This window comes from Streptomyces sp. NPDC004031 (assembly GCF_053604375.1).
This window is the reverse complement of the sequence record NZ_JBSGHL010000004.1, coordinates 113,925-171,301: the sequence shown is the minus strand read 5'-3', so window position 1 is coordinate 171,301 and position 57,377 is coordinate 113,925. Positions and strand designations below refer to the sequence as shown.

Below are 57,377 nucleotides of genomic sequence, written 5' to 3'. Positions count from 1 at the left end.
ACCAGGTCACCATCAACGGCGACGTCACCGTCGACGCCTTCAACGCCTCCGACGCGGGCAACGCCACCCAGAACTTCTGGCGCAGCGCGGAGAACCTGGCGATCAACCCCTCCAGCGGCACCAACCGCTGGGCCGTCGCGCAGGCCGCGCCCTTCCGCCGGATCGATGTGCACGGCAACCTCGCCCTCTACCCCGCCAGCTACGGCTGGGCCAGCGGCGGCTACATCGCCGACACCAAGGTCACCGGCCAGACCGCGTCGATCTCCCAGCAGCAGTGGTACACCCGGGACAGCAACCTGGGCAGCTGGGACGGCGGCGTGTGGAACATGGTCTTCTCCGGGGTGACCGGCGCGCCCGGCAACACCTTCCCCAACCCGCCCGAGACCACGCTCGGCACCACCCCCGTCTCGCGCGACGTGCCCTACCTCTACCTCGACGGCAGCGGCAAGTACCGCGTCTTCCTGCCCTCGCTGCGGCAGAACGCGTCCGGCGCGAGCTGGGCGAACGGCTCCACCCCCGGCAGCTCGCTGCCGATGAGCCAGTTCTACGTGGTCAAGGCCGGCGACACCGCCGCGACCATCAACAGCGCGCTGGCCGCCGGGTGCAACCTGTTCGTCACGCCCGGCGTGTACCACCTGAACCAGACGCTCCAGGTCAACCGGGCGGACACCGTGGTGCTCGGCATCGGGTACCCGACCTTCGTCCCGGACAACGGCGTCAACGCCATGCAGGTCGCCGACGTCGACGGGGTCCGGCTCAAGGGCCTGCTCTTTGACGCGGGCACCACCAACTCGCAGGCGCTGCTGACGATCGGCCCGTCCGGCTCGGCCGCGAGCCACGCGAGCGACCCGACCAGCATCCAGGACGTCTTCTTCCGGATCGGCGGCGAGCGCGCGGGCAAGGCCACCACCTCGCTCGTCGTCAACAGCGACAACACGCTCATCGACCACATCTGGGCCTGGCGCGCCGACCACGGCAACGCCGGCACCGTCGGCTGGGGCACCAACACCGCCGACACCGGCCTGATCGTCAACGGCGACAACGTCCTGGCGACCGGCCTGTTCGTGGAGCACTACCAGAAGTACGAGGTGATCTGGAACGGCAACGGCGGCCGCACGATCTTCTTCCAGAACGAGAACCCGTACGACCCGCCCAACCAGGCCGCCTGGACCAACCCCAACGGCCGCAACGGCTACGCCGCCTACAAGGTCGCCGACAACGTGACCAGCCACGAGGCCTGGGGCCTGGGCAGCTACTGCTACTTCAACGTCAACCCCGCGGTGAACAACTACCACGCCTTCGAGGTGCCCAACACTTCCGGCGTGCGCTTCCACTCGGTGCTCACCGTCTCGCTCGGCAATGTCGGCACCATCAGCCATGTCATCAACGACACCGGCGCCGTCACCCCGACGAACACCACGCCCGTCAACGTCGTCAACTTCCCCTGACCGGCGGCGTTCCCCGAAAGGCGCCGGGTCCCCGCAGCACACGGGGGCCCGGCGTCCGGCGCCGGGGAAGAGCAGGGGGAGAGCGGGGGCGCGCGGGGGGAGCGCGATCCGCACGGAATCCGCCCCGACCGCACCCGTGACGTGATCGCGCCGCGGGCCGATAATTCCGCTCATGACGTCGGCGATCACCTGGGTGTCCGTCACGCTGGTGATCACCGGCGCGGCCGCCGCGCTCTTCTGGCTGGTCCGCGGGCGCCGCGCCTTCGGCACGCCGGTCGAGCGCGCCGCCTTCGCCGCGCTGCACGAGGCCTCGCTCGCCGCTCCGCTGCTGCGCGACGGGCTCAATCCCGAGTCGGCCCGCAAGGCCGCGCGCCATCTGCGGGCGCTGCTGGCCACCCCGGCGCTCGCCGTGGTCGCCGACGGCGAGCTGCTGGCGTGGGACGGCGCCGGGCGCCGGCACGCGGCGCAGGCCGTCGCCCACACCGCGGACGCGATGGAGGCCGGCCGGCCGTGGCTGGTGCCGGTCGGCGCGATCGACTGCGCCGACCTCGACTGCCCGGTGCGCTCCGCGGTCGTGGTGCCGCTCGTCGTGGACGGCCTGGTGGTCGGCGCCCTCACCGTCTACGCCCGGCAGGTCTCCGCGGGGCTGGTACGGGCCGCGGGCGAGGTCGCGCACTGGGTCATCGCCCAGCTGGAACTGGCCGAACTCGACCGCTCCCGCACCCGTATGGTCGAGGCCGAACTGCGCGCGCTGCGCGCCCAGATATCCCCGCACTTCGTCTACAACTCGCTCACCGCCATCGCGTCCTTCGTGCGCACCGACCCGGCCAGGGCCCGCGAACTGCTGCTGGAGTTCGCCGAGCTGACCCGCTACAGCCTGCGCAAGCACGGCGAGTTCAGTACCCTCGCCGAGGAACTGCGGTCGGTGGACCGGTATCTGCGGCTGGAACGCGCCCGGTTCGGCGCCCGGCTGCGGGTCGACCTGCTGATCGCCCCCGAGGTCCTGCCCGTCGCGGTGCCCTTCCTGTGCCTCCAGCCGATCGTGGAGAACGCGGTACGGCACGGCCTGGGCCCCAAGGCGACCCCGGGGCTCATCACCATCAGGGCCGAGGACGCCGGCGCGGAGTGCCGGATCAGCGTGGAGGACGACGGCGTGGGCATGGACCCCGAGGAGGTACGGCTCCAGCTCGCGGGCGAGGCGGAGGGCGACTCGCTGGGCCTGGGCAACGTCGACGAGCGGCTGCGCGCGGTCTTCGGCGACGACTACGGCCTCGTCGTGGAGACCGCGCCGGGCGCCGGGACCAAGGTCAACGTCCGGGTGCCGAAATACCGGAACGGAGTGCACGCCTCATGAGACCCCTGCGGATCCTCGCGGTGGACGACGAGCCGCCCGCCCTGGACGACCTCAGCTACCTGCTGCGCGGCGACCACCGGGTCGGCAGGGTGCTGGCCGCCGACAGCAGCGCCGCGGCGCTGCGGCTGCTGGAGGCCGAACCCGTGGACGCGGTCTTCTGCGACATCCGCATGCCGGGTCTGGACGGCCTCGACCTGGTCCGGGTGCTCGGCCGCTTCGCCCGCCCGCCCGCGGTCGTCTTCGTCACCGCCTACGAGGACTTCGCCGTGGACGCCTTCGCCCTCAAGGCCTGCGACTACCTCCTCAAACCCGTCGGCGGCGAGCGCCTGGCCGAAGCGGTACGGCGGGTCGCCGCGCTGCTGGACGCGCCCGCCGAGCCGCGCGACGAGCCCCGCGAGGAGCGGAGCGCCGAGCGCCGCGCCCCCGGGCCCGAGCGCATACCCGTCGACCTCGGCGGGGTCACCCGCTTCGTCTCCCGCGACGACGTCGCCTACGTCGAGGCCCAGGGCGACTACGTCCGGCTGCACACCGCCGGGCGCGCGCCGCTGGTCCGGGTGCCGCTCGCGGTGCTCGCCGAGCGCTGGGAACCGCACGGCTTCCTGCGCATCCACCGCAGCTTCCTGGTCTCGCTGCGGCACGTCGAGGAGCTGCGCTCGGACGCCGGGCACTGGACGGTGCGCGTCGCGGGCACCGAACTGCCCGTCAGCCGCCGCCACACCCGGCAACTGCGGGACGTGCTGGTGCGCTGGGCGCCCGCGTCAGGACCGGACACCGTATGACCGGCGGGCCGGGCGAAACACCCCAGGCGGCGCGCCGGGTCGCCGTCACCGCGCCGCGCCGGCACCGCGCGGGCGGCTACTCCGCGCGCGCCCGCGCCGCCGACCTGCACGCCCAGCCGCAGCTCGGCCAGGTCTACGTGCGCTCCCTGGTGCGCAACCAGCTGCGGCTCGCCCTCGGTGTGCTGGCCGTGCTGGGCGCGGTGCTCGGCGGGCTGCCCGCCGCCTTCGCCCTGCTGCCCCGCCTGCGCACCGCCACCGTGCTGGGGATCCGGCTGCCCTGGCTGCTGCTGGGCGTGGTGGCCTACCCGCTGCTGGTGGGCGCGGCCGCCTTCCACGTCCGGCACGCCGAACGCGTCGAGCGGGACTTCACCGACCTGCTGGGCGGCCCGGACGCCACGGAGGCCGCCCGCACCGAGGCCCCGCCCACGGACGGGAACCGCCCGCGGGAGCCGGACGGAGCCCAAGAGCCCGGCGACGGCCCGCAGCCGCCGCAGCCGCCGCACCGGCCCCCGCGCGCCGCCCGGTGAACCCCGGCCTGGGCCTGGCCGCCCTCGCCGTCGTCCTGGTCGCCACCGCCGCCTTCGGCATCTACGGCCTGCGGCTGTCGCGCGCCACCTCCGACTTCTACGTCGCCTCCCGCGAGGTCTCCCCGCTGTGGAACGCCGCGGCGATCGGCGGCGAGTACCTCTCGGCGGCCTCCTTCCTCGGTGTCGCCGGGCTCGTCATGGCCTACGGCGTGGACATGCTGGCCTACCCGGTCGGCTACACCGCCGGATACCTGGTGCTGCTCCTGCTGGTCGCCGCGCCGCTGCGGCGCTCGGGCGCGTACACCCTGCCGGACTTCGCCGAGGAGCGGCTCGGCTCGGTCGCGGTGCGCCGGGTGGCCGCGGTGCTGGTCGCCGTCATCGCGTGGCTCTACCTGGTGCCGCAGCTCCAGGGCGCGGGCCTGACGCTGGAGACGGTGACCGGCGCGCCGCGCTGGACCGGGGCGCTCGTCGTCGCCGTGGTGGTGGTCGGGGTCGCGGCGGCGGGCGGCATGCGCTCGGTCACGCTCGTGCAGGGCTTCCAGTTCTGGCTGAAACTCACCGCCATCGCCGTGCCCGTCGTCTTCCTGGTGCTGGCCTGGCGCTCGGCCGGTGCGCCCGCCCTCACCGGCCCCGACGTCCCGCGCTTCCACGGCACCACCGTCGTACGCCTCCAGGACGCGGTGCGCTTCGACGTCACCGCCCCGGTCACGGTCCGCGTCTCCGGCACGCTCGACGGCCGGGCGTACGCCGCCGAACCCGCGGCCCCCGGCAGCGTGACGCTCGGCAAGGGCGAGCACACCGCCGTCGGCGGCACCGCGCTGACCTTCCCCGGCGGCGCCGCCGTCCCGCACCGCCACGGGCTGACCCCCGCCACGGGCGCGAGCTGGGCGAACCCGCTGTCCGGCGCGGGCGGCCGATCCCACCCGCTGTACGCGCTCTACTCGATCCTGCTCGCCACGCTGCTGGGCACGATGGGCCTGCCGCACGTCCTGGTCCGCTTCTACACCAACCCCGACGGGCGCGCCGCGCGCCGCACCACCGTGCTGGTGCTCGTCCTGCTCAGCGCCTTCTACCTGCTGCCGACCGTCTACGGGGCGCTCGGCCGGGTGCTGGCGCCGCAACTGCTGCTCACCGGGCAGACCGACACCGCGGTGCTGGTGCTGCCGCAGCTCACCCAGGCCGGGGAGGGCGGGCGGCTGCTGGCCGCGCTCGCCACCGCGGGCGCCTTCGCCGCCTTCGTCTCGACCGCCTCGGGCCTGACCGTGTCGGTCGCCGGTGTGGTGTCGCAGGACCTGCTGCGCGGCTCCAAACGCGGCTTCCGCTGGGCGTCGCTGGTCGCGGGAGTGCCGCCGCTGGTGATGGCCACCGCGACCGACGGGCTGCCGGTCGCCGACGCGATCGGGCTGGCCTTCGCGGTGGCCGCGTCGTCCTTCTGCCCGCTGCTGGTGCTGGGCATTTGGTGGCGCGGCCTGACCGACCGCGGGGCGCTGCTCGGGCTCGTCGCCGGGGGTGGGCTCGCCGCGGTCGCGGTGGTGCTCACGAGCGTGCGCGGGCCCGGCAGCGGCTGGAGCGCGGCCCTGCTGGAGCAGCCCGCCGCCTGGACGGTGCCGGTCGCCTTCGCCGTGATGGTGACGGTGTCGCTGCTGACCCGGCACCGCCTCTCACCGGCCGCGGTGGACCGGGTGATGCTGCGGATGCACCTGCCGGAGGAGGTCGGCTCGGGACCCGCGCCGCTGCCCGGCCCCCGGTCGTCCGCCGCCGAACGCGCCTGAGCGGTACGCGGGCCCGGCGGCCGTACCGCCCGTACCCGCCGACCGCTCGGCGCGCGGGCCGACCGTCCGGCGCGCCGGACCGACCGTTCACCGACTGCTCACCGACCGCTGAACGCACCGGACATACCGCCCGTCGTGCCGGGCGCACCGCTGGGCGAATGTCACCGACCGTAGCCTGCCCGGCCGTTCCCCCGCGGACCTACGGTGTGCCGCGACCCGAAACGGTCCTGTCCCCACCGCCCTGCCGTTCCTCGATGAGGAGGGAATCCGCAGATGAGCACTTCTGCGCCCGCGCCCACCATTGCCGACCCCGGCCCGCTCGGGCTGGCCGGCTTCGCCGCCACCACGTTCGTCCTCAGCTCCTTCAACGCCAACCTGATCGACGCGAGCCTGGAAGCCGTCGTGCTGCCGCTCGCGCTCTTCTACGGCGGGCTGGTCCAGCTGCTGGCCGGCATGTGGGAATTCCGCAAGGGCAACACCTTCGGGGCGACCGCCTTCTGCTCCTACGGCGCCTTCTGGCTGTCCTACGCCGGGTACGCGAAGTTCGTCGCGGGCGGCCTGCCCGCAGACACCGCGCACCAGGCGACCGGGCTCTTCCTGCTCATCTGGGCGATATTCACCGTCTACATGACCGTGGCCGCGCTGCGCACCAACGGCGCCCTGCTCGCCGTCTTCGTCGCGCTGTCCGCCACCTTCATCCTGCTGACCGTCGCGGAGTTCGCCGAGTCGTCGGGCATCACCAAGGTCGGCGGCTGGCTCGGCCTGGTCACCGCCGTCCTCGCCTGGTACGCGTCCTTCGCCGTCGTCACCAACAGCACCTGGAAGCGCGGGGTGCTGCCGCTGTTCGCGGCGGCCGAGGGCGCGCAGGGCGGGCCGGTCGAGGGCGCGCACTGATGTCCGACGAGACACTGTCGAACCTGCTCAGGGAGGACCGGCGGTTCCCGCCGCCGGCCGCCCTGGCGGAGCACGCGAACGTCACGGCCGCGGCCTACGACGCGGCCGCCGCGGACGACGAGGCCTTCTGGGCCGAGCAGGCCGCGCGACTGGACTGGGCCGAGCCCTGGACCCAGGTGCTGGACTGGAGCCGCGCGCCCTTCGCCCGCTGGTTCACCGGCGGCCGGCTCAACGTCGCCGAGAACTGCCTGGACCGGCACGTGGCGGCCGGTCTCGGCGACCGCGTCGCCTTCCACTGGGAGGGCGAGCCCGGCGACACCCGCACCCTGACCTACGCGGGCCTGAAGGACGAGGTCTGCCGCGCCGCCAACGCGCTGCTGTCGCTCGGCGTGCAGGCCGGTGACCGGGTCGCGATCTACATGCCGATGATCCCCGAGACCGTGGTGGCGATGCTGGCCTGCGCCCGTATCGGCGCCCCCCACACGGTGGTCTTCGGCGGCTTCTCCGCCGAGGCGCTGGCCAGCCGCATCCTGGACTGCGACGCCCATGTGGTGATCACCGCCGACGGCGGCTACCGCAAGGGCGCCGCCTCCGCGCTCAAGCCCGCCGTGGACGAGGCCCTGGAGCAGTGCCCGGACGTGCACAGCGTGCTCGTCGTCCGGCGCACCGGCCAGGAGGTCGGCTGGACCGAGGGGCGCGACGCCTGGTGGCACGACCTGGTCGACGCGCAGTCCGCCGAGCACACCCCCGAGGCGTTCGACAGCGAACACCCGCTCTACATCATGTACACCTCGGGCACCACCGCCCGCCCCAAGGGCATCCTGCACACCACCGGCGGCTACCTCACCCAGGTCGCGTGGTCGCACTGGGCGGTCTTCGACATCAAGCCCGAACGGGACGTCTACTGGACGGCCGCCGACATCGGCTGGGTCACCGGGCACTCGTACATCGTCTACGGCCCGCTCGCCAACGCCACCACGTCCGTGCTGTACGAGGGCACCCCCGACTCCCCGCACCAGGGCCGCTGGTGGGAGATCGTGCAGAAGTACAAGGTGACGATCCTCTACTGCGCCCCCACCGCGATCCGCACCTTCATGAAGTGGGGCGACGCGATCCCGGCCGGCTACGACCTGACGTCGCTGCGGCTGCTCGGCTCGGTGGGCGAGCCCATCAACCCCGAGGCGTGGGTCTGGTACCGCAGGGCCATCGGCGGCGACCGCACCCCGGTCGTCGACACCTGGTGGCAGACCGAGACCGGCGCCCACATGATCAGCCCGCTGCCCGGCGCGAGCACCTGCAAGCCCGGCTCCGCGCTGCGGGCGCTGCCCGGGGTGTCCGCGGAGGTCGTGGACGACCGGGGCGAGCCGGTGCCCGACGGATCGGGCGGCTACCTGGTGCTCACCCGCCCGTGGCCGTCGATGCTGCGCACCATCTGGGGCGACGAGCAGCGCTACATCGACACCTACTGGTCGCGTTTCCCCGGCCGCTACTTCGCCGGTGACGGGGCCAAGAAGGACGAGGACGGCGACATCTGGCTGCTCGGCCGGGTGGACGACGTCATGAACGTCTCCGGCCACCGCATCTCCACCACCGAGGTCGAATCGGCCCTGGTGTCGCACCCGCTGGTCGCCGAGGCCGCCGTCGTCGGCGCCGCCGACGCGACGACCGGGCAGGGCATCGTCGCCTTCGTGATCCTGCGCGGCGACGCGGGGCCGGGCGCCGCGGACGACCCCGCGGCCGAACTGCGGGCGCACGTCGGCCGGGAGATCGGGCCGATCGCCCGGCCGCGGCAGATCCTGGTCGTCGCCGAACTGCCCAAGACCCGCTCCGGCAAGATCATGCGCCGCCTGCTCCGGGACATCGCGGAGAACCGCGAACTCGGTGACGTGACGACGCTGACCGACTCCTCAGTGATGGACGCCATCCGGGAGCGGCTGCCGGACACATCCGACGGCTCCTGACCCCTTCCCCGCGTCACCCGGGAGCCGTGGCCCCCCGGGCGGACCCGTACGGGGGCTCGCCCGGGGAAGAGGCGCGGGATGCCGGCCCGTTACGGGGGCGGGCCGGCCTCCCGCGCCTTCGCGCGTACCGCGTCAGCAGCCGATCGGCGAGGTGCCCACGGCGACGTCGTCGAACCACAGCGTGTCGTCACCGGTGCCGTAGCTCTCCCAGCCGAAGCGCAGCGCGGTGGGCCGCGGCGGCGTGGTGCGCGACAGCCACTGCTGGTCGATGTCCGCGGTCGGCACGCCGTCCACCCGCAGGCCCGCCACGTCCTGGTCGTTCAGCCAGGTCTCCAGGTCGGGCGAGGTGGTGCCGATGGCGAACCGCAGGCACTGCCAGCTGCCGGTCGGCAGCGGGGTGCTGAGCGCCACGCCCGCCGGGCTCTGCGCGGGCAGCGTCGCGTCGTCCGACTCGCGGTTCCACTGCAGGGCGCCGTTCTGGCCGCCGATCCGCAGCGCCTTCCCGGACTGCGAGGAGTCCGGCATCGAGATGAAGGCGACGTGCGCGGCCGGCAGCGCGGTGGTGTGCCGCACCCACATCCGCACGTAGACGCGCGGGCCGACCGAGGACAGGTCCTGGGTGCTCGCGACGAAGACGTGGTTGCAGTAGCCGGCGTGGCCTTCCACCCGGATCGAGCGGCTGCCGCTGTGCGCGACGGAGGTGTCGACGGTCGCGGTGCCGCTGCCCGAGCAGTCCGGCGCCGCGGTCGTCCACCCGCCGGACGGGGTGCTGCCGGTCTGGTCCTCGAAGCCCGAGCAGATCACCGCGCCCGAGCAGCCGGCCGGCGGTGCGGTGGTCGGCGGCGTGGTGGGCGGGGTCGTCGGGGGAGTGGTCGGAGGGGTCGTGGGCGGGGTGGTGGGGGGTGTCGTCGGCGGCGTGGTGGGCGGCTGGGTCGGCGGTGTGCCGTCGGCCGTGCACGCGGTGCCGTTGAAGGTGATCACCGTCGGCGACGGGTCGGCGGAGCTCCAGGTGCCCTGCACCCCGAAGTCGGCGTGGCCGTTCGCCGGGACCGACGCGTTGTAGCCGGCGTCCTTCGCGGTGACGGCCGCGCCGCTCTGCGAGACGGTGGCGTTCCAGCCCGAGGTGATGTGCTGGTCGCCCTGGTAGCTCCAGGTCGCGGTCCAGCCGTTGACGGCCGGGCCGAGGTTGGTGATCGAGATCTGCGCGGTGAAGCCGCCGGTCCACTCGTTGACGGTGTACGTCATCGAGCAGCCGGCCGCGGCGCCGTGGGCGGCGGGCAGTGCCACCAGGGCGGGCAGCAGCAGTGCGACCGCGGCCACCGGCCACAGCCACGGTCTGACGAGTAACCGACGCGAGGATGCGCGCACGGGGGACCTCCTGGACATGTGGGGGGATTCGCCGCTCGCCGGAGGACATCCGCGTGCCGGGAGAGCACCCGGATGCCGCATGGGAGCGCTCCCACACTATGGAAGGGGGCCAACACCCTGTCAATGCCGCGTGCGCGGGTGCCCGTCCCGCCGGACGGGCACCCGCGCACGCGGTCGGCCCCTGTTCCTCGCGCCCGTCAGCCCTTGCTGGACCCCAGCGACAGACCGGCGATGAACTGCTTCTGGAGGCAGATGTAGACCACCAGGGTCGGCACGGCGGCGATGAGCGCGGCCGCGGCGATCATGTTCTGGTTGCTGACGAACTGCCCCTGGAGGTTGGCCAGCGCCGAGGTCACCGGCCGCTTGTCGCCCGACGACATCAGGGTGATCGCCCAGAAGAAGTCGTTGTAGATCCAGGTGGTCAGCAGCGTCGCGAGCGCCGCGAGCGCCGGACGGCACAGCGGCAGCGTCAGCCGCCAGAAGCGCGTCCACAGCGAGGCGCCGTCCACCAGCGCGGCCTCGTACATCTCGTCGGGCACCGCGCGCATGTAGTTGCTCAGCACGAAGACGCAGAAGCCCAGCTGGAAGGCCACGTTGATGGCGACCAGGCCGAAGACCGAGTTGTACATCAGGCCGCTGTCGCTCAGGAAGTGCGGCAGCGTGATCTTCAGGTACATCCGGTACAGCGGGGTGATGATGACCTGCTGCGGCAGCAGGTTGCCGGCCGTGAACAGGATCAGCAGCGCGATGTTGACCTTGACGTTGATCTTGCTCAGCACGAAGGCCACGCCCGACGCCAGGGCCAGCACGATGATCACCGAGGGGACGGTGATCAGCACCGAGTTCCAGAAGAAGTGCAGCATGTCCGACTGGGTCCACGCGTCACTGAAGTTTTTCAACGTCAGGTGGTGCGGCATCGAGACATAGCCGTACTTGCGGGTGTCGGAGTACGGCCGGACCGCCACGTACAGCGCGAACGCGATCGGCAGCAGCCACAGCACGCAGGACACGATGAGGAAGACCTGCGAGGCCGCCTGGCCCCACGGCCGGGTCCTCCGGCGGCCGGGCGCGGACGGGCGGACCGCCTTGGCCGGCCGGGTGAGGGCTTCGGTCGTCATGGTGCTTCCTCCCGGCGGAACGTCTGGTAAAGGAACACCGAGATCGGCACCAGCGAGATGACCAGCAGCACGACACCCAGCGCGGATCCGAAGCCGACCCGCTGGGTCTCACCGACGATGTTCGAGGTGACCAGCACCGACAGCAGTTCGAGGCCGTTGATGCCCTTGTTGGTGATGTAGACCAGGTCGAAGGCGCGCAGCGACTCGATGACCGTGACCACCATGACCACGATATTGATCGGCTTCATGACCGGGAAGACCACCCGCCAGAAGGTCTGCCAGGCGTTGGCACCGTCCATCCGCGCGGCTTCGCGCAGCGTCGGGTCGACCGCCTTGAGCCCTGCCAGGTAGAGCACCATCACGTACCCGGCCTGCCGCCAGGTCGCCTCGACCAGCACCGCCCACAGGTTCAGATGCGGGTTTCCGAGCCAGTCGATGGCGTTGTCGTTGCCGTTGCGCCCGATGACGGTGTTGATCAGCCCGAAGTTCTGCGAGTAGATGAACTCCCAGATGATGCCGACCAGCGCGAGCGACAGCATCACCGGCAGGAACAGGATGCTCTGGTACATCCGGCTGCCCTTGATGCCGCGGTCGATGACCACGGCGAACAGCATGCCCAGTGGGGTCGCGATGAGCACGAAGACCGCCAGCCAGATGAGGTTGTGGCGGACCGCGGGCCAGAACTCCGGGTAGATCGTGGTGGCCTGGTGGTAGTTCTGGATGCCGTACCAGCAGCCGTTGTTGAGGATCGACGGCACATTCGGCTTGCACGTCTCGCTGTGCAGGCTGCCCACGCCGTTCCACTTGGTGAACGACAGCAGCACGGTGCCGATCGCCGGGAACCACACGAAGGCCAGGTCCAGCAGCAGCGGGATCCCCAGCAGCAGCGCGACCACCACGCGGTCGCGCCGGGTGAGTTTGCGGACGCCGCCGCGGCGGCGGCGCGGGGACGGGGCGGCGGCGGCCCCGTCCCGCACCGCTGCCGCGGTGTCCGCAGCGGACGTCTCGGTCATGAGGTGTAGATCGACTTCGCCTGGGCCTCGGCACTCTTCTGGAGGGTGGCGATGTTACCGGTGCTCGGGTCGTCGATGAACTTCTGGATGATCGAGATCATCGCGTTGGCCATCGCCGGGTCGGAGTCGCGGTCCATGAACTGGGCGACCGACTTGCACTTGCCGATGACCTCGACCGACTTCTTCTGGATGGCGTTGTACGTCGGCACCTGGAGGCCGTTGGCCAGGCCGACGTCCCACTGGTCGGTCTTGAGGTACGCGGCCTCGGCCGGGCCGGTGCCGATGTACTCCAGGATCGCCTTCGCGGCCTCGGGGTTCTTGGCCTTCTTGCTGAGCATGAAGCCGTCGGTGGGGGCGTCCATGTAGTCCTGGCCCCACTTGGGGTTCACCGAGGGGAAGGCGAAGAAGTCCAGGTCGTCCAGGTTGGCCTTGTCGGTCACGTACTGCGCGGCGACCTGGTTGGTGCCCTGGAACATCATGCCGGCCTGCTTGGTCTCCAGCGTCTTGGCCGCGTCCTGCCAGATCCGGCCGTTGGCGCCGGACTGGAGGTAGGGCATCAGCTCGGCCCAGTGCTGGAAGACGGTGGTGACGCCCGCGTCGGTCCACGGGATCTCGTGCTTCATCAGCTTGATGTGGTAGTCGTAGCCGTTGATGCGCATGTTGAGGATGTCGAAGGTCCCCAGCGCGGGCCAGCCGTCCTTGTCGCCGAAGGCGATCGGCACCAGGCCGTCCGTCTTCATCTTCTTGGCGAGCGCGATGTAGTCGTCCCACGTGGTGGGCACGGTGTAGCCGCGCTTGGTGAACTCGCTCTTGTTGTAGAAGACCACCCAGGGGTAGTTGTAGAGCGGCACCAGGTACTTCTTGCCGTCCAGGCCGGTGGACAGCTGCTTGGCGGAGTCGCTGAAGTTGCCGCCGATCTTGTCCCAGACGTCGTCGAGCGGCTGGGCGAGGCCCTGCGCCGCGAAGTACTGCATGCGGTAGCCGGCGAACCAGGTGAACAGGTCGTCCGGGGTGCCCTGCAGGTAGCTGGTGATGTTCTGCTGGAAGGTGTTGTGGTCGACCGTGTTGATCTTGACCTTCACCTGCGAGGACGCCGTGGCCGCGGCCGTGAGGGCGGCGAACGCGGTCTTGGCGGCCGGGTCGGAGTAGTTCGACCCGAAGGTGACGGTGCTGCCCGCGACCGGCTTGCCGGAGTCGCCGCTCTTGCTGCTGCTGTCGTCAGAGGAGTCGGAGCTGCTGCACGCCGTCAGCAGCCCGCCGGACACAGCCGCGAGCCCCGCGGCGCCGGCCACGCCCCTGAGCAGGTTCCTCCGCGTCGGGGACGGGCTGCTGCCCGCATCGGTACCCGACGTCTCGACGTCCGACATGGTGCCTCCATGTGTGTGTGGGCGCTTATAGGGGACTTGTGGGAGAGCTGAAGGCGAAATGCTGACGGAGCGGAGGCTCTCGCGGGTCCATAGGCCCGAGCCGTTTCCAACAGAAGTCACCAAGATGAAACGCCATCGCAACTGCAGGGTAGTTCTACGCCACATGCAGAAGGCCGTCAACGCCTAATTCCTGATGCGTTGCCGGACCGTGATGTCCCCAGGGTGTTGAAACATGTTCGCTTCGGTTGGCATTGCCGGCGCCGCACACGAGGGCCGCCGTACACCCCCTGCGGGGCCTACGGCGGCCTGCCCGTGACGTGTCCGGGTCCGGCGGGCTCCGGGGTGCCGGGACCCCCTCAGCCGCGCCGCTGCGGCGCCGCGGCCGGCCGCACCACGAGCAGGTCGGCGGTGCGGCTGCCGAGGGTGGTGCCGCCCTGGCCGAGGGTCACCGTCAGCCGCAGCCGGTCCGCCGTGCAGCCGGGAAGGACGAGGTAGCCGGTCGTGGAGGTCAGCGACGCGCCGGGGGCGAGGGTGACCGGGCGCGGCAGCGGGTCGATCACCGGGCAGCCCGCCGGGAGGCCCGGCGAGCCGTCGGAGAGGAAGCGCCCGTACCAGGTCTCGCCGACGGTCTGCGGCTGGCCGGTGCAGTTCGTCACGGTGAGGGACGCGGAGGAGGTGCCGCCGGGGGCCACCGAAGGAGGGGAGAAGGCGAGGTCGCCCGCCACCACCGCGGGGGTGCACACGGCAGGGGGAGCGGTGTCCGCGGCGGCCGGGCCGGTGGCGGCGAACACGGCGGCCGCGGCGAGGGCGGCGGCCGGCAGGGCGGGAAGTCTGCGCAGCATGACGGGTCCCTGACTCTCGGCGGGCGGGCGGGGCCGCCCGGTCGCGGAACTGACGGCTCCACCGTGCGGGCCGCCCGGCGGTGTTGGCAATGGCCGCGGCGGGCCGCGCGGGCGGCTCCGGCGCGAACCGGCCCGTCGGGCCGGGCACATGGGCGGTGGACCGGCGGGGCGGGTGGCCGACGTTCGTCCCCGCGATCTACGCGCGCCATAGAATAGGACGCGGCGGCCGGCGGCGGGCGCTGCGACCGCGGAGACCACACCCCGGTACCGTGATCCGATCCGTACCGGCCTACCGGCCTGAAAGGCTCACATGAAAGCTGAGATCGCGGTGTCCGCCGGTGCGCGGCACGCCCGGATCCTCGGAGTGGGCGCCTACCGCCCGCGCCGGATCGTCGACAACGACGAGGTGTGCGCGCACATCGACTCGACCGACGAGTGGATCCGCTCCAGGACCGGCATCGTCACCCGCCGCTGGGCCGGACCGGACGAGACCCTCGGTGTCATGGCCGAGCAGGCCGCGAGCAAGGCGATCGCGGCGGCCGGCATCACCCCCGCCGACATCGGCCTGGTGATCGCCGCGACCTTCACGCACCTGAAGCAGACGCCCGCGATCGCCACCGAGATCGGCCACCGGATCGGCGCGGTCGGCGCGGCCGGCTTCGACATCTCGGCGGGCTGCGCCGGGTTCGTGCACGGCCTCGCGCTCGCCGCCGACGCGGTGCGCTCCCGCGGCGGCCATGTGCTGGTCGTCGGCGTCGAGCGGATGACCGACATCCTCGACCTGACCGACCGCTCCACCGCGTTCATCTTCGGCGACGGCGCCGGGGCGTGCGTCGTCGGCCCCTCCGACACCCCCGGCATCGGCCCCGTGGTGTGGGGCGCGGACGGCTCGCAGGCCGACGCCATCACCCAGAGCGTGCCGTGGGACGCGCTGCGCACCGACCCGCAGCAGCCGTTCCCCGCGCTGCGCCAGGAGGGCCAGCGGGTCTTCCGCTGGGCGGTGTACGAGGTGTCGAAGGTCGCGGTGCGCGGGCTGGAGGCGGCCGGTCTGACCGTGGACGACCTCGACGCGTTCGTCCCGCACCAGGCCAACGAGCGCATCATCGACGCCATGACCCGCTCCATCGGTCTGCCCGCCCGGGTCGCCGTCGCCAAGGACATCGTCACCACCGGCAACACCTCGGGCGCGTCCATCCCGCTGGCCATGGACGCCCTGCTCGCCTCGGGCCGGGCCGTCTCCGGCGGCACCGCGCTGCTGCTCGGCTACGGCTCGGGCCTGTCCTACGCGGCCCTGGTCGCCGAACTGCCCTGACGGCGTAGGGGGGTACGGGGCGCCCGCCCCGTACCCCCCTACGTCTCAGCTCCCCGCCGCGACCGCGTCGAGCGCCGCCGTCAGCCGGGGACCGGCGAAGTCCCGTACCCACACCAGGTGCTCGCCGGCCGTGCCGCGGGGCACCACCTCGATCAGCATGATCAGGTAGAGGTAGCACCGGTAGAGCGCCAGCCGCACGCGCGCCGCGGCGTCGAACGAGGTGCGCCCGCCCGCCGCGCCGTATCCGGCGAGGAAGGCCGGGTCGTCCTCCAGGTGGCCGAAGAACAGCGACAGCGACGGGAAGTCCGCGAGCGGGTCGCCCCAGAACATCCGTTCGCCGTCGATCAGCCCGCCGACCGTGCGCTTCCCCGGTTCGCCGTCCAGCAGCACGTTGCCCGACCACAGGTCGAAGTGCACCAGCGCCGGCCGCGTCACCTCGGCCAGCGCTGGTGCGCCGCCCGCGAGGACCGCGCGGATCTGCGCGGCAGGGCGCGGCAGCCACGGGCCGTACTCCTCGGCGTCCGTCAGCAGCGCGTCCGTCATCGCGGCGAAGGCCTCCGGCCAGCCCGCGGCGAACGGCGCGACGCGCTGCGCCGGGTAGCCGAAGCCGTCGCCGCCCCGCACCGTGTGCAGCCGGCCCACCAGGCCGCCCAGTTCGGTCAGCAGCCGCTCGTGCTCCTCGGGCGCCATCGCCTCGGCGACCTCGTTCCACGGCACGCCGGGGGAGTGCGTCATCACCAGGAAGGGCGCGGCGCCGGTGCCCTCGCGCCACTCGCTGTGCACCACGCGCGGCGCGGAGACACCCGCCGCGGCGGCCCGCTCGTAGAAGAGGGCCTCGCCGCACAGCAGTTCCGCCTCGTAGCGCAGCCGCGGGGTACCCTCGGGCGGCGGCACCTTCAGCACCAGCCGGTCGCCGCCGGTCAGGCCGACCGAGAAGAGCGCGTTGTACGAGCCGCCGGGTATCCGCTCGCGCGAGGCGACCTGCCCCGCTCCGATCCCGGCGCGGGCCAGCAGCCCGTCCACCGCCTCGTCCGTCACCGTGTGCGCGGCCGCCATGTGGCCCCCTCCTTCGTCGCCGAGGGAACCTTACGGCGGTCCGCGCCGCCGCAGGCACACAGCCCCTCCCGGCCGGGGCGTTCCGCCGCCCGGGTGCTTGTGGCGCCGTGGGCGATTGGTCACCGTATCGGCGGGAACGTCAGATGAACGCCAGGATCGGGGCGCAGGGGGCGACGCGGACGGAGGACCGGAGCGGATGAGCCAGCAGACCACCGAGCCGCGGCCCGATGACCCGGGCGATCCCGGCGGGCCGGCTCCCGGGCCCGCCCCCGCGTCCGGGAAGCCGGCGCGCCCCCGCAGGCGGCTGCTGCCGTGGAAGCACCGGCGCGACCTGACGCCCGGCCAGCTGCGCCGCCGCAGGCTCGTCACCCGCGGCCTGACCGGGACGTGCCTGGTCTGCACCGGCTGGCTCGGCTGGTCCGTCGGCCACGCCCTCACCTATCCCGGCAAGGACAGCACCACCGCCCGGCTCGCGGAGTGGGCGCGCGACCACGAACTCGGCTTCGTCGTCGACCGGCTGGAGGACGTGCAGTACCGCATGCACCCGCCCAAGGTCGGCGGCGACCTGCCCGCCGACGCGCTGGCCCGGATGCGGGCCACGCAGCCGGCCGTACCCACTCCGGCGCACCTGCCCGCCCAGCCCCTCGTCCCGCTGCGCGCCCCGATGCGGCCGCCGGTCGGCCCGGCGCTGCCCGGCGAGGGCGTCTACCGCACCCTCGCCACCGCCCGCGGCGAGCCGATCGTGCAGGGCACCTACGTCCGGCCGGACGCCGAGCACACCTCGTACGAGGCGGCCGTCGCCTGGATCAGCGGCAAGCACAGCCGCTTCCAGCTGCATCCGGGCTTCCGCGAGCCCGGCGGCACCTTCGACGTGCCGCCCACCGTCCCCGAGGGGCAGCGCACCGGCCTGGTCGCCACCTGGAACGGCGGCTTCCGCATCACCGACGGCGGCTCGCGCGGCGGCTTCTACCTCGACGGCCGCACCGCGGGCGAGCTGCGCGACGGCGCCGCCTCCGAGGTCTTCTACCGCGACGGCAGCATGCGCATCGGCGTCTGGGGCCGCGACGTGACGATGACGCCCGAGGTCGTCGGCGTGCGCCAGTGCCTGGAGCTGATGGTCGACGACGGCCGCGTCGTCCCGGACATCGGCGACGACTCCAAGTGGGGCGTCAGCGACCAGAGCCGGATGTTCGTCCCCCGCTCCGGCGTCGGCGTCACCGCCGAGGGCGACATCGTCATGGTCGTCGGCCAGGCCCTCTCCGCCCGCACCCTCGCCGAACTGATGCAGCGCGCCGGCGCGGTCCGCGCGATGCCCCTCGACATGAACCGCGCCTGGCCCTCCTTCATGTCCTACGACGGCACCCGCACCCCATCGAACCCGAAACCCACCAACATCCTCGACTTCGAGGACCCCCCGGACCGCTACTACACCCAGGCCACCCGCGACTTCGTCGCCGTCTACGCCCGCTGACTCCGGCCGCTGACTCCGCCCGCCGCTCACGGCTGCCGGAAGCGCGTCCGCCCGGAACCGTGTCCGCCCCGGGCGCGTCCGGCAAGGGTGTGACGTCCCGTTCCGAGCGCCTGACCCACGCCGCCTGGGTGGCTGCCGGGCTTTTCGGCGCCGCAGTGGAATACACCGCGTGGAATCTGTCCGTGCGCGCCCGCAGGTACTGCGACGCCGGCATCGACGCGGGCGGCGGCTTCCAGATGAGTTTCCTGCAGCCCTTCGTGGTGGGCGCCGGGGTGGTCCTCGGCGCCGTCATGTGCCAGGCCGGGCTGCTGCTCGCCCGGCGGGCACCGGTCGCGGTACGGGCCGCCGTGGCGGTGCTGCTCGTCGTTGCCGTGACGCCGCTGCCGGGGTGGTGGTTCTTCGCGCACTACGGCACGCTCGACGGCTACCCCGGCGACTCCGGGCTCTGCCCGTCGAGCAACGTCCCGCCGTGGTGGCCGGACTGGATACCGGCCTGACGCGCCGTCGGCGGCCCCCCGCTCACGGCGTCACGATCGCGAAGTCCGGGTCCGGGTCGGTGAGGTGGGTCAGGAGGTCGGTGAGGGCGGTGAGGTCGCCGGTCACCGTCACGGACTCGCGGGCGGGGAGGTCGGCGGGGGAGAGGGTGCCCAGGAGGAGGGCGCGCAGGTCGGGTTCGGGGAGGGTGATCTCCAGCCGGGGGGCGGGGGCGGCCGGGCCGGTGGCGGGGGTGCGGGTCAGGACGCCGTTGTGCAGGTGCAGGGTCACCGGGTCGTGGCCCTCGACGTTCCAGCGGACGGCGATGTCGGCGTCCCACGCGCGGGGGCCGTCGACGCGGATGGCGAGGGCGTCGAAGAGCTGGTGCGGCGTCAGGGCGGCGAGCAGGTCGGGGGCGGCGGCGACGGTGGGCGTGCCCACGGCGCCGTGCCGCAGTTCCAGCGCGCCGGTGAGGTAGAAGTTGCGCCAGGTGCCGTTCTCGCTGCCGTAGCCGAGCTGCTCGAAGGCGTCCGCCTGGAGCTCGCGCGCGGCGGCGTGGTCCGGCTCGGCGAACAGCACATGGCCCACGACCTGGACGACCCAGCGCAGGTCCCCGTCGGCGAAGGACTGCCGGGCGCGCCGCACGACCTCGTCGGCGCCGCCCATGAAGTCCACGTAGCGGCGTGCGGCCTCGGCCGGGGGGTGCTCCCACAGATGGGCCGGGTTGCCGTCGAACCAGCCGAGGTAGAGCTGGTAGACCGCCTTGGTGTTGTGGCTGACCGAGCCGTAGTAGCCGTGCGTGTGCCAGGCCCGCTCCAGCGCGGGCGGCAGCTGCATCTGCTCGGCGATCTCCGAGCCGGTCAGGCCCTGGTTGAGCATCCGCAGCGTCTGGTCGTGCAGGTACGCGTACAGGTCGCGCTGCTCGCCCAGGAAGCGGACGAGCCGCTCGCGCCCCCACACCGGCCAGTGGTGCGAGGCGAAGGCGACGTCGGTGGAGGCGGCGAACAGGTCGATCGCGTCGGTGAGGTAGGCCGCCCACACCCGCGGGTCGCGCACCACGGCGCCGCGCAGCGTCAGCAGGTTGTGCAGGTTGTGGGTGGCGTTCTCGGCCATGCACAGCGCGGAGCGGTCCGGGAAGTGGATGTTCAGCTCGGCGGGCGCCTCGGTGCCCGGGGTGAGCTGGAAGACCATCCGGATGCCGTCCACGGTCTCGGTCTGCCCGGTGCGGGTGACGTCCAGCGTCGGCGGGATCAGGCCGACCGAGCCGGTGGAGGTCGTCTGGCCCAGGCCCGTGCCGATCTGGCCGCGCTCCCCCCTGGGCAGCGCGGCCCCGTACATGTAGGCGGCCCGGCGGCCCATGGCGGTGCCGGCGTAGACGTTCTCGCTGACGGCGTGCTCCAGGAAGCCCTCGGGCGCGAGCACCGGGACACCGCCGCGCACGTCCTCCTCGCTCACCACCCCGCGCACCCCGCCGAAGTGGTCGACGTGGCTGTGGGTGTAGAGCACGCCGGTGACCGGCCGGTCGCCGCGGTGCTCCCGGTAGAGGGCGAGGGCCGCGGCGGCGGTCTCGGCGGAGATCAGCGGGTCGATCACCAGCACCCCGCGCTCGCCCTCGACGACCGTCATGTTGGACAGGTCGAAGCCGCGGATCTGGTAGATGCCCTCGGTGACCTCGAACAGCCCGTGCAGCGCGCACAGCCTGCCCTGCCGCCACAGGCTGGGGTTGGCGGTGTCGGGGCAGTCGTCCCCGAGGAAGCCGTACGCGTCCAGGTCCCACACCGGCCGCCCGGCGCCGTCCCGGACGGCCGGGTCGGCCGTGGAGCCCAGGAAGCCCCGCTCGGCGTCGTCGAAGTCCTGGGCGTCGCGGAACGGGAAGCGCTCGCCCACCGCGCGGTTGGCCTCGGCGACCGCCGGGTGCGCGGGCTTGGCGTCATGGCTGCTGCGGGACGTCTCCGGCACGGTGCTCTCCCTCGCTCGCGGCCCCCGGCCCTGCAAGCCTTCCGCCCCGGCCCCGCGGCCACGACCGGGGCTGCGCCGTCCGTGGGCGCGCCACGGCCAGGACCGGGTTTGACGTGCGGGAATCGGCCGTGCATGATTCCACTACTTGAGTAGTGGAATGAAAGGTGCGGCGGTGACGTTCGCCTTCCGGATCGACCGGCACAGCGGGGTCGCCAGCTATCTGCAGATCGTCCAGCAGGTGCAGCAGGCGCTCCGGCTGGGCCTGCTGGCACCGGGCGACCGGCTCCCCACCGCGCAGGCGGTGGTCGAGGCGACCGCGCTGAACCCCAACACCGTACTCAAGGCCTACCGCGAGCTGGAGGCCCAGGGCCTGGTCGAGTCCCGGCGCAGGCACGGGACCTTCGTGACCGGCACCCTCGGCGCCTCCGCCGCCGACTCGCCCGTACGGGACGACCTCGCGCAGGCGGTCACCCGCGCCCGCGCGGCCGGACTCGAACGCGACGACGTCGCCGCGCTCTTCGCCGCCGTGCTCGACGATCTCTACCCCCGGAAAGAACCCGATGTTGTCCTCCCCGAGCAGCACTGACACCGCCCTCACCGTCCGCGGCGTCACCCGGCGGCACCGGCGCTCCGGCCCGGACGTCCTGGCCGGCTGCGCCTTCAGCCTCCCCGCCGGGGCCGTCTGCGCCCTCGTCGGCCCCAACGGCGCCGGCAAGACGACCCTGCTGGAACTGGCCGCCGGCCTCCAGCGGCCCACCTCCGGCGAGGTCGAGGTCTTCGGCGGGCCCGCGGCGGCCGGCCACCCGCGGGTCGCGTACCTGGCCCAGGACCGCCCCCTGCCCCCGCGGCTCACCGTCGCCCAGACGCTGCGCTACGGCGCCCGCGCCAACCCCGCCGGATGGGACGCGGAGCTGGCCGCGCGTGCCGGGACCGACCGCTTCCGCCGCCGCGACCGCATCCGCGACCTCTCCGGCGGCCAGCGCACCCGGATCGCCCTGGCGCTGGCCCTGGGCAAGGGCGCCGACCTGCTGCTGCTCGACGAGCCGACCGCCGACCTCGACCCGCTCGCCCGGCAGGAGCTGATGGGCCTGGTGCTGGCGCACGCCGCCAAAACGGGCGCCACCGTGGTGATGTCCTCGCACATCGTCTCCGAGCTGGCCGACGCCTGCGACCACCTGCTGCTGCTCGACGCCGGGCGGGCCCGGCTCGCGGGCGGCATCGACGACCTCCTCGCCGCCCACGCCGTCGTGACCTTCCCCGGCGGCGCCGACCGGCTGGCCGGTCACACCGTCGTCGAGTCCCGCCCCGCAGGGCGCGGCACCAGCGCCCTGATCCGCCCGGCCGCCCCGCTGCCCGCCGACTGGGAGGTGCGGCCCCCGTCGCTGGAGGAGCTGGTGCTCGCCCACCTCGCGCTCCCCGCCGCACCGCCCGCCGGGCCGGGCGTCCCCGACCTCGCCCTCACCCCGGAGCCCGCCGTCACCCCGCACAAGGGCGGCCCGGAGAACACGGAGCACGCCGCATGACCACCGCCACCGCCGGCCCCCGGCCCCTGGCCGGGTCCCGCCCGGCCCTGCGGGACCGGCTGCCGCTCACCCGCATCGTCGCCCGGCAGCTGCGCCTGCCCGCCCTGCTGCTGTTCCTGTGCGCGCTCCCCACCGCCGCCGTGTTCGTCGCCCGCTACCGGCAGTGGTCGCACGCCGAGGACACCCGCGCGCACTTCGGCGCCTACGCTTACCACTTCGGACGGCACCCCTACGACGCCCACACCATGACCGAGCGGCTGCTCGCGGACGGGACGCGGATCGTCTTCCTGCCCGCCCTGGCCGCCGCCGTGATCGCCGCCGTCGTGACCGCGCGCGAGTGGGAGTCGCGCCGCTTCGCCCTCACCCTGAGCCAGTCGGTCACCCCGGCCCGCTGGTTCACCGCCCGCTGGTCGGGCCTGGCGGTGCTGCTCGGCGGGCTGCTGATCCCGCTGGTGGTCCTCTACCGGGTCGACGTCGTGCACGCCGTGCACGCCGACCTGCTGACCCAGGGCATCGACCGGCAGACCGCGTACCTCACCATCGGCCCGGTCACCGTCGCCTATGTGCTGCTGGGGATCGCGGCCGGGGCGCTGGCCGGCATGCTGCTGCGCCGCACCCTGCCCGCCGCCGTCGCCGCCCCCGCGCTGACCTGGCTGCTGGCCGCGCTGCTGGTACGCTCCCGGGCCGCGCTGCTGCTGGACTTCCCGGCCTGGTCGAAGGTCCACGGCTTCCACCCCGGGGGAGTCCTGGGCCTCCAGTTCTACGACGTGCTGCCGCAGGACTCCTACGTCGTCGACGCGCTGGACACCGGCGACTACTGGCCCTACCAGCTCGCCCAGACCGCCCTCGTCCTGGGGCTCGCCGCCCTGCTCGTGCTGGCCGCGCTGCGCCTGCTGCACCGCCGCGTCGCACGGCCCTGAGCGGCCGTCAGACCGGCGGGGCGAGGAAGCCCGCGATCCGCCGCCAGGCGTCCTCGGCCTGCGCGGGGCGGTAGGTGTCCCGCTCGTCGGCGAGGAAACCGTGCGGGGTGCCGGGATAGACCACGATCTCGTGCGGCACCCCCGCCGCGGCCAGGCGCTCACGGACCCGCACGGTCTGCTGCGGCGTGGCCACGTGGTCGTCGGCCCCGGCCAGGTAGAGCATCCGGCAGCCGCCCGGTCCGGTGCTCCGCGGGGCCAGGCCGAGCAGCGCGTCCGGGCGGCTCAGCGCGGTGCCGGGGGTGTCCAGCCAGCCTGGGTACACCGCGGCGACGGCCGCGAGGGGGAACCGTGTCGCCGCGAACCAGGCCAGGTGCCCGCCGAGGCTGAAGCCGGCCATCGACGGGCGGCCCGCGGTGTCGGGCCGCTGCTCCAGATGGGCGAGCACCGCCTCCAGGTCGGCGCCCACCTCCTCCCGGGTGAGCCGGCCGATCAGTTCCAGGCCCCGCTCGCGCCCCTGCGCGTCGGCCACGCCGCAGTGGCCCGGAGCGGTGCGGTGGTAGAAGTCCGGTACGACGGCGAGCAGGCCGAGCCGCGCGAGCCGGTCGGCCACCCGGCGGATGTACGCGGTCGTCCCGAACATTTCGAAGCCCACGACCACCGCGGGCCACGGCCCCTCACCGGCGGGCCGGGCGACGTACACGCCCATCGGCTCCGCCGCCCCCGGCACGGCGACGGTCACGCTCGCGCCGCCGACACCCCCCGGCCCCGCGGCGACCCGCTGCTCCACGGCTGCTTCCCGCTCCATCTGCTGCTCCATGACGGCGACACTCCTCGCGCGGGCGGATCCCGCTGACACCTTCGAGTCTGCGGGCGGCCCCGGTGCCCGGTCCAAGACCCGTTCTGCCCGCGGCGATACCCTCGGGGCATCGCCGCGGGCAGAACGCGGACGGGGGAGAGGCGGGGGCCGTGGATCTCGACCTGCGCAAGGTGCGCTACTTCGTGGCCGTGGCCGAACGGCTGCACTTCGGCCGCGCCGCCGAGGACCTGCTCATCGCGCAGCCCGCGCTCAGCCGGCAGATCCGCGCGCTGGAGCGGGAGCTCGGCGCCGAGCTGTTCGTCCGCGACAGCCACCGGGTACGGCTCACCGCCGCGGGCGAGCGGCTGCTCGACGACGCACGGCCGCTGCTCGCCGCGGCGGACGCCGCCCGCCGCCGGGCCGGGCGGGCGGCGCAGGGCGCGGGCCGCTTCGTGGTGGGATTCCGCAGCGGCGTCCGGGTGACCGAGGCGGTGCGCGGCTTCGGCGCCGCGCACCCGCAGATCGCCGTGGAGGTACGCCGGGTCGACTGGGACGACCAGGCCGCGGCCGTGCTGGACGGGCGGGCCGATGTGGCGTACGTCCGGCTGCCGGTCGTCGAGCCCGGCCTCGACCTGACCCCGCTCTACGGCGAGCCGCGCATGGCGGCGCTGCCCGCCGGGCACCCGCTGGCCGGGTGCGCGGAGCTGACGGCCGCGCAGTGCGCGGCGCAGACCGAGATCCTGCACCTGTGCACCAACACCGAGGCGTCCGGCCCCGGGCAGCCCCCCGCGGTGCGCACGGTCGAGGAGAAGCTGGAGTACGTGGCGGCCGGCCGCGGGCTGACATACCTGCCGCGCTCCACCGCCCTGCTCCACCGCCGCCCCGACGTCGTCTACCGCCCGGTCGCCGACCTGCCCGAGGACCGGGTGGCACTGGCCCGTCCGGCGGGGGAGCCGACGCGGCTCGCGGCCGCCTTCACGACGGCGGCCCTGCGGGCGGCCGCCGCCGCCTCCCCCGTCGGGGACTTCGCGGACACGCCCTAGCCGCAGCTGAGCAGGCCCACCTTCTGCTTGGCCGCGAGCACCCGCCGCACGCTGTCCGAGACGGCGTTGCTGAGCGCCTTGTCCTTGGGCATCTGCGCGAGCACCGCGGACGTCATCGGGGCGATGTCGGAGGCCTTGACGGTCAGCAGCAGGTTGCCGCCCGCCTTGAGGAAGTCCACCGCGCGCTCGGCCGGGGTGCGGTCGCTGACGGCGGTGGCCTGGCCGAGGTCGTCGGAGATGACCGCGCCCTTGAAGCCCAGCGAGTCGCGCAGTATGCCGCGGATCACCGCCGAGGAGAAGGCCGCCTGGTTGTTGGGGTCGATCTTGGAGTAGATCGCGGAGGACACCATCACGAAGGGCGCGCCCGCCGCGATCGCGCTGCGGAAGGGCTGGAGGTAGGCGTCGTTGCGGGTGGTGACGTCGTCGGTGACACCGAGGGTGAAGTCGGTGTTGCCGGTGACGCGGCCGAGCCCGGGGAAGTGCTTGGGGCTGGCGAGCAGGCCCGCGTCCAGGGTGCCGCGCAGGAAGGCGGTGCTGTGGGTGGCGACCGCCGAGGGGTTGGTGCCGTACTCGCGCTGGAGCTTGCCGATGGGCGCGTTGACGTTCGTCAGGTTCGGCGGCACGGTGTCGGCGACGGGCGCGAGGTTCATCGTCACACCCGCCGACTTCAGCTCCTTCGCCCACTGCTCGGCGTCCTTCTGCAAGGTGGCCGCCGGGAGCTTGCCCTGGTCGACGGCGGCCGGGATGGTGCTGAAGCCGGGGCCGTTGAGGACCTGGACCTTGCCGCCCTCCTGGTCGGTGGAGATCAGCATGCCGACCTTGGCGCCCTTCACCGGGGTCGCGAGCCTGCGGACCCGGTCGGTGACGCCCTTGACCGCCGCGGTGCCGGAATTGGTGTGGCCCATCAGGAAGACCGAGCCGACGTGCCCGGCGGTGATCGCGCCGGACTGGGCGGAGGTCATGCCGGTGCTCGTGACGGCGGTCATGAAGAGCTGGCCGACCTGCTGGCTGCGGGTCATCCCGGCGACCGCCTTGTCCACGCAGCTGGCCGGTTTGCCGGTGGCGGACGTGGCGGGCGGCGGCGCGGCCGTCCGGGACGGCGACGGCGACGTGGTGGTCGGCGACGGGGTGCCGGTCGTGGCGGTGACGGTGGCGGGGGAGGACGCCGTCGTGGTGGTCGAACCGCTCCCGGACGAGCCCGAGCCGTCGCCGCACGCGGTCAGCCCGGTGGTGGCGGTGGCGATCAGGCCCAGGGCGAGCCCTGTGCCGCGCAGCCCGGGACGGCGCGGCGGGCGGTGCCCGGCGCGGGTCGCGGGCGCGCGGCGGGCGCGCGGGTCGGCGGGGCTGGGGGTCGGCTGGCACACGGCGGGACCTCACACCTCATCGGTCGTCGTCCGGCGGGGCCGGACACGGCTGCGGCTGCTGCTTCTTCCGCTTCCTCCCGCCGCCCGGGACAGCGCTCGTCCCGGGCGGCGGGAGAAAAAACCCTCGTGAGTTGATCATCCTGCCCCGCCCTTCCGGTTCTCGCATCCCCTGCGCCGCCGTACGCACACTTCTTGACGGTGCGCGAGCTGCGGGGCGAGCATGTGGGAGCGCTCCCATGGGCGGGTGGGCGGCTGACGACTCCCGGTCGGCCGTCCGCCCGCCCCCGGGCGCGTCCCCCCACCACGACCATGGCCCTCCCAGGAGGACGCGTGCTGTCCAGAACCCGCGTGCCCCGCGACACCGGCAAACCCTTCTCCGTACGAAGCGCCGCCCGCCGCGCCAGGACCGCGGCGGTCACCGCCGCGGCCGCCCTGCTGCCGCTGACCATGGCGGCCACCGCCGGCGCCCCCGCGGCCCACGCCGCCGCCCCGGCGGCCGCCCCGGCCGCCGCCGGGAGCTACAACTACGCCGAGGCACTCCAGGACTCGATGCTCTTCTACGAGTCGCAGCGCTCCGGCAAGCTCCCCGCGGACAACCGCGTCACCTGGCGCGGCGACTCCGACCTCACCGACGGCGCCGACGCGGGCCTTGACCTGACCGGCGGCTACCACGACGCCGGCGACGAGGTGAAGTTCGGCTTCCCGATGGCCTTCTCGATGACCATGCTCGGCTGGGGCGGCATCGACGAGGCCTCCGGCTACGCCAAGAGCGGCCAGAACACCTACCTGCTGCGCAACCTGCGCTGGGGCGACGACTGGCTGCTCAAGGCGCACCCGTCGGCCAACGTCCTGTACGGCCAGGTGGGCGACGGCGGCAGCGACCACTCCTTCTGGGGCCCGCCCGAGGTCAACCCCTCGCCGCGGCCCTCGTACAAGATCGACGCCTCCTGCCCCGGCTCCGACCTCGCGGGCGAGGCCGCGGCCGCGCTCGCGTCCTCGTCCATGATCTTCAAGCAGAGCGACGCCGCCTACGCGGCCACCCTGCTCACCAACGCCAAGCAGCTCTACACCTTCGCCGACACCTACCGCGGCACGTACGACAAGTGCATCACCGCCGCCCAGGGCTACTACAACTCCTGGAGCGGCTACTGGGACGAGCTGGTCTGGGGCGCGCTGTGGCTCTACCGCGCCACCGGCGACAGCACGTACCTGACGAAGGCCGAGACGTACTACGCGCAGCTGCCCAAGATGAACCAGACCACCACACCGGAGTACAACTGGACGATCGCCTGGGACGACAAGTCCTACGGCGACTACGTGCTGCTCGCCGAACTGACCGGCAAGCAGACCTACGTCGACGACGCCGAGCGCTGGCTCGACTGGTGGACCACCGGGGTGAACGGCCAGAAGGTCGCCTCTTCGCCGGGCGGCGAGGCCTTCCTCGACACCTGGGGCTCGCTGCGCTACTCCTCCAACACCGCCTTCGCCGCACTCCAGTTCTCCGACTGGCTCACCGCGCAGGGCAAGGACGCCGCGAAGGCGCAGACGTACCACGATTTCGGCGCGCGGCAGATCGACTACGTCCTCGGCGACAACCCGCTGAAGGAGAGCTACGAGATCGGCTTCACCAACTCCGGCAAGAACACCAAGTGGCCGCAGAACCCGCACAGCAGGGCCGCGCACGGCTCCTGGTCGCAGTCCATGACCGAGCCCGCGACCACCCGGCACCTCGACTACGGCCTGCTGGTCGGCGGCCCCGGCTCCGCCGACGACGGCTTCTCCGACGAGCGCTCCAACTACGGGGAGACGGAAGGCGCGCTCGACTACAACGCGGGCTTCTCCGGGGCGCTCGCCGCCCTCACTGACGAGTACGGCGGCAGCCCGCTGGCGAACTTCCCGCCCAAGGAGACCCCGGACGGGCCCGAGGAATTCCTCCAGGCAGCAGTCAACGCGTCCGGCACGAACTTCTACGAGCTGAAGGTGCAGGTGGTCAACAAGTCCGGCTGGCCCGCCCGGCACCTCACGCACGGCAGCTTCCGCTACTACTTCACGCTCGACCCCGGCACCAGCCCCTCCCAGGTCACCCTGTCCTCGGCCTACAACCAGTGCTCGGCGCCGACCGGGCCGACGCAGTTCTCCGGCAGCGTCTACTACGTGACGGTCAGCTGCGAGGGCCAGGACATCGCGCCCGCCGGGCAGTCCGCCTTCCACCGCGAGGTGCAGTTCCGGCTGAGCTTCCCCGGCGCGCACGACCCGACCAAGGACTGGTCCTACCAGGGCGTCTCCACCACGCCCGGCTCCACGCCCGTCACCGTCAACGACATGGTGCTCTACGACGGCTCCACCGCCGTATGGGGCACCGCGCCCAGCGGTGACGGCGGCACCACCCCGCCGCAGACCACCCCGCCGGGCGCGCCCGGCAAGCCCGTCGCCTCGCCGGTCGCCGACTCGTCGGTCACCCTGACCTGGCCCGCCGCCACGCCCGGCAGCCTGCCGCTGGCGGGCTACCAGGTCTACTCCGGATCCACGCTGCTCACCACGACCACGGCGACCAGCTACACCGTCACCGGCCTGACGCCGGGCACGCCGTACACCTTCACCGTCAAGGCCGTCGACAGCGCCGGGAACGTCTCGGCGGCGTCCCCCGCGGTGACGGTCACCACCACGACGACCGGCACCCCGCCGGGCGGCGGTACGGGGGCGGCCTGCACGGCCGTCTACAAGGTGACCAACTCCTGGTCCGGCGGCTTCCAGGCGGACGTGCTGGTCACCAACACCGGCTCGGCCGCGCTCAACGGCTGGACGCTGACCTTCACCTTCGGCGGCGACCAGCAGGTCGGCAGCGGCTGGAGCGGCACCTTCACGCAGTCCGGCAATAAGGTCACGGTGACCAACCCGTCGTGGGCGGCCGCCCTCCCGGCGGGCGGCACCGTGGACCCGGGCTTCACGGCCACGTACTCCACGAGCAACGCGGCGCCCACGGGCTTTGCCATGAACGGGGTGGCCTGCACCTGACCTGCCCCGAGGGGTTGGCTGACTCCCCCCGCGGCCGGGCGCTCCCCCGCCCGCCGCGGTGGGCTCCGCCGGGGGGCCGGGAACGCCACGGGGTGCCTCGCGAGGCTGGTTCCGCGACCTCGCGGTGGGTGGTGGGTCGCGCGCGCAGTTCCCCGCACCCCTGACAAACGCTCACCCGGCGCGGTGAGGGCTCGCGCGTGCCGCGCCGGGCGGCACACCAGGGGCGCGGGGAACGGCGCGCGCAACCCCCGTCCACCCCGAGGTCGCGGAACCCACCGCACGGGGCAGCCCGGAGCGGGCGGCCCCGCGGGCCCCGGTCAGGTCAGGGACGCCAGGCGGCGAGCCAGGAAGCGGCGCTCCGCCTCCGTCGGGGCGAGCTCCAGCGCCGCGCGGTAGGCGGCGGCCGCTTCCGGGCGGCGGCCCAGGCGGCGCAGCAGGTCCGCGCGGGTCGCGGGCAGCAGGTGGTAGCCGGTGAGCGCGCCCGACGCGTCGAGCGCGTCCGCCAGGGCCAGGCCCGCGGCCGGGCCCTGCGTCATCGCGACGGCCACCGCACGGTTGAGCTCGACGACGGGTCCGGGCACCATCCGGGCCAGCTCCCCGTAGAGCCCGGCGATCTGCGCCCAGTCCGTGCCCTCAGGTTTCTCCGCCTCCGCGTGGCACGCGGCGATCGCCGCCTGCACCTGGTAGGGCCCCGGCCGCCGCCGGGCGAGCGCCGCCTCCAGCACGGCCGTCCCCTCCGCGATGCGCTGCCGGTCCCAGCGCGAGCGGTCCTGCTCCTCCAGCGGCACCAGGTCCCCGGCGGTGTCCGTGCGGGCGGCGGCCCGCGCGTCGTGCAGCAGCATCAGCGCCAGCAGCCCCGCCGCCTCCGGTTCGCCGGGCAGCAGCCCGGCCAGCAGCCGGGCCAGCCGGATCGCCTCCGCGGTGACGCGCTGCTGGTCGGGGCCCGCGGCCCCGGGCGCGTAACCGGCGTTGAAGAGCAGGTACAGGATCGCCAGCACGGCCTCGGTGCGTTCGGGCAGCAGTTCCGGCGGGGGCACCCGGAAGGGGATCCCGGCGTTCCTGATCTTGTTCTTGGCGCGGGTCAGCCGCTGCGCCATCGTGCCCTCCGGCACCAGGAAGGCACGGGCGATCTCCGCGGTGGTGAGCCCGGTGAGGGTCCGCAGGGTGAGGGCGACCTGCGCGGGCAGCGGCAGCGCGGGGTGGCAGCAGGTGAAGACGAGCCGCAGCCGGTCGTCGGGCAGCCCGTCGTCGGCGTCCGCCGCCTCGAACCGGGCCTGCGGCGGCTCCGGTTCGAGCCGGGCCGCCCGGCGCAGCTTGACGTTCTCGTTCGCGGCCCGGCGCAGCAGGTCGAGCGCGCGGTGGCGGGCGGTGGTGGTGAGCCACGCGCCGGGGCTGCGCGGCACCCCGTCGCGCGGCCAGCGCTCCAGCGCCCGTTCGAACGCGTCCTGCGCGCACTCCTCGGCGAGGTCCCAGTCGCCGGTCTGCCGGATGACCGCGGCCACGACCCGGCCCCACTCCTGGGACCAGGCCGTGGCGACGGCCTCCTTCACCGCGTCCCGCACGCCGGCCTCAGTCCGTCCAGAACGGCCGGACCTCGACCATGCCGAACTTCGCCACCGGGTGCTTCGCGGCCACCTCGATGGCCTCGTCCAGGTCGGCGCACTCGATGACGTCGAAGCCCGCCATCTGCTCCTTCGTCTCGGCGTAGGGCCCGTCGGTCACGAGCCGGGAGCCGTTCCTGACGCGTACGGTCGTGGCGTCCTCCGAGGGCCGGGTCCGGCTCCCGTCCAGCCGCACCCCGCGCCGCGTCATCTCCTCGACCCACGGTTCGGCGTCCAGCTCCTCGGGCGTCGCCCCGGGAAAGCCCTCGGCGGTCTCCTGGCAGATCAGCAGCAGATACTTCATGGCACGTCTCCTCGTCGGCGGTTCCGTCCGGGCTCCATGGTGCCCGGTCACTCCTACGACGATCGGCGACCGCCCGGATGTACATCCCGCGCCGCGTCCGGCCGGATTTTTTTCAGGCCGCCGCCGGTTCGGCCCGGCGGACGCCCGGGGCGCGGCGAGCGAACCGGCGAGGCCGCTCACCCCGAAGCAGCCGAGCACCAGCCCGGTCCCGGCGGCGGAGGAGCCGAGCCGGGCGGCGAACACGATCAGTACCAGCGTCAGGGCCTGGAACATCACGTTGGTCAGCGCCGTGCAGGCGACGGTGACCCGGATGAAGACCTGGCCGCGCAGCCAGCGCAGCCCGTCGCCGATCTCGGTGTGCAGCGGTACGTGCTCGCGCGGGCCGCCGGGCGCGGGCAGCCGGGTCCTGATACCGAGCAGCGTGCCGAGCGAGGCGATGTAGGACAGCGCGTCGGCGGCGAAGGGCAGCGCGTGCGAGACGCCGCAGCGGCACCGCGACGGCAGAGGTCCTGGTGCCCAGCACCGACAGCGCCTGCCCGCACCACAGCAGCGTCCAGTCCCGGTTGCGCCACAGCGGCCGGGGCTCCTTCCGCCCCGCCCCGGCCGTCGCCGGTGCCGTGTGCGGGCCCGGCGCCGCTTCCGCTTTCGCGCCCGGCGGAGCCTGCGGCTCGCCGGGCGCGGGCCGGTCCCGTCCCTCGTGATCTCCGGTCGGTGTCACCGGGTACCTCCTCCGTGCCGGGGCAGGGGAGCTGACCGCCCGTCATTCTCCTTCGGCCCGGGGCCGGACGCAGGCGGTCCGTCAGGCGCCCGTCCAGGCCGCGGTGGTGCGCCGGGCGGGCAGCAGGGCCGCGCTGACCGCGGCGAGGACGGCCGCGGCCACCGGGAGCGGCAGGGAGCGTGCGGCGTGCTCGACGAGGGCGGCGCCGGCCAGGGCGCCGGCGAACATCGCCGCGGCCGACAGCAGCCGGCTGCCCGCCTTCGCGTCGGGGCCGCCCGCGATACGGCCGTCCGCGGCCATGCCGGTGATCGTCATCGTCAGGACGGTGGTCGTCAGGTCCGGTACGGCCAGCCGCCGTACCACCGCGTTCTGGCCGCCCATGGCCAGGCCCAGCAGCACGATCAGCGCGGCGCGCGTACCGCCGCGCGCGGGAAGGTCGGCGGCGGCCGCGACCGCCCAGGCCGCCAGCACCAGGACGGCCTGCGCGGCGCAGACGGCGAGCAACAGCCGTCCGCGGTGGGCGGGCAGCGCGCGGGCGAGCCGCCCGCCGAGCACCGCCCCGGCGGCGAAGGCGGCGAGCGCGAGCAGCGAGGCGGTGAGCGAGAAGCCGCTCGCGCCGGCGAGCGCGAAGCCGAGGAAGACGACGTTGCCGGTCATGTTCGCCACGAAGACGTGGCCGAGGACGAGATAGCTGAAGGCGTCCACCAGCCCCGTGACGAGGGTGAGCGCGAGCAGCAGCGGCGGCAGCGGACCGTGCGGGCCGGCGGGGCGCGGGACGAGCGTGTCGCGGGCTTCGCGGAGCAGCGGGTGCACGGCGGACGGGCCTCCTGGTGCGTGGCGGACGGTGTACGGGACAGACGTACCCAGTGCGGCGGCGCCGGCGCAACCACCGCGCGGCGGGGCGGCGGATCATCCCCACGGGGCGCCCCCCGCCGGGCGTGGCAGCCGCGCCGGGACCGCCGCGCGGTGTGAGACTGCGAGGCGGAGGTGATCTTCATGTCCGGATCAGCGGCCGGAGCCGCGGACGGAGCGGCGCCCGGTGAGGCGCGCGGGTCCGCGTCCGGGAAGGCGCGGGGGACGGCGTCAGGAGGCGGGGGAGCGGGGGACGGTGACACCGTCACCACGGACGTGCCCGCGCGGCTCGACCGGCTGCCGTGGTCGCGCTGGCACTGGATGATCGTGATCGGCCTCGGCACCGTCTGGATCCTGGACGGCCTGGAGGTCACCACCGTCGGCAACATCGCGGGCCGGATCGCCGAGCCCGGCAGCGGTCTGTCGGTGACGGCGTCCCAGATCACCGGCATCGCCGCCGCGCTGTACGTGGCGGGGGCGTGCTCGGGCGCGCTGTTCTTCGGCTGGCTGACCGACCGCTACGGCCGCAAGAAGCTCTTCATGATCACGCTGGCGGTGTATCTCAGCGCCACCGCGATGACGGCGCTGTCCTTCCAGCCCTGGTGGTTCTTCACCTTCCGCTTCCTGACCGGTTTCGGCATCGGCGGCGAGTACGCGGCGATCAACTCCGCGATCGACGAGCTGATCCCGTCGCGCTTCCGCGGCCGGGTCGACCTGATCATCAACGGCAGCTACTGGCTGGGCGCGATCGGCGGCTCGCTGCTGTCCATCGTCGCGCTCAACACGAGCATCTTCCCCAAGAACGTGGGCTGGCGGCTCACCTTCGCGCTCGGCGTCGTGCTCGGCCTGGTGATCATGCTGGTGCGCCGCCATGTGCCGGAGAGCCCGCGCTGGCAGTTCATCCACGGCCACGGCCGGGAGGCCGACGAACTGGTCGCGGACGTCGAAGAGCAGGTCGAGGCGGAGAAGCACGAGAAGCTGCCTGAGGCGGGCAGCCGGATCACCATCCACCAGCGGGCGAGCATCGGCTTCGGCATCATCGCCAGGACCGTCTTCACCCGCTACCCGCGGCGCGCGGTGCTGAGCCTGTCGCTCTTCGTCGGCCAGGCCTTCCTCTACAACGCCATCACCTTCGGCTTCGGCAACATCCTGACCACGTTCTTCGGGGTGTCCACGGGTGACACCGGCTACTACTTCGCGGTGATCGCGGCGGGAAACTTCCTCGGGCCGCTGCTGCTCGGGCACCTGTTCGACACCGTGGGGCGGCGGATCATGATCTCGTCGACCTATCTGCTGTCCGGTGTGCTGCTGTTCGGCACCGCCTGGCTCTTCGACCGCGGTTCGCTGGACGCCACGACGATGACGGCGTGCTGGTGCGCGGTGCTGTTCTTCGCCTCGGCGGGCGCGAGCAGCGCGTATCTGACGGTCTCGGAGGTCTTCCCGATGGAGACCCGGGCGATGGCCATCGCCTTCTTCTACGCCATCGGCACCGCGGCGGGTGGCATCAGCGGCCCGCTGGTCTTCGCCGACCTGACGAAGTCGGGCGTGGTCTCGGACACCGTCACCGCGTTCGTCATCGGCGCCTCGCTGATGTGCGCGGCGGGTCTGGTCGCGGCCTTCCTCGCGATCAACGCCGAGCGCCGGTCGCTGGAGGACATCGCCACCCCGCTGTCGCAGGCCTCGCCGTCGCCTTCGTCCTGAACGGCGCCCGGACGGCGCCCTGAACGTCCCCGGCCGCCGGTCGCGCGTGACGCGCGGCCGGCGGCCGGAAGGGGAAGAGCGGGGCGGGGCGCCCCGGGCTCAGTCCTGGACGAGCAGCCCGGCCCGCAGTCGGGCGATGGTGCGGCTGAGCAGCCGGGAGACATGCATCTGGGAGCAGCCCAGCCGCTGGCCGATCTCGGCCTGGGTCAGCTCCTCGCCGAAGCGCAGTTGCAGCAGCAGCCTGCTGCGCTCGGGCAGTTGCTCGATGAGCGGCGCGAGCGCGTGGAAGTCCTCGAAGAGGTCGAGCGCGGGATCGCACTCGCCGAAGGTCTCACCGAGGGTGCGGCCCTCGCTGTCGGAGGAGGTGTCGCTGTCGGTGTAGGGGGTGTCGATGGAGCCCGCGGTGTAGCCGTTGGCGGCGACCAGCCCCTCGATGATGTCCTCCTCCGGCATGCCGAGGTGCTCGGCCAGCTCGCCGACCGTCGGGTCGCGGTCCAGCCGCAGCGACAGCGCCTCCTTGGCCTTGCTCAGCTCCACCCGCAGCTCCTGGAGCCGCCGCGGTACGTGCACGGCCCAGCTGGTGTCGCGGAAGAAGCGCTTCATCTCCCCGACGATGTAGGGCACCGCGAAGGTGGTGAACTCCGTCTCCCGGGAGAGGTCGAAGCGGTCGATCGCCTTGATCAGACCGATCGTGCCGACCTGGACGATCTCCTCGTGGTCGGTGGCCGGGCGGTTGCGGTAGCGCGCGGCCGCGAAGTACACCAGCGAGAGGTTCATCTCGATCAGGGTGTTGCGCGCGTACGCGTACTCCGGTGTGCCCTCCTCCATCTCCTGGAGGCGGTCGAAGAACAGCTTCGACAGCGCCCTGGCGTCCTGCGGCGCCATCGCCGAGGGATCGTCGACATACGGCAGCCCGCCGGTGGCCGCCTGGGATCCGTACGGCCACGGCCCGTCCTGCCGCGGCGCGTCCGGCGCCGTTACGTCCGTGCTCTGGGTCTGTTCCAGCTGTGCGGTCACGTCATCGCCCCATTCGTACGACTGATGGCGTACCACCTGCCCGGGAATCACCGGAGCATGCCATCTTTTTCAGCTCTCCTTCGACTTCATGTCCAACCGCTCCGGGAGCCACCGAAGTTGCACGGCCTGCTGGGCGGCGCCGCCGCCCTCGTGGCCGTTGAAGTCGTAGATCTCGATCTGCTTGTCCGTGCCCGCGTAGGCGTTGAAGGCCGCGAAGACGGTGGACGGCGGGCAGACCTCGTCCTCCAGCGCGGTGGAGAAGAGCGCGGGCGCGCGGCCGCGGGCGGCGAAGTGGACGCCGTCGAAGTAGGCCAGGGTCTCCAGCACCTTGGCCCGGCGGCCGCGGTGCACCGACAGGTACCGGCCGACCTCGCGGTAGGGCAGCTCGTCGGTGACCGTGATCGCGCGCGGGAAGTCGCACAAAAAGGGCACGTCGGGCATGACCGCCGCGAGGTCCGGCACCAGGCCGCCGACCGCCGCGGTGATGCCGCCGCCCTGGCTCACCCCGGCCGCGACCGTACGGGAGGCGTCGGCCAGCGGGTGCGAGCGGGCGGCCTCGACGGCGCGTACCGCGTCGGTGAAGACCCGGCGGTAGTAGAAGTCGTAGGGGTCCTCGATGCCGCGGGTCAGGAAGCCGGGGGTGGCCGGGGCGCTGCCGACCGGGTCATCGGTGTCGCCGACCGACCAGGTGCCGCCCTGGCCGCGGGTGTCCATCACGAAGTGCGCGTAGCCGGCCGACGCCCACAGCAGATGGCTGTGCGCCAGGCCGCGACCGCCGCCGTAGCCGATGAACTCCACGACCACCGGCAGCGGCTGCGTGGTGCCCGCGGGCAGCGTGAACCAGCCCCTGACCGGGTGGCCGCCGAATCCGGCGAACGTCACGTCGTAGGTGTCGAGGGTGGTCAGCCCGGTGTGCGCCGGTTCGAAGACGGCCGCCAGGTCGTGCTGCCGCGCCTGGCCGAGGGTGTCCGCCCAGAACTGGTCGAAGTCCGCGGGCTCCACGGAGCTGCTGCGCCGTTCGCGGAGCTGGTCGAGCGGCAGGTCGAACAGGGCCATGGGACGTCCTTCTGGCTGGGCGGCGGGTCGATCACCCACACGGTACGTGCTGATCGGCCTGCACAGAAGCCCCTGCTTAACCGGTTGAGTGCGGTCGGGCGGGACGGGACGGCCGGACGCGTCCGGAAGCGCGGCGCCGCCGGAGGGACCGGCCGTCCCGATCGTGCCGTCATGGCAGGAAGGATCGGAACGGCTCGAATGCCGGAGATGTCAGGAACGCCGGACCTGCGGACGCCGCCGCCGTCCGGTGCGGGTCAGCGCTCGGAGCCGCTGCCGGCGGGCCGGCCTCGACCCGGGTCGGTCGTGCAGCCACCCTTGCGGCAGTTCACGTCGGGGCAGGACATGGTGGTCACCTCTTCTCTGCGAGGTCGTCGGGCACACAGTCGAACAGCAGCTTGTCGACCCGCCTGCCGTGCCACAGGGCGGCGTTGCGCAGCCGTCCGGCGGCCCGGAATCCCGCCTTCACATAGGCGTTCACCGCGGGGGTGTGAGGCGCGGGCACCTGGAGCCACACCGAGTTCAGCGACGCGATGGCGAACGCCCACTCCAGGGTCAGGGCCGTGGCCTCGGCCGCATAGCCCCGGCCGCGCTGCTCCGGGGCGATCACCAGGATGAATTCTGCGTTGTTGACGGACTGGTCGACGCTGAGCGCCGCGGTGCCGACCGGCGTGGCGCTCCGCGTGTGGAGGACTTCGAAGAGCTGGTAGTGAGCCGACGTGTGGGCGGAGTGGAAGCGCGCCTGGAAGACCTCCCAGGACACCGGCCAGCGGGCGCCGAAGCCGACGACGGTCGCCGGGTCGGTCTCCCACCGGTGGTATTCCTGCATCATCTCTTCCCTCGCCAGAGCCAGTGCCAACCGGCTGCCGGCGCGCAGTGGTAGGGGTGCGGTCGGTGTGGTGTCGGTGGTCACGTCCTGTCTCTCCTACGTGTGCCCGTGCTACGGGGGTTGCAGCCGTCCATAAAGCGTCAATCCGGCGGCCCCTGGTGCGGACCAGATCCGGCGAACTGTACGTGTGTGCGGGCGTTGTGTGCTTCACCCCGGCGCCGGGGCGGTCGCGCAAAGCGACGGGTGCGCACGGACGGTCGAACCGCACGGCTCAGCAGTCGCTGCGGTGGCCTGACACACCATCACCTGTCACCGCTCCCTGTGACACTTTGCGAACCGGTTCACATGCCGGGCTCCGGACAGCCCGTGAAGGCATGGCCGAAACCCGTACCCGCCGCCCGGCGGCGAACGGGTCGGCCCGCGGGCGGTAACCGGGCGCGGATCGGGGAAGGGACAGGGCACGGAAGGGGCCGGATCACGGGCGGGGCCGCAGCGGCGCGGCCCGGTGCCGTACGGCCCGCGGCCGAGGAGTGTCGGAGCGGGAGGGCACCGGTGAAGATCGGGCTGCTGACCCGGGAGTATCCGCCGGAGGTCTACGGCGGTGCCGGGGTGCACGTGGAGTTCCTGGCCAGGCAGTTGCGCGCGCTGGCCGACGTCGAGGTGCACTGCTGGGGTGATGCGCTGGAAGGCGACCGGGACGCCGGGGTGGTCAGGCACCGCGCCCCCGCGTCCCTGGACGGCGCCAACGACGCGCTGCGCACCTTCGGCATCGACCTGGCCATGGCCGCCGGGCTGCAGGGCCGCGACCTGCTGCACTCGCACACCTGGTACGCCGGGCTCGCCGGGCACCTCGGCAAGCTGCTGCACGGGGTGCCGCACGTCGTCACCGCCCACTCGCTGGAGCCGCTGCGGCCGTGGAAGGCCGAGCAGCTCGGCGGCGGGTACGCCCTGTCGAGCTGGGCGGAGCGCACCGCGATGGAGTCCGCGGACGCGGTGGTCGCGGTGTCCGACGGGATGCGCCGCGACATCCTGTCCTGCTACCCCGCGCTCGACCCCGGCCGCGTCCACGTCATCCGCAACGGCATCGACACCGACACCTACCGGCCCGACGAGCGCACCGACGTGCTGCGCCGGATCGGTATCGACCCGGCCCGGCCGTACGTGCTCTTCGTCGGCCGCATCACCCGGCAGAAGGGTGTGCCGCACCTGCTGCGCGCCGCCCGCGCGCTGGATCCGGCGGTGCAGCTCGTGCTGTGCGCCGGGGCGCCCGACACGCCCGCGCTCGACCGGGAGTTCCGGGCGCTGTTCGACGAGCTGAACGCGGTGCGCGACGGGGTGCACTGGATCCCGGCGATGCTGCCGCGGCCCGCGGTGGTGCAGCTGCTCAGCCACGCCACGGTCTTCGCGTGCCCGTCCGTCTACGAGCCGCTGGGCATCGTCAACCTGGAGGCGATGGCGTGCGGCACCGCGGTGGTCGCCTCGGCCGTCGGGGGCATCCCGGAGGTCGTCGAGCACGGTGTCACCGGGCTGCTGGTGCCCTACGACGAGCAGCGGCCGGAGGAGTTCGAGGCGGGCCTCGCGGCCGCGCTCGGTGAGCTGACCGCCGATCCCGCGCGGGCCGCCGCGCTCGGCGCGGCCGGACGCGAGCGCGCGGCGGGAGAGTTCGGCTGGGACACCGTGGCCCGCCGGACCGCCGGTCTGTACGGACAGGTGCTGGACGCCGCGTAGCACCCGGCGGTGCGGCGGAGCGGAAGACGACCCAAGGGGGACGCGATGCGCGGTGGACCTTCGGTGCTCGGCATAGTGCTGGCGGGCGGCGCCGGGAAGCGGCTGATGCCGCTGACCGCCGACCGCGCCAAGCCGGCGGTGACCTTCGGCGGTACGTACCGCCTGGTGGACTTCGTGCTGTCCAACCTCGTCAACGGCGAGGTCATGCGGATCTGCGTGCTGACGCAGTACAAGTCGCACTCGCTGGACCGCCATGTGACCACCACCTGGCGGATGTCCAGCCTGCTCGGCAACTACGTCACGCCGGTGCCCGCGCAGCAGCGGCTCGGCCCGCGCTGGTACCTGGGCAGCGCGGACGCCATCCTGCAGTCGCTCAACCTGGTGTACGACGAGCAGCCCGACTACATCGCCGTCTTCGGCGCCGACCACGTCTACCGGATGGACCCGCGGCAGATGCTCGCCCAGCACCTGGAGCACGGCGCGGGCGTCACCGTCGCCGGTATCCGGGTGCCGCGCGCCGACGCCTCGTCCTTCGGGGTCATCACGCCCGCCGCGGACGGGATCGCGGTGGAGCGCTTCCTGGAGAAGCCCGCCGACCCGCCCGGCCTGCCCGGTGACCCGGACCGGGTCTTCGCCTCGATGGGCAACTACCTCTTCACCACCAAGACGCTCGTCGACGCCCTGCACGCGGACGCCGAGGACCCGCAGTCCGTGCACGACATGGGCGGCAGCATCCTGCCCCGGCTGACCGCGGCGGGCGTCGCGCAGGTCTACGACTTCGACACCAACCACGTGCCCGGCGAGACCCCTCGCGACCACGGCTACTGGCGCGACGTCGGCACCCTGGACGCCTACTACGACGCCCATATGGACCTCATCTCCGACCAGCCCGCCTTCAACCTGGACAACCGCAAGTGGCCGATCTACACCCACCCCGGTCAGCTGGCGCCCGCGAAGATCGCGGCCGGCGGCATCGTGGGGGAGTCGGTGATCAGCCCCGGCTGTGTGATCCGCGGCCAGGTCACCCGCTCGGTGCTGTCGCCCGGGGTGGTCGTGGACGCGGGCGCGGTGGTGCAGGGCTCGGTGCTGCACGACGCCGTCCGGGTCGGCCGCGGCGCGATCGTGCGCGGGGCGGTGCTGGACAAGAACGTGGATGTGCCGCCGGGCGCGGTGATCGGCGTGAACCCCGACCGCGACCGCGAGCTCTACACGGTCTCCGCGGGCGGGGTCATCGCGCTCGGGAAGGGGCAGCGGGTGGGGTGACGGCGCTCCGGCGGGGGGCGCCGGGGTGAGGGGCGGGGGCGCCGGAGCGCCCCCGCTCCTCAGCGGGCGGTCAGCTCACCGACCACTGCTGGTTCGCGCCGCCGTTGCACGTCCACACGTCCAGCTGGGTGCCGTTGGCGGAGTTCGAGCCCGGGACGTCCAGGCACTTGTTCGCCGCCGCGTTCACCAACTGCGAGCCGCTGACCGTCCACTTCTGGGCGTTGCTGCCGTTGCAGTCCCACAGCTGCACCAGGGTGCCGTCGGCGGTGCCGCTGCTCGCGTCGTCCAGGCACTTGCCGAGGGACTTCACCGTGCCGTCGGTGCCCACGGTCCAGGACTGCGCGTCGGTGCCGTTGCAGTCGTAGAGCTGGACGTGGGTGCCGTTGGCGGTGCCGGAGTTGGCGACGTCCACGCACTTGCCGGCCAGGCCGGTGATCGCGTGCGGGACCGCGGCGCCGCCGGACTTGCCGAACACCTGGAACTCGTAGATCCGCGCCGCCGTGTCGCCGCCGGTGTTGGTGGGCGCCGAGATCGCCAGCCGGACGTAGCGGGCCTGCCGCGGGGCGATCGCGTGGAAGGTGCGGCTGGCGCGCGAGCCGGTGACGTTCGCCGCGAGCGACCAGGTGCTGTTGTCGGTGCTGGTGAGGATCTGGAAGGCCGCGGTGTTCCACGAGGTGTCCTCGCCGCCGAGGCCCGCGTGCTCGACCGCGAAGGAGCCGACCGTCTGCGCCGAGCCGAGGTCCACGGTCAGCGTCGGGTTGGCGTCCTTCGAGCACCACTTGCTGTTGTTCTTCAGCGAGCCGTCGACCGCCTTGTCCGCCCCCTCCGTGCTCGCGCACGGCGTGGACCCGGTGGCCGTCTTGCCCAGCGCCAGGTCCGGGCCGGTGTCCGGGGCCGCCGGGATCGGCGTCGCGCCGTCCTGGAAGGAGGGCGGGACGTCACCCGCGCCGGTGCCCCAGCTCGCGCTCGGGGCCGCGCCCATGGTGTAGTCGAGCGTCGCGCCGCCGGACACGTCCGGGTAGCGCAGCCAGTTGTGCGTGGTGGCCGTGCCGTTGACCTTCAGGCCCTGCACGTAGCCGCCGCTGCCGGTGGAGTTGACGGTGATGTCGCCCGCCGCCCGCTTGACCGTCACGGAGGGGAACTGCGGGCCGTTGACGGCCAGGGTGTCCGCGCCGGGCGTCACCGGGTACATCCCGAGCGCCGCCCAGACGTACCACGCCGAGGTGGCGCCGAGGTCGTCGTTGCCGGGCAGGCCGCCCGCGCCGGTGGTGAAGGACTCGGTCATCACCTTGCGCACCGCGTCCGCCGCGCCCGCCGGGTCGCGGGCGAAGTCGTACGCCCACGGCACGCCGTGCTCGGGCTCGTTGCCGATGTAGTAGTACGGCAGGCTCTGGCCCGCGTTGACCTGCGTGAAGTGGTGGTCCAGGCGCTGCGCCGCGGTCGCCGGGCCGCCCATCGCGTTGATCAGGTCGGCGTAGTCGTACGGCACCATCCAGGTGTACTGCGCCGCGTTGCCCTCGGTGAAGTTCGACTGGCTGGCCGGCTGCAGCGGCCAGGCCCAGCTGCCGTCGGAGTTGCGGGTCTGGATGTAGCCGGAGTCCGGGCCGAAGGTGTTGCGCCACCACTGGGCGCGGGTCATGTGGGTGCTGTAGCTGGAGGTGTTGCCCAGCGCCTTGGCGAACTGCGCGACCGCGAAGTCCGACGCGCTGTACTCCAGCGAGTCCGACGGCTCGGACAGGTAGTGCTGGCTGGTGTACGGGCCCTGGTTGCCGCGGATCGGCGAGCCCTGCGCGGTGCCGCCGTTGGACGCCTTCTCCATCAGCGTGAGCGCGGCCGAGGTGTCGAAGTTCCGCGCGCCGAACGCGTACATGCTGCTGACGACGATCGGACCGGGGTCGCCGGTCATCACGAAGTCCTCGTTGGTCTGCTGCGACCACTTGGGCAGCAGACCGCCCTGCTGGCCGTCCAGCACCATCGAGTTGGCGATGTCGGAGGCCTCGGTCGGGGCGATGAGCGCGATGAGCGCGGCCCACGAGCGGTAGATGTCCCAGCCGGAGTAGTTCTGGTAGACCGGGCGGGAGGAGTTGTGCACCGCTCCGTCGAAGCCGCGGTAGTCGCCGTTGACGTCGCTGGAGATGTTCGGGCTCTGGAAGACGTGGTAGAGCGCCGTGTAGAACTTCTTCAGGTTCTCCGTGGAGCCGCCGGTGACCTGCGCGCGGCCGAGCACGCCGTTCCACGCCGCCGAGGTGGCGCCGCGCGTGGTGTCGAAGTTCCAGCCGTTGTTCTCGGCCGTGAGGTTCGCCTGGGCGTTCGCCACGCTCACGTAGCTCAGGCCGACCTTGGCCTGCACGGTCTGGCTGCCGGTGGTGTCGAAGGTGACGTACGCGCCGGTGTTGGTGCCGGAGGTGGACGTGGAGCCGGCCGAGACCGTACCGCCGTTCCAGGTGCCGTAGCCGCTGGGGGCGCGGTCGAAGCGGATGTCGAAGTAGATCTGGTAGGTCTTCGACGAGCCGCAGAAGCCGCCCGCGGTGATGCTGCCGGTCAGCTCCGATCCGCTGATCTTCACCGAGCCGCTGCGGTTGCCGGTCGCGCTGCGGCTGGTGTTGACCAGCAGGCCCGCGCTGGTCGTCGAGGGGTACGTCAGCCGCGCCATGCCGGTGCGGGTGGTGGCGGTCAGCTCGACGTTGGTGGAGTACTTGTCCAGCCGGTTCTTGTAGTAGCCGGGCGAGGCCGACTCGTTGGCCTTGGTGTACGGCGACGCGTAGCTCGTCCAGTTGCTGCCGGGGGAGGTGCCGACCGAGCCGGTGAACGGCATCAGCGGCAGGTCCTCGTTGTTGGGGCAGCCGGCGCCGTCGAAGTGGGTGAGGCTGAAGTCCTCCACGGAGGAGTCGGAGTAGCGGTAGCCGGACGGCGAGGCGGTGGGCGTGTCGGGGCTGAACTGCACCCCGCCGAACGGCGCCACCGCGCCCGGGTAGGTGCTGCCGCCGGCGCCGCCGCCGACCGGGTTGGGGGCGTTGCTGTCGTCGGTGCCCACGAACGGGTCGACGTAGCCGGTGTAGTCGGTCGCCGCCTGGGCGGCCGGTGCGGCGGCGAGGCCGCCGATGCCGAGGACGGCGAGTAACAGGGCGCCGGCGGCGCCCGCTGTTCTGCTGCGGAACACGGGAGGGAGCACGAAGGACCACCTTCTCGTGGCGGCGGCCTGCCGCGGATGACGCACGGCCCGGCAGCCTCTTGGGCACTGTGGGGGGGCTCGGGGACGAGCGGGACGTCCGACACCGGGGGCGGCCCGCGGAGGCGATGACCCGGCCGCGGGGCGCTGACGATGTGAACGTTACCAAGGCGGAGTGCATCTTCCGGCCCCACTGACGGCATGTCAATACCCGGCGCCGCGAGAGGAATGCGGATCGGCCACCGAAGGGGTGCGGACGGGCCGGGTGTGTGCGCGACGTCTTGACATGTCATGATCACGATCGCACAATCCGGGCACGCTTGCGAACGTTACCAAGCGCCGTGCGACACGACACTGGGGGAACCGCCGATGGCAGAACCGCTCCTGGAAGCACGCCGGCTGACCAAGAGATTCGGCCATGTCACCGCGCTCAGCGAGGCCGACTTCACCGCCTACCCCGGCGAGGTCGTCGCCCTCATCGGTGACAACGGGGCCGGGAAGAGCAGTCTGGTCAAGGCGCTGTCGGGGGCCGTCACCCCGGACAGCGGGGAGATCCTCGTGGAAGGCCGCCCGGTACGGCTGGAAAGCCCGCTGGACGCCCGCCGGCACGGCATCGAGACCGTCTACCAGGACCTCGCGCTCGCCCCCGACCTCGACGCCGCCGCCAACCTGCACCTGGGCCGGGAGATCTACCGCGGCGGCCTCCTCGGGCGGCTCAAGGTCCTCGACAGCGCCGCCATGCGCCGCTCCGCCGTCACGGCCTTCGCCGAACTCGGCGTCGACCTCAAGGACGTCGGCGCACCCGTCGCGACCCTGTCCGGCGGGCAGCGGCAGTCCGTCGCCGTCGCCCGCGCGGTCGCCTTCGCGCACCGGATCATCTTCATGGACGAACCCACCGCCGCCCTCGGCGTCGTCCAGCGCGGCCGCGTCCTCGACACCGTCCGGCGGGTCCGCGACCGCGGCATCTGCGTCGTGCTGATCAGCCACAACATGCCCGAAGTGCTGTCCGTCGCCGACCGGGTCGAGGTGCTGCGGCTCGGCCGCAGGGTCGCCCGCTTCACCGCCGCCGGAACCAGCGTGGAAGACCTCGTCGGCGCCATGACCGGCGCCCTGGACGCGGAAGCCGGCGGCCCCGCCGCCGACCGCGGAGAGGACGGCCCCCGGTGACCGCCCAGGCCCCCGCCCAGCGCAAGGACGAGCAGCGGCCCGCCACCCGCCGCCGCCCCGCCGTGCCCCCGTGGCTGGCGCGGCTCGCGCGCGCCAACGAGTCCTGGACCTTCGGGGTGCTCGCGCTGCTCGTCGCCTTCTTCACCGCCGCCCGGCCCAGCACCTTCCTGACCCGCTACGACATCACCCAGATCGCCACCAACGCCGCCATCTACCTGGTGCTCGGCGTCGGCATGACCTACGTCGTCATCGTCGCCGGCATCGACCTGTCCGTCGGCTCGGTGCTGGTGCTCTCCGCCGTGCTGTCCGCCGAGTACACCATCCACCACGGCGGTGCGAACGCCGGCTGGGGGACCATCGCCGTCAGCACCCTCATCGCGCTCGCCACCGGTCTGGTCTGGGGCGCGCTGCAGGGCTGGCTGGTCGCCAAGGCGAAGGTCCCGCCGCTCATCGTCACGCTCGGCGGCTTCGGCGCCGCCCTCGGCGTCGCCCAGATCATCACCGGCGGCCAGGACCCGGCCGGGGCCGTCTCCGGCAAACTCCAGCGGACCATCGGCTTCGGCAAGCTCTTCGGCCAGATCCCCTGGCTGGTCGTCATTGCCTTCGCCACCACCGTGGTCTTCGGCCTCGTCCTGGCCTTCACCCGCTTCGGCCGCTACACCTACGCCATCGGCTCCAACCCGGAATCCGCCCGGCGCGTCGGCATCGACGTCGACGCGCACCTGGTCAAGGTCTACGCCCTGGTCGGACTGCTGTCCGGCCTCGGCAGCGTGATGTGGCTGGCCTACTTCGGCAGCACCTCCATCGCCGGGCACTCCACCGACAACCTCAAGGTCATCACCGCCGTCGTGCTGGGCGGCGCCAGCCTCTTCGGCGGCCGCGGCTCCGTGCTCGGCACCGTCATCGGCGTCTTCATCCCCGCGGTGCTCAGCACCGGGCTGATCATCATGGGCGTCCAGCAGTACTGGCAGGACGTCGCCATCGGTGTCGTCCTCGTCGCCGCCGTCTACGTGGACCAGCTCCGCCGCCGCGGCACCGACCGCCGCTGACCCGCGCGCCCGCCGTACCCGCCGTACCCGCGCCGCCCGCGCCCCGCGCGCTCCCTCGCAAGGCCCACCCTCGTACCCACGAAAGGCCGCCCGCCATGCGCCAGTCCCTCCGCCCGTCCAGAAGAACCGTCCGGATCGCCGGCTGCTGCGCCGTGCTCGCCCTGACCGCCGCCACCACCGCGGGCTGCGGCGGCGGTTCCGGCGGCGGCTCGGGCTCGCACTCCCTCGACCTCATCACGGGCGTCAAGAGCGACCCCTTCTACATCACCATGTCCTGCGCGGCCCAGCAGGAGGCCAAGAAGCGCGGGGTGAAGCTCACCGTCAACGGCTCCGCGCAGTGGGACGTGTCCGTGCAGCGCCCCATCATCGACTCCGTCGCCGCGACCCACCCCGACGGCCTGCTCATCTCCCCGGTCGACACCGCCGCCCTGACCCCGGCGCTCCAGCAGATGCAGGGGGCCGGAACCAAGATCGTGCTGGTCGACACCGACGTCAGCGACTCCTCCGTCGGCGTCTCCCGGATCTCCTCCGACAACGAGGCGGGCGGCCGCACCGCCGCCAAGGCGCTCGCCCAGCTCATGGGCGACAAGGGCTCGGCGATCGTCATCAGCGTCAAGCCCGGGGTGTCCACCACCGACGCCCGCATCAAGGGCTTCACCGACGAGATGAAGCAGAACCACCCGAACATCACCCTGCTCCCGGTGCTCTACGACAACGACCTGCCCGCGACCGCCGCCTCGCAGATCCAGTCCACCCTCGCCGCCCACCCCGACCTGGCCGGGGTCTTCGCCGGCAACACCAACACCGCCCAGGGCATCTCCACCGGCCTCCAGGCGGCGGGCAAGCAGGGCAAGGTCAAGGTCGCCGCCTTCGACGCCGAGCCGGACGAGATCACCGCGCTGACCAACGGCACCCTCGACGTGCTGGTCGCCCAGGACCCCGGCGCCATCGGCCGGCAGGGCGTCGACCAGGCGCTCGCCGCGATCGACAAGAAGCAGGTCACCCAGCACATCGGCACGGACATGGTCGCCATCACCAAGGCCAACATGAACCAGCCCGACATCAAGAAGTACTACTACCAGGCGGCCTGCTGACGCCGATTCCGCACCGGCGGCCCGCACGGGGCCGGGCCGCCGGGGAACGGCGGGGCGCGCGGACCGCCCACCGGGCCGTACGGGCGGGCCCGGCCGCGGCACACGGCGGCGGCCCTGCCATCATCGACGCACCAGCCGGCCGGCACAGCGACGAGGAGGCCCGTGAACCGTCCGACCATGAAGGACGTCGCCCGCGCGGCCGGCGTGAGCCCCATGACGGTCTCCCGGGTGGTGTCCGGCGCGCCCGGCGTCGCCCCCGAGACCGCCGCCCGCGTCGGCCAGGCGGTGCGCAGGCTCGGCTACCAGCGCAACGACAACGCCCGCAGCCTGCGCCAGAAGAACCTCGGCACCTCCACCATCGGCCTGGTCGTCGACGACCTCGCCAACCCCTTCTACGCCCTGATGGCCCGCTCGGTCGAGGACGAGGCCCACCGCCGCGGCCATGTCGTCCTGGTCGGCAGCACCAACGACGAGCCGCAGCGCGAGCGCGAGGTCATCGCCGCCTTCACCGCCCGCCAGGTGGACGGCCTGATACTCGTCCCCACCAGCGGCAGCCACGCCTTCCTCAAACGCCCGATGGACGGCGGCACCCAGGTGGTGTGCGTCGACCGGCCCGCCAGGGGGCTCGCCGTCGACACCGTCACCGTCGACAACCGGGCCGCCGCCGGACGCGCCGTCACCCACCTGCTCGGCCACGGCCACACCCGTATCGCCTACCTCGGCGACCGCTACGACATCTGGACCCAGGCCGAGCGGCACGCAGGCTACCGCGACGCGCTCGCCGCCCACGGCATACCCGAGGACCCCGCCCTCGTCCGCCACGAACTGCGCTCGCAGCCGCAGGCACGCGCCGCGCTCGCCGCCCTGCGCACCCTGCCCGATCCGCCGACCGCCGTCTTCACCAGCAACGACGTGATCACCCTCGGCGTCCTGGACGCCCTCGGCCACCCGGCGCCGCTGGCCCTGGTCGGCTTCGACGACCTGCCGCTCGCCGAGCGGCTGACCCCGCCGCTGACGGTCGTCAGCCAGGACCCGGTCGCCCTCGGCGGCACCGCCGCCAACCTGCTGTTCTCGCGTATCGCCGGGGACCGCTCGGCGCCGCGCTCGGTCGTGCTGCTGACCCGGTTCGTGATCCGCGCCTCCGGCGAGCCGCCGCCCGCCGGAGCCTGAACGGCGCTCCCGGCGGGCGGACTCCGCTCCGCGACGTGGCGGGGCGTCAGTCGTCGGGCACCCAGTTGAAGGTGTCCGGGTCCGGGCCGGTGCGCTCGCCGCGGTCCAGGGCGCTGATCGCCGCCATGTCGTCCGGGGTCAGGTCGAAGTCGAAGATCCGGGAGTTCTCCGCGACCCTGGCCGGCGTCACCGACTTGGGGAAGACGATGTCGCCGCGCTGGATGTGCCAGCGCAGCGTCACCTGCGCCGGTGTGCGCTCCAGCCGCTCGGCTATCGCCGTGATCACCGGGTCGCCGAGCACCTTGCCCTGGGCGATGGGCGACCACGCCTCGGTCGCGATGCCGTGGTCGGTGTCGTAGGCGCGGACGTCGTCCTGGGTCAGATAGGGGTGGATCTCGATCTGGTTGACCGCCGGGACGGTGGAGGAACTCTGCGCCAGCCGCTCCAGGTGGTGCGGGTTGAAGTTGGACACGCCGATGGCCTTGGCGCGGCCCGAGGCGTAGATCTCCTCCAGTGCGTGCCAGGTCTCGGTGAAGTCGCCGATGCCGGGCAGCGGCCAGTGGATCAGGAAGAGGTCCAGGTAGTCGAACCCGAGGTCGTCCAGGGAGCGGCCGAAGGCGGTCAGGGCCGCGTCATGGGCGTGGTGGCCGTTGTTGAGCTTGCTGGTGACGAAGACGTCGCCGCGGGCGAGCCCGGACTCCCGCACGGCGGTGCCGACCTCCCGCTCGTTGCCGTACATCTCCGCCGTGTCGATGTGCCGGTAACCGCTCTCCAAGGCGGTGAGCACCGCTTGCCGGGTGTCGTCGGGCGGGATCTGGAAGACCCCGAAGCCGAGTTGGGGTATCGAGGTGCCGTTGTTGAGGGTGAGGCTGGGGATGTGCGTCATGGATACGGTCCCTTGCTCCCCCCGCTGTCCTGGGCGTCCTTGCTCGTGCCGGGCCGGTTGCGGCCGCTGCCGGGGCCGGTGGCACCCGGCGGCGACGGCCGGGACCGGCCCGGTCTCCTCTTCCGGGCGGCTGCCCGGTCCGCCGGAGGTCATGCGCGGACGCCGGGGCAACTCTTGGGAGAGCGCTCTCACAGGGGGTCACGACCCGATACGCTGTGGCCCTGCCCGGCCGTCGGCGCACCGCCCGTGCGTGTCGTGCTCCCGCACGTGCCCCCTGCCGTTCCGCCGTCCGCAGCCCTCCCCCCACCCCACCCCGGTTGCCCGTTCCCGTTCTCCGGTTCCGCAGTCCCGCAGTCCCGCCGCCCCGCCGCGCGAAGGAGTCCCCCCGTTGTCCGAGCCGCCCCCCGCCGCCCGCCCCACGCTGGAAGCCGTCGCGGCCAGGGCCGGGGTGTCGCGGGCCACGGTCTCCCGGGTGGTCAACGGGGGAGCGGGGGTGCGCAGCCCGCTCGCCGAGCGGGTCCGCGCCGCGGTCGAGGAGCTGGGCTACGTACCCAACCAGGCCGCCCGCACCCTGGTGACACGGCGCAACGGGGCCATCGCGGTGATGGTCGCCGAGCCGGAGTCGCGGTTCTTCACCGATCCGTTCTTCGCCCAGCAGGTGCGTGGCATCAGCCGTGAGCTGTCCGCGCACGACAACCAGCTGTTGCTGCTGCTGACCGGCGGAGCCACCGACCGGGAGCGGGTCGGCCGCTACCTGACCGGCGGGCACGTGGACGGCGCGCTGATCTTCTCGCTGCACGCCGACGACTCGCTGCCCGCCCTCGCCCGCAAGGCGGGCGTCCCCACGGTCATCGGCGGGCGCCCCACCTGGCCCGACACCGACGCGCGGCGCCGCACCCTCTACGTCGACTGCGACAACCGGGGCGGCGCGCGGGACGCGGTACGGCGGCTGCTCGCGATCGGCCGGCGGCGCATCGGGCACATAGCCGGGCCGCTCGACCAGCCCGCCTCCGTCGACCGCCTCGACGGCTTCCGCGACGTGGCCCCCGACGGCGGGCCCGCGATGATCGCCGAGGGCGACTTCACGCCCGAGGGCGGCGCCCGCGCCATGGAGCAGTTGCTGGAGCGCTCTCCCGACCTCGACGGTGTCTTCGCCGCCTCCGACGTCATGGCCTCGGGCGCGCTGCGGGTGCTGCGGTCGCGCGGGCTGCGGGTGCCGGAGGACGTCGCGGTGGTGGGCTTCGACGACATGGTCTCGGTCGCCGAGTGGACCGACCCGCCGCTCACCACCGTCCGGCAGGACATCGAGGAGATGGGCCGCCTCATGGCCCAGCTGCTGCTGCGCACCCTGGAACTCCAGGACAGCCCGGACGGCACCGCCGCCTCGCCGATCATCACCCCGACCCGCCTGGTGCTGCGCGCCTCGGCGTGAGCGACGCCCCTGCCGGGGGCGGGGGAGGGCCGGAGCCGCCGTCCGACCACCCGGGGGAGCGCTCTCCCGGGCCCGCGCCCCCGGTCCCGTGCGTCCGGTTGCGGGCCGGGCAGCCGGACGGGATCCCCGGCCGCGGCCGGGGGGCCGGGCCCCTGTGGGTGGCTCGGCGCGCCCCGGTGCGTGCTCCGCGGGATGATCGGAGGATGAGCCGCAGCGGCCAGGACACGGGCATGCCCGAACTCGAACCGGAGGTGTTCGACAGCGCCATCGTGCCCGTGGCCATCACGGCCGGGCCCGAGCACCTGCTCGTCTACTACAACGCCGCCTTCCACGGACTCTTCGGACCGCGCAGGCTCGGCGCCCCGGCCCGCGAGGCCTTCGGCGAGCCCGCCGCCGCACGGTTCGTGGACATGCTGGAGGACGTCTACCGCGACCACACCGCCCGCCAGGTCACCTCGCCGCGCACCACCGACGGCAGCGCCCCCGGCTCGCCCGGTGTGCAGCACTTCGTCTACAGCTGCTCGCCGGTGGTCTCCCGGCACGGGCCGGGCGTGCTCGCGGTCGCGATCGACACCAGCGCGCAGGTCGCCGCGGCCGAGCGCGCCCAGCGGCTCTCCGAGCAGCGCCACCAGGCCCTCCAGCGCTACGAGGCGCTGATGTCCGCCGTCAGCCAGATCGTCTGGCTGATGCAGCCGACCGGTGAGATCACCGAGCTGGTCGGCGGCTTCGAGGAGTTCACCGGACTGCCGTGGCGCCCGGTCATCGACCAGGAGTGGCTGGCCACGGTCCACCCGCACGACCGCAACCGCCTCGTGCACACCTGGCGGGAGGCCGCGGCCGAGACCCCGTCGACGTTCGTGTGCACCTTCCGGATGCGCACCGCCTCCGGCACGTACCGCCATGTCCAGTCCCGCGCGGTGCCGATCGTGCGCGGCAACGTGGCCGTCGAGTGGATCGGGACCACCGCGGACGTGGAGGACCAGTGGCGCAACCGGCTGCGCGAGCGGCTGCTGGCCCGGGTGGCGACGGTGACCGCCGCCGCCGACGTGCCGCAGGCCTTCGCCGCCGTCACCGCCGCGGTGGTGCCCGAGCTGGCCGACGCCTGCACCGTCTTCCTGCTGCCGGGTCACGGGATGGGCCAGGAGGCGCCGGGCGGCGGCCCGTCCGCCTCCCGCGCGGCGGCCACCGCGCGGGACGGGCTGCCCGCGATGCCCGCGCTGGGCGGCGACCCCCGGCCGCTCGGTCCGGTCGCCCGGCAGGTCGTCGAGAGCCGCCGCCCGCGGCTGCTGACCTTCCCCGCGGGCGAGCCCCCGGCCGGGGCGCTGGCGGAGATGTCGGCGCAGTGGCTGCGCGAGGCGCGGGCCACCAGCGTCGCCCTGGTGCCGATCGTGATCGACGCGGCCGTGGCCGCCTTCGCCGCGGCCGTCGGGTGCGCGGACAGCCCGCCGCCCGGCCCCGCCGACCTCCAGCTGCTCGGCGACGTGCTGCACGAGGTGCGCGATCCGCTGCGGCAGGCCATGGAGCTCCAGCGCACCCGGCACACCGCGCTGACCCTCCAGCGCTCGCTGCTGACGCCCACTCCGCGGGTGCCGGGCGCGGAGCTGGCCGCGCATTACCAGCCCGCAAGCACCACCGCGGAGATCGGCGGGGACTGGTACGACTCGCTGCTGCTGCCCGACGGCTCGGTCACCCTCACGATCGGCGACATCGCGGGCCACGACCTGGACGCCGCCACCTCGATGAGCCAGCTGCGCAGCATGCTGCGGGTCATCGCCTACGACCCGGGGCATCCCGGGACCCCGGCCGAGAGCCTGGCCCGGCTCGACCGGGTCGTGGAGGGGCTGGGCATCGCGCCGCTGGTCACCGCGGTGCACACGCATCTCGTGGCCCGCCCGGACGGCGGCTGGCAGGCGTCCTGGTCCAACGCCGGGCACCCGCCCCCGCTGCTGCTGCCCGCCGCGGGGCCGCCGCGCTTCCTGGAGGGGGAGGGGCCGGACCTGCCGCTGTGCGTGTCGCCGTCCCTGGACCGCAGGACCTGGCACCAGGAGCTGTCCGCCGGGGACACCCTGCTGCTCTACACCGACGGACTGATCGAGGTGCCGGGCACCGACATCAGCGAGGGCATGGCGGCGCTCGCCGAGGAGGCGGTGCGCGCCCGCAGCGGGGCGCTGTCGCTGACCGCGCTGTGCGCCCGGCTGCTGGCCTCCGCGGCCGACCGGCGCGACGACGCCGCCGTCATCGGCTTCCGGCCCATCGCCCGGAACGGCGGGCCGCGCCCCGACCCGCCCGAGGCCCGCACCTGACCCGCGCGCCGGGGACGGTGCCGGTCCGGCCCCGGGGCAGGCAGGCACCACTGCTGCTCGCGGCCAGGGGCGTACGGATCCGGTCCGTGCCGGGGGAGCCTTCACGGACCGGGGGCGTACGCGTTCAGGCGCGGGCCGCCATCAGCACGCCCAGGGTGATCATCGTGCACGCTATGGCCGCGTCCAGCGCCCGCCACGAGCCGGGCCGGGAGAAGGGCCGCTCCAGCAGCCGGGCGCCGAAGCCCAGGCCGGTGAACCACACCACGCTGCCGGTCACCGCGCCCACGCCGAAGCCCCACCGCGCGTGGCCGTAGCCGTTGGCGACCGAGCCGAGCAGCAGCAGAGTGTCGAGGTAGACGTGCGGATTCAGCCAGGTCATCGCCAGGCAGGTGAGCACCGCCGTGCGCAGTGAGCCGCCCGTGCCGTCGGCGGCAGTCAGCGCCGCCTGCGGGCGCAGCGCGCGGCGGGCGGCCAGCACCCCGTACGAGACGAGGAAGGCGCCGCCGAGCCAGCCGATCGCGGTGACGGCGGACGGCCAGGCGCGCAGCACCGAGCCGACGCCGCCGATGCCCGCCGAGATCAGCGCGGCGTCGGACAGCGCGCAGATCGCGACCACGGCGGCGACGTGCTGGCGCCGTATCCCCTGCCGCAGCACGAACGCGTTCTGTGCGCCGATCGCCACGATGAGCGACAGTCCGGTGCCGAGTCCGGCCAGGGCGGCGAGCAGTGCGGTGGTCATGATCGAAGCGTAGGAAGCCGGACGGACAACAGTCCAGCTCAGCTTTCTTACGTAAGATTAGCGAATGTGATGACGGACGGACTCCCGCTGGACCAGGTACGCACCCTGCTCGCAGCCGTCGACGAGGGCACTTTCGAGGCGGCGGCCGAGCGGCTGCACGTCACGCCGTCGGCGGTGAGCCAGCGCGTCAAGGCGCTCGAACAGCGCACGGGCCGTGTGCTGCTGCTGCGCTCCAAGCCAGTGCGCCCCACGCCGTCCGGCGAGGTGGTGGTCCGCTTCGGGCGGCAGCTCGCCCGGCTGGAGCAGGACGCGGGCGCGGAACTCGGGCTGGCCGGTGCGACCGGGCCCGCCACACTGCCGGTCGCGGTCAACTCCGACTCGCTCGCCACCTGGTTCCTGCCCGCGCTCGCCGAGGCCGCGGCCACCGCGGACGTCTGCTTCGACCTGCACCGCGACGACCAGGACCACACCGCGCTGCTGCTGCGGCAGGGCCGCGTGATGGCCGCCGTCACCTCGTCGCCGGAGCCGGTGCAGGGCTGCTCGGTGCGCCCGCTCGGCCGGATGACCTACCGCGCCTACGCCGCCCCGGCCTTCGCCGCCCGGCATCTCGCGGACGGCCCGCTCGCCGTGACGCTGCCCGCCGCGCCCATGATCGTCTTCGACCGCAAGGACGACATCCAGGACGCCTTCCTGCGCGGTCTCGCACCCGGCAGCCGCACCTCGGGGCAGCCGCGCACCTACGTGCCCGCGTCGGAGTCCTTCGTCGCCGCGGTCGCCGCCGGGCTCGGCTGGGGCGCGATCCCCGACGGGCAGGCCGCGCCGTACGTGGCCGCGGGGGCGCTGACCGGGCTGGCGCCGGAGCGGCCGGTGGACGTACCGCTGTACTGGCAACAGTGGAAGCTCGACTCGCCGCCGCTGGCCGCGCTCACCGCGGCGGTCGTCCGCGCCGCGGCCGCGGCCCTGGAACAGGGGCCGCCGCGGCGCGGACGGGGTCAGTCCTCCCGTCCGGTGCCGGGCTCGTCGTCCGGCGAGCTGAAGTCGGGGCTGGAGTAACCGGGCCGGGAGAATCCGGCCTCCTCGGGAACGAGGTCGTCGGCGTCCTCGGCCTCGTAGTCGGGGCCCTCGAAGGGCGGGACGGTGAAGTCCGGCACCTTGAAGTCGCCGATCGTGTCGTCCGGGCCGGTGAAGTCCGGACTGGAGAAGTCGGGGCTGGAGTAACCGGGGGAGAAGTCGTCGTCCCCGGCTGCGGAATCCTGGCTCATACCTGCCCTCCGTGCGCGCGGGCGCCGCGCGGAATGAACGCGGGGCCGCCGCCGTTGTGGTGCGTGCACGACAAAGTATGACCGGCTGGCCGGCATACGAGGAGAAAGGCCGGAAAATGAAGGTACGCAATTCGCTGCGGTCGCTGAAGAACCGGCCGGGCGCCCAGATCGTCCGCCGCCGCGGCAAGGTCTACGTGATCAACCGCAAGGACCCGCGGATGAAGGCCCGCCAGGGCTGACCGCCGCCCCCGCACACCCCGCGCGGCACGCCGTCCCCGGCGTGCCGCTTTCGTGCGCCTGGGGCCCGGCCGCAGCGCCCGGCCCCCCGCGCGGCCACGTTTCGTATACGGCCGCCGCTTGCCGTGCGGCTACGCGCCCCGGCCCGTCAGCCGTGCGGGTGCGCCGCCCGGTGCCGGGCGTCCGCCGTCGCGGTGCCGATCCTGCGCAGCTGCTCGCGGGTGGCCGCGGGCGGGCTGTCCTGCGGGACGGTCACCGAGCGCAGGCCCGCGAGCTGGATGTCCAGATGCCGCCGCCAGGCGTCCGGCACGACGGTGCCGCCGGTCTCGACGATGCCGCGCAGGCCCCAGATGAGCGCCATCACGTCCCCCAGCTCGACGCCCGCCGCGACCCGGCCCGCCTGCTGCGCCTGGACCAGCAGCTCGGTGATCCGGTCGCGCAGCACCTCCACGCAGGAGGCCTTGTGGCCGACGAGCTTGTCCGCGTAGCCGCGGTGCTCGCTCAGCGAGCGGCCGATGACCCGCAGGAACGCCTCCAGGCCCGCCCCGTCCGGCAGCGTCAGCGAGCGGGCCGCGACCTCGGTGAGTTCCCTGAGCATGAGCCCGGCGATCTCGTCGACCAGCGCCTCCTTGTTGGGGAAGCGCCGGTAGACGGTGCCGACGCCGACGCCGGCGCGGGAGGCGATGAGCTCCATGCTGGCGTCGGTGCCGAACTCCGAGAAGACCTCGCGCGCCGCCTCCACCACCAGCTGGTGGTTGCGGGCGGCGTCGCGCCGCATCGGCCGGGCGGGCTGGCACTCCGGCTCGCGGGCGTCCGCTGCGGCCGGGCCGTCGTTTGCGGCCGGAGCCGGCGGCGTCCGCGGATGCGGCGCCGCCTGCTCGGGTGCCCGGTCCCTGGTGCGCGCATGACCTGTCATCGTCGCTCACTCACTCCCGCGGGCCCGGCCGCCGCCACTCATTCGGGCTTGTCACCCACGACCGTACCCCCGGGGACCATCGCCAACTCCGGATGCTGCGGTTCGTCGGCGAAGTCGATCCGGGTGGTGCGCCGGGTGACCGGGATGAGCAGCGCGGCGACGGCCGCGATGAGCAGCGCCCCGCCGAGCATCGCGAAACCGTTGGTGTAGCCGGCCTCGCGCGGCAGGCCGTCGGCCGCCGGGCTCGCGGTGACGACGCTGGCCATCAGCGCGGCGCCGATGGAGCCGCCGATGGTGCGGATGTTGGCGTTCATGCCGCTGGCCACACCGGTCTGGGCGGGCGGGACCGCGCTGACGATCAGGCTGGACATCGCGGCGAAGGTGAGCCCGAAGCCCGCACCCATGATGCCGGTGGCCACGTACAGCTCCCAGGTGCTGGTGTGCGCGAAGGCCAGCAGCGCCATCGAGACGGTGCCGATCAGCGAGCCGATGAAGACGACCTTCTTGCCGCCGATCCGGTTGGACAGGTTGTTGCTGCCCAGGCCCACCAGGAACATCGTCACGGACATCGGGACCAGGATCAGGCCGGACTGCGTGATGCTCGCGCCGAAGCCGTAGCCGGTGGACTTCGGGGTCTGCACGAACTCCGGCAGGAAGGCGAAGACCGCGTACATGCCGACGCCGACCAGCAGCGCCACCAGGTTGTTGGTCCACACCGCCGGGCGGGCCATCATCTTCATGTCGATCAGCGGGGTGGCCGCGCGGTTCTCGACGAGCACCCAGCCGACCGCGAGCACGACGGCAGCGGTCAGCAGGCCGATGACCTTGACCGAGCCCCAGCCCCACGTCGGGGCCTCGCTGAGCGCGACCAGCAGTGCCACCAGCCAGGCCGACAGCAGTACCGCGGGCGCCCAGCTGATCCGGCCGGGCGTGCGCACCGGCGACTCGGGGACGAAGAAGAAGGCCGCCACCGCCGAGGCCAGCGTGAGGATCATCGGCAGCCAGAACAGCCAGTGGTAGTCGAGGGCGTTGACGATCGGGCCGGCCAGCACGATGCCGAGGCCGCCGCCGACGGCCAGCAGTGAAGCGATCATGCCGACCGCGCCGTTGAGCTTCTCACGCGGGAACTCGTCCCGGATGATGCCGAACGCGAGCGGCAGCACACCGCCGCCGATGCCCTGGATCGCCCGAGCGATGATCATCACCTGGACGTTGGTCGCGAGCGCCGCGAGCAGCGACCCGGCGGCGAGCGCGCCGAGCGTCGCCACGAAGACCCGCTCCTTGCCGATCATGTCGCCTATGCGGCCCATGATCGGCGTGAATATCGAGGCCGACAGCAGATAGGCCGTCAGGACCCACGTCACGGTGTTCTGGTTGGTGTGCAGGTCTTCCTGGATCGTCGGCAGCACCGGCGTGACCAGGGACTGGAGCAGCGAATACGCGGTCACACCCGCCGCAAGGACCGCGAACGTGACCTGGTGGTGTGTGCGCCGGGTCTCGGACGCCATGGA

Annotated in this window: 48 protein-coding genes (1 of these 48 only partly in view); 27 read left to right on the top strand and 21 right to left on the bottom strand. The window is 73.3% G+C overall.

Annotation, left to right across the window (positions count from 1 at the left end; all coding sequences use genetic code 11):
* The 7 genes from ACWERV_RS04015 to acs form a co-directional block, all read left to right on the top strand.
* A protein-coding gene (locus ACWERV_RS04015; protein WP_452928403.1) for a coagulation factor 5/8 type domain-containing protein crosses the window boundary here: on the top strand, positions 1–1,448 show its 3' portion. Its footprint begins 748 nt before the window's first position; 1,448 of the gene's 2,196 nt are visible here — the last part of the coding sequence; its start codon lies beyond the left edge, outside the window; the stop codon is at positions 1,446–1,448.
* Between the two features lie 172 nt (positions 1,449–1,620).
* Positions 1,621–2,802 (top strand): sensor histidine kinase, encoded by a 1,182-nt coding sequence (locus ACWERV_RS04010; protein ID WP_398190598.1) that lies wholly within the window; start codon positions 1,621–1,623, stop codon positions 2,800–2,802.
* On the top strand, positions 2,799–3,581 hold the full coding sequence (locus ACWERV_RS04005) for a LytR/AlgR family response regulator transcription factor (protein ID WP_398190595.1): 783 nt from the start codon (positions 2,799–2,801) through the stop codon (positions 3,579–3,581). The genes ACWERV_RS04010 and ACWERV_RS04005 overlap by 4 nt, the downstream gene beginning before the upstream one ends.
* On the top strand, positions 3,578–4,108 hold the full coding sequence (locus tag ACWERV_RS04000; protein WP_452928400.1) for a hypothetical protein: 531 nt from the start codon (positions 3,578–3,580) through the stop codon (positions 4,106–4,108). The genes ACWERV_RS04005 and ACWERV_RS04000 overlap by 4 nt, the downstream gene beginning before the upstream one ends.
* Positions 4,105–5,880, top strand: a complete 1,776-nt coding sequence (locus tag ACWERV_RS03995; RefSeq protein ID WP_452928397.1) for a sodium/solute symporter — start codon at positions 4,105–4,107, stop codon at positions 5,878–5,880. The genes ACWERV_RS04000 and ACWERV_RS03995 overlap by 4 nt, the downstream gene beginning before the upstream one ends.
* 273 nt (positions 5,881–6,153) lie before the next feature.
* Positions 6,154–6,774 carry an acetate uptake transporter gene (locus ACWERV_RS03990; RefSeq protein WP_398190588.1) on the top strand — a complete coding sequence of 207 codons (621 nt, stop codon included), beginning with the start codon at positions 6,154–6,156 and terminating at the stop codon, positions 6,772–6,774.
* A complete protein-coding gene (acs, locus tag ACWERV_RS03985; RefSeq protein ID WP_452928394.1) occupies positions 6,774–8,735 on the top strand; it encodes an acetate--CoA ligase in 1,962 nt (653 codons plus the stop codon). Before ACWERV_RS03990 ends, acs begins: the two co-directional genes overlap by 1 nt.
* 132 nt (positions 8,736–8,867) lie before the next feature.
* On the opposite strand, the gene ACWERV_RS03980 is transcribed toward acs, so the two are convergent.
* The 5 genes from ACWERV_RS03980 to ACWERV_RS03960 form a co-directional block, all read right to left on the bottom strand.
* Positions 8,868–10,103, bottom strand: a complete 1,236-nt coding sequence (locus ACWERV_RS03980; protein WP_452928392.1) for a cellulose binding domain-containing protein — start codon at positions 10,101–10,103, stop codon at positions 8,868–8,870.
* Positions 10,104–10,300: 197 nt separating this feature from the next.
* Positions 10,301–11,221: a carbohydrate ABC transporter permease gene (locus ACWERV_RS03975; RefSeq protein WP_452928389.1), complete on the bottom strand. Its 921-nt coding sequence runs from the start codon at positions 11,219–11,221 to the stop codon at positions 10,301–10,303.
* Positions 11,218–12,234 (bottom strand): carbohydrate ABC transporter permease, encoded by a 1,017-nt coding sequence (locus ACWERV_RS03970; RefSeq protein WP_398190576.1) that lies wholly within the window; start codon positions 12,232–12,234, stop codon positions 11,218–11,220. Before ACWERV_RS03970 ends, ACWERV_RS03975 begins: the two co-directional genes overlap by 4 nt.
* Positions 12,231–13,601 carry an ABC transporter substrate-binding protein gene (locus tag ACWERV_RS03965; protein WP_398190573.1) on the bottom strand — a complete coding sequence of 457 codons (1,371 nt, stop codon included), beginning with the start codon at positions 13,599–13,601 and terminating at the stop codon, positions 12,231–12,233. The genes ACWERV_RS03970 and ACWERV_RS03965 overlap by 4 nt, the downstream gene beginning before the upstream one ends.
* A gap of 356 nt (positions 13,602–13,957) precedes the next feature.
* On the bottom strand, positions 13,958–14,443 hold the full coding sequence (locus ACWERV_RS03960; RefSeq protein ID WP_452928386.1) for a hypothetical protein: 486 nt from the start codon (positions 14,441–14,443) through the stop codon (positions 13,958–13,960).
* A 310-nt stretch (positions 14,444–14,753) separates the two neighbouring features.
* Between ACWERV_RS03960 and ACWERV_RS03955 the strand changes: the two genes are divergently transcribed.
* Positions 14,754–15,755, top strand: coding sequence for a beta-ketoacyl-ACP synthase III (locus ACWERV_RS03955; protein WP_398190567.1), 1,002 nt, complete (start codon positions 14,754–14,756; stop codon positions 15,753–15,755).
* 45 nt (positions 15,756–15,800) lie between these two features.
* Here the strand turns inward: ACWERV_RS03955 and ACWERV_RS03950 are convergent, their stop codons facing one another.
* Entirely contained in the window at positions 15,801–16,811 is a 1,011-nt protein-coding gene (locus ACWERV_RS03950; protein WP_452928383.1) for a phosphotransferase family protein, read from the bottom strand.
* A 196-nt stretch (positions 16,812–17,007) separates the two neighbouring features.
* On the opposite strand from ACWERV_RS03950, the gene ACWERV_RS03945 reads away from it, so the two are divergent.
* Entirely contained in the window at positions 17,008–18,282 is a 1,275-nt protein-coding gene (locus ACWERV_RS03945; RefSeq protein WP_452928381.1) for a phosphodiester glycosidase family protein, read from the top strand.
* 182 nt (positions 18,283–18,464) lie between these two features.
* The gene (locus ACWERV_RS03940) at positions 18,465–18,779 is read left to right on the top strand and encodes a hypothetical protein (protein WP_452928378.1); all 315 of its coding nucleotides are present in this window, start codon (positions 18,465–18,467) and stop codon (positions 18,777–18,779) included.
* 22 nt (positions 18,780–18,801) lie between these two features.
* Here the strand turns inward: ACWERV_RS03940 and ACWERV_RS03935 are convergent, their stop codons facing one another.
* Complete coding sequence (locus ACWERV_RS03935; RefSeq protein WP_452928375.1) at positions 18,802–20,715, bottom strand: alkyl/aryl-sulfatase; 1,914 nt, start codon at positions 20,713–20,715, stop codon at positions 18,802–18,804.
* A gap of 172 nt (positions 20,716–20,887) precedes the next feature.
* On the opposite strand from ACWERV_RS03935, the gene ACWERV_RS03930 reads away from it, so the two are divergent.
* From ACWERV_RS03930 to ACWERV_RS03920, 3 genes are read left to right on the top strand one after another with little or no spacing between them, the layout of a single operon-like run.
* Positions 20,888–21,301, top strand: a complete 414-nt coding sequence (locus ACWERV_RS03930; protein ID WP_452928372.1) for a GntR family transcriptional regulator — start codon at positions 20,888–20,890, stop codon at positions 21,299–21,301.
* Positions 21,276–22,238 carry an ABC transporter ATP-binding protein gene (locus ACWERV_RS03925; protein ID WP_452928369.1) on the top strand — a complete coding sequence of 321 codons (963 nt, stop codon included), beginning with the start codon at positions 21,276–21,278 and terminating at the stop codon, positions 22,236–22,238. Before ACWERV_RS03930 ends, ACWERV_RS03925 begins: the two co-directional genes overlap by 26 nt.
* Positions 22,235–23,158, top strand: a complete 924-nt coding sequence (locus ACWERV_RS03920; protein ID WP_452928367.1) for a hypothetical protein — start codon at positions 22,235–22,237, stop codon at positions 23,156–23,158. The genes ACWERV_RS03925 and ACWERV_RS03920 overlap by 4 nt, the downstream gene beginning before the upstream one ends.
* A 7-nt stretch (positions 23,159–23,165) precedes the next feature.
* On the opposite strand, the gene ACWERV_RS03915 is transcribed toward ACWERV_RS03920, so the two are convergent.
* On the bottom strand, positions 23,166–23,975 hold the full coding sequence (locus tag ACWERV_RS03915; protein WP_452928364.1) for a dienelactone hydrolase family protein: 810 nt from the start codon (positions 23,973–23,975) through the stop codon (positions 23,166–23,168).
* Positions 23,976–24,124: 149 nt separating this feature from the next.
* Between ACWERV_RS03915 and ACWERV_RS03910 the strand changes: the two genes are divergently transcribed.
* Positions 24,125–24,997 (top strand): LysR family transcriptional regulator, encoded by an 873-nt coding sequence (locus ACWERV_RS03910; protein ID WP_452928361.1) that lies wholly within the window; start codon positions 24,125–24,127, stop codon positions 24,995–24,997.
* Here the strand turns inward: ACWERV_RS03910 and ACWERV_RS03905 are convergent.
* Positions 24,994–26,361, bottom strand: coding sequence for a glycoside hydrolase family 3 N-terminal domain-containing protein (locus tag ACWERV_RS03905; RefSeq protein ID WP_452928358.1), 1,368 nt, complete (start codon positions 26,359–26,361; stop codon positions 24,994–24,996). The genes ACWERV_RS03910 and ACWERV_RS03905 overlap by 4 nt on opposite strands.
* Positions 26,362–26,691: 330 nt before the next feature.
* Here ACWERV_RS03905 and ACWERV_RS03900 point away from each other — a divergent pair, with 330 nt between their 5' ends.
* Positions 26,692–29,376 (top strand): glycoside hydrolase family 9 protein, encoded by a 2,685-nt coding sequence (locus tag ACWERV_RS03900; protein WP_452928355.1) that lies wholly within the window; start codon positions 26,692–26,694, stop codon positions 29,374–29,376.
* A gap of 317 nt (positions 29,377–29,693) precedes the next feature.
* Here ACWERV_RS03900 and ACWERV_RS03895 read toward each other — a convergent pair whose 3' ends face one another.
* The gene (locus ACWERV_RS03895) at positions 29,694–30,938 is read right to left on the bottom strand and encodes an RNA polymerase sigma factor (protein ID WP_452928353.1); all 1,245 of its coding nucleotides are present in this window, start codon (positions 30,936–30,938) and stop codon (positions 29,694–29,696) included.
* Positions 30,939–30,945: 7 nt separating this feature from the next.
* Positions 30,946–31,281 carry a YciI family protein gene (locus ACWERV_RS03890; protein ID WP_398184617.1) on the bottom strand — a complete coding sequence of 112 codons (336 nt, stop codon included), beginning with the start codon at positions 31,279–31,281 and terminating at the stop codon, positions 30,946–30,948.
* Between the two features lie 310 nt (positions 31,282–31,591).
* Between ACWERV_RS03890 and ACWERV_RS03885 the strand changes: the two genes are divergently transcribed.
* Positions 31,592–31,723 carry a hypothetical protein gene (locus ACWERV_RS03885; protein ID WP_452928350.1) on the top strand — a complete coding sequence of 44 codons (132 nt, stop codon included), beginning with the start codon at positions 31,592–31,594 and terminating at the stop codon, positions 31,721–31,723.
* 357 nt (positions 31,724–32,080) lie between these two features.
* Here ACWERV_RS03885 and ACWERV_RS03880 read toward each other — a convergent pair whose 3' ends face one another.
* Positions 32,081–32,812: a YoaK family protein gene (locus ACWERV_RS03880; RefSeq protein ID WP_452928347.1), complete on the bottom strand. Its 732-nt coding sequence runs from the start codon at positions 32,810–32,812 to the stop codon at positions 32,081–32,083.
* A gap of 183 nt (positions 32,813–32,995) precedes the next feature.
* Between ACWERV_RS03880 and ACWERV_RS03875 the strand changes: the two genes are divergently transcribed.
* Positions 32,996–34,552, top strand: a complete 1,557-nt coding sequence (locus tag ACWERV_RS03875) for an MFS transporter (RefSeq protein WP_452928344.1) — start codon at positions 32,996–32,998, stop codon at positions 34,550–34,552.
* A 99-nt stretch (positions 34,553–34,651) separates the two neighbouring features.
* Here ACWERV_RS03875 and ACWERV_RS03870 read toward each other — a convergent pair whose 3' ends face one another.
* From ACWERV_RS03870 to ACWERV_RS03860, 3 genes are all read right to left on the bottom strand, one after another.
* Entirely contained in the window at positions 34,652–35,569 is a 918-nt protein-coding gene (locus ACWERV_RS03870; protein WP_452928341.1) for an RNA polymerase sigma factor SigF, read from the bottom strand.
* Between the two features lie 69 nt (positions 35,570–35,638).
* Positions 35,639–36,625, bottom strand: coding sequence for an acetylxylan esterase (locus ACWERV_RS03865; protein WP_452928338.1), 987 nt, complete (start codon positions 36,623–36,625; stop codon positions 35,639–35,641).
* Between the two features lie 349 nt (positions 36,626–36,974).
* Positions 36,975–37,535 carry a GNAT family N-acetyltransferase gene (locus ACWERV_RS03860; protein WP_398184603.1) on the bottom strand — a complete coding sequence of 187 codons (561 nt, stop codon included), beginning with the start codon at positions 37,533–37,535 and terminating at the stop codon, positions 36,975–36,977.
* A gap of 468 nt (positions 37,536–38,003) precedes the next feature.
* On the opposite strand from ACWERV_RS03860, the gene glgA reads away from it, so the two are divergent.
* Both glgA and glgC read left to right on the top strand, forming a co-directional pair.
* Positions 38,004–39,179: a glycogen synthase gene (gene glgA / locus ACWERV_RS03855; protein ID WP_398184600.1), complete on the top strand. Its 1,176-nt coding sequence runs from the start codon at positions 38,004–38,006 to the stop codon at positions 39,177–39,179.
* A 45-nt stretch (positions 39,180–39,224) separates the two neighbouring features.
* Positions 39,225–40,442, top strand: coding sequence for a glucose-1-phosphate adenylyltransferase (glgC, locus tag ACWERV_RS03850; RefSeq protein ID WP_398184597.1), 1,218 nt, complete (start codon positions 39,225–39,227; stop codon positions 40,440–40,442).
* A gap of 70 nt (positions 40,443–40,512) precedes the next feature.
* Here glgC and ACWERV_RS03845 read toward each other — a convergent pair whose 3' ends face one another.
* Positions 40,513–43,614 (bottom strand): GH92 family glycosyl hydrolase, encoded by a 3,102-nt coding sequence (locus tag ACWERV_RS03845; RefSeq protein WP_452928334.1) that lies wholly within the window; start codon positions 43,612–43,614, stop codon positions 40,513–40,515.
* Positions 43,615–43,980: 366 nt separating this feature from the next.
* Between ACWERV_RS03845 and ACWERV_RS03840 the strand changes: the two genes are divergently transcribed.
* The 4 genes from ACWERV_RS03840 (at position 43,981) to ACWERV_RS03825 (ending at position 48,091) form a co-directional block, all read left to right on the top strand.
* Positions 43,981–44,778 carry an ATP-binding cassette domain-containing protein gene (locus ACWERV_RS03840; RefSeq protein ID WP_398184591.1) on the top strand — a complete coding sequence of 266 codons (798 nt, stop codon included), beginning with the start codon at positions 43,981–43,983 and terminating at the stop codon, positions 44,776–44,778.
* Positions 44,775–45,827, top strand: coding sequence for an ABC transporter permease (locus ACWERV_RS03835; RefSeq protein ID WP_452928331.1), 1,053 nt, complete (start codon positions 44,775–44,777; stop codon positions 45,825–45,827). The genes ACWERV_RS03840 and ACWERV_RS03835 overlap by 4 nt, the downstream gene beginning before the upstream one ends.
* A 95-nt stretch (positions 45,828–45,922) precedes the next feature.
* Positions 45,923–46,921, top strand: coding sequence for an ABC transporter substrate-binding protein (locus ACWERV_RS03830; RefSeq protein WP_398184585.1), 999 nt, complete (start codon positions 45,923–45,925; stop codon positions 46,919–46,921).
* 162 nt (positions 46,922–47,083) lie between these two features.
* Positions 47,084–48,091, top strand: coding sequence for a LacI family DNA-binding transcriptional regulator (locus ACWERV_RS03825; RefSeq protein WP_452928327.1), 1,008 nt, complete (start codon positions 47,084–47,086; stop codon positions 48,089–48,091).
* A 46-nt stretch (positions 48,092–48,137) separates the two neighbouring features.
* Here the strand turns inward: ACWERV_RS03825 and ACWERV_RS03820 are convergent, their stop codons facing one another.
* Positions 48,138–48,977: an aldo/keto reductase gene (locus ACWERV_RS03820; RefSeq protein WP_452928324.1), complete on the bottom strand. Its 840-nt coding sequence runs from the start codon at positions 48,975–48,977 to the stop codon at positions 48,138–48,140.
* Positions 48,978–49,365: 388 nt separating this feature from the next.
* Here ACWERV_RS03820 and ACWERV_RS03815 point away from each other — a divergent pair, with 388 nt between their 5' ends.
* Entirely contained in the window at positions 49,366–50,409 is a 1,044-nt protein-coding gene (locus ACWERV_RS03815) for a LacI family DNA-binding transcriptional regulator (protein WP_452928321.1), read from the top strand.
* 203 nt (positions 50,410–50,612) lie between these two features.
* Positions 50,613–52,712 carry a SpoIIE family protein phosphatase gene (locus tag ACWERV_RS03810; protein WP_452928318.1) on the top strand — a complete coding sequence of 700 codons (2,100 nt, stop codon included), beginning with the start codon at positions 50,613–50,615 and terminating at the stop codon, positions 52,710–52,712.
* 124 nt (positions 52,713–52,836) lie between these two features.
* Here ACWERV_RS03810 and ACWERV_RS03805 read toward each other — a convergent pair whose 3' ends face one another.
* Positions 52,837–53,451, bottom strand: coding sequence for a LysE/ArgO family amino acid transporter (locus ACWERV_RS03805; RefSeq protein WP_398184569.1), 615 nt, complete (start codon positions 53,449–53,451; stop codon positions 52,837–52,839).
* A 69-nt stretch (positions 53,452–53,520) separates the two neighbouring features.
* Here ACWERV_RS03805 and ACWERV_RS03800 point away from each other — a divergent pair, with 69 nt between their 5' ends.
* A complete protein-coding gene (locus ACWERV_RS03800; protein ID WP_452928315.1) occupies positions 53,521–54,504 on the top strand; it encodes a LysR family transcriptional regulator ArgP in 984 nt (327 codons plus the stop codon).
* Here ACWERV_RS03800 and ACWERV_RS03795 read toward each other — a convergent pair.
* Positions 54,444–54,713 (bottom strand): hypothetical protein, encoded by a 270-nt coding sequence (locus ACWERV_RS03795; protein ID WP_398184563.1) that lies wholly within the window; start codon positions 54,711–54,713, stop codon positions 54,444–54,446. The two genes, ACWERV_RS03800 and ACWERV_RS03795, sit on opposite strands and share 61 nt — an antisense overlap.
* Positions 54,714–54,829: 116 nt before the next feature.
* On the opposite strand from ACWERV_RS03795, the gene ykgO reads away from it, so the two are divergent.
* Positions 54,830–54,952 (top strand): type B 50S ribosomal protein L36, encoded by a 123-nt coding sequence (ykgO, locus tag ACWERV_RS03790; protein ID WP_031521705.1) that lies wholly within the window; start codon positions 54,830–54,832, stop codon positions 54,950–54,952.
* A gap of 146 nt (positions 54,953–55,098) precedes the next feature.
* On the opposite strand, the gene ACWERV_RS03785 is transcribed toward ykgO, so the two are convergent.
* Entirely contained in the window at positions 55,099–55,866 is a 768-nt protein-coding gene (locus ACWERV_RS03785; RefSeq protein ID WP_452928311.1) for a TetR/AcrR family transcriptional regulator, read from the bottom strand.
* A 38-nt stretch (positions 55,867–55,904) separates the two neighbouring features.
* Entirely contained in the window at positions 55,905–57,374 is a 1,470-nt protein-coding gene (locus tag ACWERV_RS03780) for an MFS transporter (RefSeq protein ID WP_452928308.1), read from the bottom strand.
* Between the last annotated feature and the right edge of the window lie 3 nt (positions 57,375–57,377).

Bases quoted from the DNA above. Each gene is read 5' to 3' on its own strand.
- ACWERV_RS03875 (WP_452928344.1), top strand. From the start codon at position 32,996: ATGTCCGGATCAGCGGCCGGAGCCGCGGACGGAGCGGCGCCCGGTGAG.
- acs (WP_452928394.1), top strand. From the start codon at position 6,774: ATGTCCGACGAGACACTGTCGAACCTGCTCAGGGAGGACCGGCGGTTC.
- ACWERV_RS03805 (WP_398184569.1), bottom strand. From the start codon at position 53,451: ATGACCACCGCACTGCTCGCCGCCCTGGCCGGACTCGGCACCGGACTG.
- ACWERV_RS03885 (WP_452928350.1), top strand. From the start codon at position 31,592: ATGAAGACCTGGCCGCGCAGCCAGCGCAGCCCGTCGCCGATCTCGGTG.
- ACWERV_RS04000 (WP_452928400.1), top strand. From the start codon at position 3,578: ATGACCGGCGGGCCGGGCGAAACACCCCAGGCGGCGCGCCGGGTCGCC.
- ACWERV_RS03950 (WP_452928383.1), bottom strand. From the start codon at position 16,811: ATGGCGGCCGCGCACACGGTGACGGACGAGGCGGTGGACGGGCTGCTG.
- ACWERV_RS03810 (WP_452928318.1), top strand. From the start codon at position 50,613: ATGAGCCGCAGCGGCCAGGACACGGGCATGCCCGAACTCGAACCGGAG.
- ACWERV_RS03785 (WP_452928311.1), bottom strand. From the start codon at position 55,866: ATGACAGGTCATGCGCGCACCAGGGACCGGGCACCCGAGCAGGCGGCG.
- ACWERV_RS03780 (WP_452928308.1), bottom strand. From the start codon at position 57,374: ATGGCGTCCGAGACCCGGCGCACACACCACCAGGTCACGTTCGCGGTC.
- ACWERV_RS03955 (WP_398190567.1), top strand. From the start codon at position 14,754: ATGAAAGCTGAGATCGCGGTGTCCGCCGGTGCGCGGCACGCCCGGATC.
- ACWERV_RS03965 (WP_398190573.1), bottom strand. From the start codon at position 13,601: ATGTCGGACGTCGAGACGTCGGGTACCGATGCGGGCAGCAGCCCGTCC.
- ACWERV_RS03975 (WP_452928389.1), bottom strand. From the start codon at position 11,221: ATGACGACCGAAGCCCTCACCCGGCCGGCCAAGGCGGTCCGCCCGTCC.
- glgC (WP_398184597.1), top strand. From the start codon at position 39,225: ATGCGCGGTGGACCTTCGGTGCTCGGCATAGTGCTGGCGGGCGGCGCC.
- ACWERV_RS03890 (WP_398184617.1), bottom strand. From the start codon at position 31,281: ATGAAGTATCTGCTGCTGATCTGCCAGGAGACCGCCGAGGGCTTTCCC.
- ACWERV_RS03865 (WP_452928338.1), bottom strand. From the start codon at position 36,625: ATGGCCCTGTTCGACCTGCCGCTCGACCAGCTCCGCGAACGGCGCAGC.
- ACWERV_RS03925 (WP_452928369.1), top strand. From the start codon at position 21,276: ATGTTGTCCTCCCCGAGCAGCACTGACACCGCCCTCACCGTCCGCGGC.
- ACWERV_RS03795 (WP_398184563.1), bottom strand. From the start codon at position 54,713: ATGAGCCAGGATTCCGCAGCCGGGGACGACGACTTCTCCCCCGGTTAC.
- ACWERV_RS03945 (WP_452928381.1), top strand. From the start codon at position 17,008: ATGAGCCAGCAGACCACCGAGCCGCGGCCCGATGACCCGGGCGATCCC.
- ykgO (WP_031521705.1), top strand. From the start codon at position 54,830: ATGAAGGTACGCAATTCGCTGCGGTCGCTGAAGAACCGGCCGGGCGCC.
- ACWERV_RS03840 (WP_398184591.1), top strand. From the start codon at position 43,981: ATGGCAGAACCGCTCCTGGAAGCACGCCGGCTGACCAAGAGATTCGGC.
- ACWERV_RS03830 (WP_398184585.1), top strand. From the start codon at position 45,923: ATGCGCCAGTCCCTCCGCCCGTCCAGAAGAACCGTCCGGATCGCCGGC.
- ACWERV_RS04010 (WP_398190598.1), top strand. From the start codon at position 1,621: ATGACGTCGGCGATCACCTGGGTGTCCGTCACGCTGGTGATCACCGGC.
- ACWERV_RS03920 (WP_452928367.1), top strand. From the start codon at position 22,235: ATGACCACCGCCACCGCCGGCCCCCGGCCCCTGGCCGGGTCCCGCCCG.
- ACWERV_RS03960 (WP_452928386.1), bottom strand. From the start codon at position 14,443: ATGCTGCGCAGACTTCCCGCCCTGCCGGCCGCCGCCCTCGCCGCGGCC.
- ACWERV_RS03800 (WP_452928315.1), top strand. From the start codon at position 53,521: ATGACGGACGGACTCCCGCTGGACCAGGTACGCACCCTGCTCGCAGCC.
- ACWERV_RS03970 (WP_398190576.1), bottom strand. From the start codon at position 12,234: ATGACCGAGACGTCCGCTGCGGACACCGCGGCAGCGGTGCGGGACGGG.
- ACWERV_RS03820 (WP_452928324.1), bottom strand. From the start codon at position 48,977: ATGACGCACATCCCCAGCCTCACCCTCAACAACGGCACCTCGATACCC.
- ACWERV_RS03915 (WP_452928364.1), bottom strand. From the start codon at position 23,975: ATGGAGCAGCAGATGGAGCGGGAAGCAGCCGTGGAGCAGCGGGTCGCC.
- ACWERV_RS04005 (WP_398190595.1), top strand. From the start codon at position 2,799: ATGAGACCCCTGCGGATCCTCGCGGTGGACGACGAGCCGCCCGCCCTG.
- ACWERV_RS03990 (WP_398190588.1), top strand. From the start codon at position 6,154: ATGAGCACTTCTGCGCCCGCGCCCACCATTGCCGACCCCGGCCCGCTC.